The sequence below is a fragment of the Actinomadura miaoliensis genome (assembly GCF_039536785.1).
Classification (GTDB): domain Bacteria; phylum Actinomycetota; class Actinomycetes; order Streptosporangiales; family Streptosporangiaceae; genus Spirillospora; species Spirillospora miaoliensis.
The window spans coordinates 337,363-393,636 of sequence record NZ_BAAAZG010000047.1; the positions used below are offsets into that span (position 1 = coordinate 337,363).

A 56,274-nucleotide genomic window follows, 5' to 3' on the forward strand; every position below is an offset into this window, starting at 1 on the left:
GACGGCGACGCCGCCGCGGGCACGGGCACGGAGTCGGAGGAACCCGGCATCGAGCTGCTGCGGCGCCTGCTGGCCGAACGGGTCGAACTGCCGCCCGAGACCGTCGCCGACGACAGCCGCCCCCTGGACGACCTGCACCTGAGCTCCATCACGGTCGGGCAGGTCATGAACCAGGCGGCGCGGCTGCGGGGCCTGCCGGTGACGCAGGCGCCGACGAACTTCGCCACGGCCACCGTGCGGGAACTCGCCGACGCCCTCGACACCCTGGCCGAGACCGCGCGGTCGGGGGACGCCGACCGGGCGCCCGTGGTCGCCGGGGCCGCCGCGTGGGCGCGCTCGTTCGTTGTCGACCTCGCCGAGGAGCCGCTGACGGGCCGTCCCGTGACCGCCGAGGCGGTCCCCGGCCAGGCGCCGATCCCGGCCGACCTGCCGGTCACCCCCGAGGCGGGACCGTGGGAGGTGCACGCCACCGGCGGGCATCCGCTCGCCGAGCCGCTGCGCCGGGCGCTGGAGCGCGCCGATCTCGGCACCGGCGTGCTGGTGTGCCTGCCCCGCGACTGCACCGAGGAGCAGCTGAAACCGGCGCTGGAGGGCGCGCAGCGCGCGTTGCGCGGCCGGCCGGGCAGCCGCTTCGTCCTGGTGCAGGACGGTCACGGCGCATCGGCGCTGGCCAGGACGCTGCGGCAGGAGGCGCCCGCTCTCCACGTCACCGTCGTGCACACCCCGTTCACCGGCGACGCGGTGGACCGGGTGGTGGCGGAGGTCGCCGCGACGTCCGGGTTCAGCGAGGCGCACTACGACGCCGAGGGCGTCCGGCGCGTCCCCACGCTGCGGGCGATGCCGGTGCGCGCGGCGCGTGCCGTCCCGGCGCTGGACGACTCGGACGTGCTGCTGGTGACCGGCGGCGGCAAGGGCATCACCGCCGAGTGCGCGCTGGCCGTCGCCGCCGACACCGGCGCCGCCCTGGCGCTGCTCGGCCGGTCCGACCCCGCCGAGGATGAGGAGCTGGCGGCCAACCTGCGGCGGATGGCCGACGCCGGGGTGCGGGTCCGCTACGCGCGCGCCGACGTCACCGACCCCGCCCAGGTCGGCGCCGCCGTCGAAGAGCTGACCGGCACGCTCGGGCCCGTCACCGCCGTGCTGCACGGCTCGGGCCGCAACGAGCCGGGCGGCCTGGCCGGGCTGGACATGGAGGCGTTCCGGCGCACCCTCGCCCCCAAGATCGACGGGCTGCGGGCGGTGCTGGACGCCGTCGCGCCGGAACGGCTGAAGCTGCTGGTGACGTTCGGCAGCATCATCGGCCGGGCCGGGCTGCGCGGCGAGGCGCACTACGCCACCGCCAACGAACGGCTCGCCGACCTCACCCGCGAGTTCGCCGCCCGGCACCCCGGCTGCCGGACGGTCTGCATGGAGTGGTCGGTGTGGTCGGGCGTCGGCATGGGCGAGCGGCTGTCGGTCGTCGAGGGCCTGGAGCGCGACGGCATCACCGCGATCACCCCCGACCAGGGCATCGAGATCATGCGGCGGCTGGTCGCCGACCCGGACGTGCCGCCGGTGGTGGTGATCAGCGGCCGGACCGGCACCATCGACACCGTCCGGCACGACCGGCCCGAGCTGCCGCTGCTGCGGTTCGTGGACCGTCCCCTGGTCCACTACCACGGCGTCGAGCTGGTCACCGAGGTGGAGCTGAACGCCGGCTCCGACCCGTACCTGGCCGACCACCTGCTCGACGGGAACCTGCTGTTCCCCGCCGTGATCGGGATGGAGGCCATGGCGCAGGCCGCCGCGGCGGTCACCGGACGGCAGGACCCGCCGGTCATCGAGGGCGCCGAGTTCCAGCGGCCCATCGTCGTGCCGCCGCAGGGCAGCACGACCGTCCGCGTCGCCGCCACGGTCGTCGACGACGACGCGGTGCGGGTGGCGATCCGCAGCTCCGAGACCGGGTTCGCGGCCGACCACTTCACCGCGCGGCTGGTGTACTCCGGCGCCCGGCCGCCCGCCGGGCCGCCCGAGCAGGTCGGCGACGAGTTGCCCGCCGTGTCCCTGGACCCGGCCGCCGAGCTGTACGGCAGCGTGCTGTTCCAGGGCGCCCGGTTCCAGCGGCTGCGCGGCTACCACCGGGCCGCCGCGCGCCACGTCGACGCCGACGTGGCCGCCGAGCCGGCGCAGGGCTGGTTCGCCGGGTTCCTGCCCGGTGCGATGCTGCTCGCCGACCCGGGCATGCGGGACGCGCTCATGCACGGCAACCAGGTGTGCGTCCCCGACGCGACGCTGCTGCCGTCCGGCATCGAACGGGTGCACCCGGCGGGCCCGGACGTCACCGGCGACCTGCGCTACTGCGCCACCGAACGGGAACGCGACGGCGACACCTACGTCTACGACATCGCCGTGCGCGACGCCACCGGCGCCGTCGTCGAACGGTGGGACGGCCTGCGCCTGCGCGCCGTGCGCAAGGGCGACGGCCGTGGCCCCTGGGCGGTCCCGCTGCTCGGCCCCTACCTGGAACGCGAGGTGGAGGACCGGATCGGCGTGCGCGTGGCGGCGGCCGTCGAACCGGACGACGGATCGGGCGGCTCGGACGGCGGGTCGGGCGGCGGCGTCGAGGGACGCCGGGCCGCGACCGCGCTGGCCGCCGGGCGGGCGCTCGGGCACCCGGCGGAGATCCGGTACCGGCCGGACGGGCGCCCCGAACTCGGCGACGGCCGCACGATCTCGGCGTCCCACGGCGCCGGGGTCACCCTCTGCGTCGTCGCCGACGGCATCGCCGCCTGCGACGTCGAGACGGTGACCGGGCGCTCGGAGACCGACTGGGACGGGCTGCTCGGACGGCACGCCGCGCTGGCCGGGCTGCTCGCCGCCGAGACCGGCGACGACCGCGACACCGCCGCCACCCGCGTCTGGTCGGCGGTCGAGTGCCTGCGCAAGGCCGGGCTGCCCGCCGACGCCCCGCTGGCCCTCGCGCCGGGACGGGCGGGCGCGGACGCCTGGACCGTCCTGGCCTCCGGCTCCCTGCGCGTCGCGACGCTCGCCACCACCCTGCGGGACCGTCCCGGGCGGACGGTCCTCGCTGTCCTCGCGGAAGGACGGACCTGAGCATGCCCGACCCGACAACGCCCCCGACCATGCCCCCTACGAACATGGACGACCACGACTACTACGAGTACCGGCACACCGTCGGCTTCGAGGAGACCAACCTCGTCGGCAACGTCTACTACGTCAACTACGTGCGCTGGCAGGGCCGCTGCCGCGAGCTGTTCCTCAAGGAGCGCGCCCCGCAGGTGCTGGCCGAGCTGCGGGACGACCTGAAGCTGTTCACCCTGAAGGTCGACTGCGAGTTCTATGCCGAGATCACCGCGTTCGACGAGCTGTCCATCCGGATGCGGCTGATCGAGCTGGCGCAGACCCAGCTGGAGTTCGGCTTCGACTACGTGCGGCTCGACCCCGGCGGCCTGGAGACCCTGGTCGCCCGGGGCCGCCAGCGGGTGGCGTGCATGCGCGGCCCCAACACCCGCACCGCCCCCGCGCGCGTCCCCGAGTCGCTCGTGCGGGCCCTGGCGCCGTACACGCCGCAGCCGCGGGTCAAGCTCGGGAGCGCGATGTGAGCATCCATTCCAGGGCAACCGGACCCGCGGCCACCGCTGCCGACGCCGTCGACGCGCCGGACCCCCGGCTGCTGCGGCGGACGCTGGGCGAGTTCGCCACGGGCGTCACCGTGGTCACCGTCGGCGGCGGCACGCCGCACGCCATGACGGCCAACTCCTTCACCTCGGTGTCGCTGGACCCGCCGCTGGTGCTGGTCTGCATCGGCCACCAGGCCGTCATGCACCGGCGGCTGAGCACCGGCTACTTCGGCGTCTCGGTGCTGGCCGCGCACCAGGAGGAGATCGCGCGGTACTTCGCCGACCTGTCCCGGCCGCTCGGCGCCGCCCAGTTCGAGGGCGTCGACTGCGACATCGGCCCGCAGGCGGGGGTCCCGCTGATCGGCGGCGCCCTGGCCCGGTTCGAGTGCCAGGTGTGGAACGTGCACGACGCCGGAGATCACACGATCTTCCTCGGCCGGGTGCTGTCGATGGACCGGCCCGGCGCCGGCCGCCCCGAGGCGCTGCTGTTCTACCAGGGCCGCTTCCACCGGCTCGGGCCGGACGCCGTCCCCGCACCGGACGCCGTCCCCGCACCGGACGCCGTCCCCGGCCCGGACGCCGGCGAGGTGACGTCATGACCGCCACCGGCAGGAGCACCGGCTCCCGGCGCGCGACCCCCGCGCGCCGGGAGCCCCCCGGGCCCTCGTGGACCGCGACCCCCGGGCTGCTGCGCAGGCTCGCGCTGGACCGGCTCGGCCTGATGAGCACGGCCGCCGCGCACGGCGACGCGGTGCGCCTGGCCATCGGGCCGCGCCGGCTCTACTTCTTCAACCACCCCGACCACGCCAAGCACGTGCTGGCCGACAACAGCGGCAACTACCACAAGGGGATCGGGCTGGTCCAGGCCCGCCGGGCCCTCGGCGACGGACTGCTGACCAGCGAGGGCGAGCTGTGGCGCGAGCAGCGCCGCACCGTGCAGCCCGCCTTCCAGCACAAGCGCATCGCCCAGCGGGCCGGCGCCATCGTCGACGAGGCGGCCGGGCTGGTCGCACGGCTGCGGGCCCGCGCGGGCGGGGGACCGGTCGACGTCGTGCACGAGATGACCGGGCTCACGCTCGGCGTCCTCGGCCGCACCCTGCTGGACGCCGACCTCAGCGCCTACGGGTCGATCGGCGCGTCGTTCGAGGCCGTCCAGGACCAGGCCATGTTCGAGATGGTCACCCAGGGGGCGGTGCCCACGTGGCTGCCGCTGCCCGGGCAGCTGCGGTTCCGGCGGGCCCGGCGCGAGCTGGAACGGGTGGTCGCCGACCTGGTCGCCGGACGCGGCGCGCGCGCCGACGAGGGCGACGACGCCCTGTCCCGGCTCATCGTGTCGGTCCGGAGGGAGGGCGACCCCGCCGTCGGGCGCCGCCGGCTGCGCGACGAGCTGGTGACGCTGCTGCTGGCCGGGCACGAGACGACGGCCAGCACCCTGGGGTGGACGTTCCACCTGCTCGACCGGAATCCGGCGGTGCTGGAACGGCTGCGCGCCGAGGCCGTCGACGTGCTCGGCGACCGGCGTCCCGTGCTGGACGACCTGAACCGGCTGACGTACACGGCCATGGTGCTGCAGGAGGCGATGCGCCTGTACCCGCCGGTGTGGATCCTCACCCGCGTGGCCCAGGCCGAGGACGACGTCGGCGGCTACCGGGTGCCGGCCGGTTCCGACGTGCTGGTGTCCCCGTACGCGCTGCACCGCCATCCCGCCTTCTGGGAGGCGCCCGACGTCTTCGACCCGGACCGTTTCGCCCCGGAGCGTTCGCAGGACCGGCCCCGCTACGCCTACATCCCGTTCGGCGCCGGGCCCCGGTTCTGCGTGGGCAGCCACCTGGGGATGATGGAGGCCACCTTCGTCCTGGCCATGGTGGTGCGGGAGCTGCGGCTCACCCACGCGCCCGGCCACCGCGTCGTCCCGGAGCCGATGCTGTCGCTGCGCATCCGCGGCGGCCTGAAGATGAACGTCACGACGATCTGACAGCCGCCCGGAGGCCGCGTGCCTCCGGGCGTCCCCATGCCCCGGCGCCGGGTCACCGCCCGGCCGGGCCCACAAAAAAGGGCCCCGGGCCGGTGATTTTCACCGGCCCGGGGCCTTTGCGTACGCGGTGGCGCGGCGGGCGGTCAGCTCGCGGTGGCGCTCAGCGCGACCCGGCGGGTGTCCAGCAGCGCCAGTAGCACCGGTGGGTCGAGGGTCCGCATGGGCCGCAGCCCGATGCGCACCGGCCGCAGCAGGTGCCCGTGCCGGACGGTGAGCGGCCCGTGCACGGCGACGGTCGGCGGCGTCTCGCCGATGACGTACTCCTCACCGGGGACCACCGACTGCGCCAGCAGGTACCAGTCGCCCTCGGGCACGTTGTCGAGCCGGAACGGTCCGGGGCCGCCGAGCACCGTACATCGGGCCGGCCGTCCCTGCGGGATGGTGTCCGGGAAGAGCCCGATGAAGATCGTCCCCTCCGCGCCGTCCCCGTCCCCGTCGCCGTCGTCCTGCTGGAACACCTCCCCGTGGATGCTCATCGAGTGCGCCGACGAGCGGTGGGTGTCGACCGGGATGCTGGGGGCGAAGCCGCGCAGCTGCCGGTACGCGGTCGGGGACAGGCCCACGCTGCTCTTGAACCGCGAGCTGAACGTGCCGACGCTGCTGTAGCCGACCTTGTGGCTGATCTCGGTCACGCTGAGGGAGGTCGACAGCAGCAGCCGTTTGGCCTCCTGCAGTCGGACCGCCGACAGGAATCGGCCGGGCGACACCCCGGTGGCCCGCTGGAATATGCGGGTGAAATGGAACTTGCTGAACATCGCGGTCCGCGCCATATCGTCGATGGTGATGGGCTCGCTGATGTTCTGGTGAATGCTGTCGATGACTCGCTGGACGCTTTCTTCCGCGTGGCCACCCATGGTCTTCTCCGTCACATGCGTCGACTCGGGCTGAATGGGGAGCGGGCCTCGTTGAGCAGTGCGGCCGTGAATTCGCGATTGCGGGGGCTTGGCTGACCGGGAGTCAGCATATCAAATAATCTGCCGAAGTCCCCGGTGCGTTGAACGCCCGGGATAACGTGTTTATCGGATCACCGTCCGTAAAATGCGGTGCGTATCGCCTGGTCGGAAAATGGTTGCGCGCAATGCGGTGGCGGTGCGCGGGCGGCGGCACCGCATATTGTTAAGCCGATTCGCAAATGTTCGCCGGCCCGGACATGACGAACCCGATGGCCCGTCCGCCGGCCACCGGGGTGCGTTCGAGGGGGCAGGCGCGGTGCGGCGCCCACGCGGCGGTGCGCGCCGGTCTCAGGGGGAGGGGTTCGCCCGCTCTTCGAGGGTGTGGGCGAAACGCTCCCAGCTGTCGGCGCACTGGCGGGCGATGAGGGCGATGGTGGCCAGGCGGTGCGGCGGTATCGCGTCGACGAGCACGTACCAGTCCGCGACCGTCAGCGACCGGGTGTTCAGCAGCTGCAGCAGCCTGCGGCCCAGCACGCTCTGGCGCAGGGAGGGGTCCTTGGTGAGCTGCTGGAGGAGCGGGGACAGGTCGACCGGCGCGTCCTGTCCCTCGTCCGCCTTCGCCGGGGGCGCCGTCGCGTCGCGCGCCGTGGTGTCGATGCGCACCTTCTCCAGCGCCTCGTCCCGCGGCCGCCGGGCCGCCTCGGCGGCGCGGCGCAGCCCCGCGGGCACCGGGTCCTGGCCCTCGCGCATCCTGCGCCGCACGTCATGGGCGGTTCCCACGGACACCCCGGCGATCCGCGCGATCTCGCGCAGGGGGGCGTCGGGGCGGCGGTCGATGACCTGGGCGGCGCGCAGCCTGCCGTCCACCCCGCTCATCGGTCTGGTCCTGCCGTCGACGCCGGTTCTGGCGTTCAACTCCGGACCATCCGCGGTCGAACGCTGACGCAGCGCCGCGACGGTCTTGGCCGCCAGCCCGGCGCGCTGCCCGATCGCCCGGTCGGACCAGTGCGGGCGGGCGGCCAGGATGCGCAGGGCCGCCGCCTTGCGGTCGGCCAGCGGCAGCGGCAGCCCGTGCCGGGTGTTCTCCGCCACCGCCCGGATGAAGGCGTCCTCCTCGTCGCCGTAAAAGAATTCGACCTCGATTTCCTGGCGGCCGCCGAGTGCGGCGGCCCGCAGCCGGTGCACGCCGTCGATGATGCGCAGCGTCGAATGGTGCACGAGAATGGGCGGCAGGCGCTCCTCGGTCTGGTGCAGGCGGTGCACGTGTTCCTCGTCGACGTCGCGCCGTATGGCGAAGTCGCCGCGCAGTTCCGAGATCGCCAGGACGGCGGCCGTCGGGGCGGGGGCGGAGGGCGTGGGCGCCGGCGGACTTTCGGGATCAGCTGCACGCGTGCTGGTGGACCACAGACTGTGAATCCGCTTCACTTGATCTCTCGTCCCCCGTTCGTCGCAGCGTTGCCCAGGGAGCGCTGAGCCGCCGGTGCCCTCCGACGACCCGACTGGGGCGATCAAGTCCAAAAGATACCCGCGGTCCGGCTTTTGGCAATACTTCGGTGATGCTGGAACGGGTCAAGGCGGAGTGTCCGACGCGTTACACACGGTGTCGATGTGGGGCGTGTGGTGCGCCGGGACGCGGAGGAAACGGCCGTCATGCCGTCACGTGGCCGAAAGAGGCAGTGACAGTTGCGTTTCCTCCCGTTGACAACGTGTCCGGGCGGCTACCCGGCGTCGACGGTGTCGAGATACTTCATGACGTCCGTCCTGCGTTCCGGGCGCAGCAGGCCGGGCAGGATCAGCCGCCACATCGTGGCGTTGAACCGCCGCAGGTCCAGCTCGGTCTCGCCCGCGCGCACCCGGCGCTGCATCCCCGACAGGGCCGAGACGATGAACTCGGCGACGACCCGGGAGTCGATCTCCTGCATCATGTCGCCCTGCGCCTTGGCCTCGTCGAACAGCCGCTCGATGCTGGCGATCCAGGGGTCGAACAGCACCGGCGCCGAGGGGCCGATCTGGTCGCGCTCGCAGGCCAGCCGGGTGCTGGCCCGGGTCATCGGGTTGCCGCCGAGATGTTCCACGATCCGCTGCGACATCTCGATGAGCAGCCTGATGGCCTGCGGGTGGGACGGGCGCAGCGTGGCCGCCATCTTGGGCAGCAGGTCGCGCTGTTCCCGGATGACCGCGGCGGCCAGTTCCTCCTTGGAGGAGAAGTGGAAGTACAGAGCGCCCTTGCTCACCGAGCGGCCCGCCACGACGTCCTGGAGCCGGGTGCCCTGGTATCCGCGAGCCTCGAAGAGCTCGGCGGCTGCTGTCAAGATCGTGCGTCTGGTCTGGGCCGCGCGTTCCTGCATGCCGTGAGCTGCTCTCTTCCCAGTTGTGATCGGGGAAACGTGATCTTATAACAGCGCTCGGTGTAAAGGTATAGAGGTGCCGGTTTTCTCGTGCTGACCGGCTCCTGTCAAGGGCTGGTGCGTTCCCTCCTCGGCGGGCCGCCGATCGGTCGGATCCTCCCGGTCGAAACCGGCCGAACGGCGTCGCGCGCCGCGTCCGCCGCCGGCCGCGCGCACGCGGGCTGACGTGCGCGGACGGTCGCCGCGCGGCGACGGCACGCTCAGAGATGCGGGCGTTGCGGGCGCCTTCGACCATGGGACCTGGGGAGACAGGGCAGGCGAATTCCCGGCGGAACCGCCATGGCCGGTCAAGTGATCGCGATCGTCCCCTTCTTTGCTGACCCGAACCCGCCGCGGTGGCCCGGCCACCCGGCGGAGCGACCCGAGCGTGCTTTCCCTTGCCGACGACAGGAGGTGTCACCGTGCCATCGGATGCCCAGACCGACGCGCAGGCGCGGAACATGACGATCGAGGCGTTCGCCGACACGATCGTCCCCGGTGAGAAACGCTGGCCGGCGGACCGCGCGGTGGCCGGGGCGGCGCCCGGTCCCGGCGCCGTGGCGGCCGGCGCCCTGGAACTGCTGGAGTGGTCCGCCACGGGCGTGAGCGACGGCCTGGACGAGCTCGCCCGCCTGCTGAACGCGCACGCCCGCACGCACGCCGAGGTCCGCGGACTGACCCTGGACGAGCAGGTCCCGCCGTTCGTGGCGCTGCCGTTCGCCGAGCGGACCGCGCTGGCGCGGGCACTGCTGGCGCCCGGCCACCCGGAGAAGGAGATCTGGGTGTCGCTCGCGCTGTTCAGCAACATGGCGTTCGACTCCGCCGCGCACATGCACACCCGTGACGCGATCGCCGCGGGACACCCCGGCATCGCCGCCATGGGACTGGCCGACCCGGACGGCGACGGGCTGTGGCGGTTCCCGCAGTACGGCTACGGCCGGAAGCTGGCCGACACCCATCCCGCCACCACCGAATCGGGGAGCCTGGCATGACCGCTGTGGAGAAGACCGACGTCCTCGTCGTCGGCAGCGGGTTCGGCGGCGCCATCGCCGCCTACCACCTGGCCGCCGGGGGCGCCCGCGTGGTCGTGCTCGAACGCGGCCCCTGGCTGGAGGGCAAGGACTTCGAGCACGACTTCAAGCTCGGCTCGTCCTACACGCGCATCTTCGACTTCGTGGTCGGCGACGGGATGAGCGTGCTCGGCGGCAACTGCGTGGGCGGCGGCAGCGTCGTCTACTTCGCCGCGATGCCCCGGGCCCCGCGGTTCGTGTTCGAACGGCGCGGCGGGATCGGCCGCAGGATGTGGCCGAAGGACATCAACCGGGACACCCTCGAACCCTGGTACGACCGGGTGGCCGAGGCGATGCCCGTCACCCGCCAGGACTGGGACGACGTCACCTACGCCGGCGGCCTGTGGGCGGCCGCGTGCCACCATGCCGGTCACACGGCCAACCCCGTCCCTGTCGCCATCGACACCGAGATGTGCACCAACTGCAACTGGATGATGGCGGGCTGCCGGTTCGACGCCAAACGCTCGCTGCTGTTCAACTACCTCCCCGCGGCGCTCGCCCACGGGGCGCAGATCCGGCCGCTGCACGAGGTGCAGCACCTGTCCCGCACCGACGACGGCGGCTACCGGGTGCACTACGACCTCATCGACGAGGAGGACTACCGGATCCGCTCCGCCGGCGGCGCGATCGACGCCAAGATCGTGATCCTGGCGGCGGGCGCGGGTGCCACCCCGGTCATCCTGCAGCGGTCCGAGGCGGCGCTCGGCCGCATGCCGCACGCCGTCGGCCGGTACTTCTCCGGCAACGGGGAACGGCTCAACACCGCCGTCATCGACGAGGACGCGGTGCGCGACGTGCTGGGGCTGGAACGCGGCGACGGCCTGGCCTACGCCGCCAACCAGATCGGCCGCGGGCCCGTCGTGGCCAACTGGGACCGGCTCGACGGCTCCCTGCCCGAGTACTCCCGGTTCTCGCTGGAGCAGTTGTACTTCCCGCCCGGCCTCGGCACCATCCTCGCCCAGGTGCCGGACGCGTCCGGCCCGTCCTGGTTCGGCGTGGAGAAGAAGGAGATGCTCAAGCGCTGGCAGTCGTGGCTGACCATCTTCATCATGTCCGAGGACGACAACGAGGGTGTGTTCGGGCCGCCGCCCGCCACCGGCAACGCCATGCGCATCTCCCAGCAGATGCTCGGCCGCGGCAGCCTGCGCTACCACCCCACCGCCAACACCATCCGCGGCTGGACCGAGGCCGACGCCGCCGTGCGGAAGATCATCGAGGGCGCCGGGCTGGGCAGGGTCATGCCGTGGACGAACGACGTGGTGGGCGCCTACACCGTGCACCCGCTGGCGTCCTGCCGCATCGGCGACGACCCGGCCACGTCCGCGCTGGACGACCGGCACGAGCTGCGCGGCCATCCCGGCATCTTCGTCACCGACGGCTCGGCCGTGCCGGGCGCGCTGACGGTCAACCCCGCGATGACCATCGCCGCGCTCGCCGAGCGCGCGATGCCCGGCATCGTGGGCGCCGCGCGCGACCGGGGCGTCCCGGTCACCTACGGCGCCCCCGCCCCGAGCGGCGAGACCGCCGGGCGCCGCGCGACCGCGCCGCTGGTGCCGGGCCTGGCGCGCGGCTGACGCAGCGGGCGGTCCCGATGAGCACGCTGTTCGCGCGGGCCGCCCGTAAGGGCGCCCAGGAGCAGGTCCGTCACGTCCGCGTGGTGCGCCACGACGCGGCGCGGGGACGGGTGGCCGAGGTGTACGCGCAGGTGGAGCGGGAGTTCGGCATCCTCGCGCCGCCGGTGATCCTGCATTCCCCCGTGCCGGACGTCCTGGCGGCCGTGTGGATGACGCTGCGGGAGACGCTCGTCGCCACCGGGCGGGCGGACCGGGCGGCCAAGGAGGCGGTCGCGGCGGCGGTGTCGCTCGGCAACCGGTGCCCGTACTGCGTGGACGTGCACGGCATGACGCTGTACGGGCTGGTGCGCGGGCGTGACGCCGCCGCCGTCGCCGAGGGGCGTCTCGACGCGGTCGCCGATCCGCGCGTCCGCGCCGTCGCGACCTGGGCGCGGGACCTCGGCGGGCCGGGGCGGCGGCCGTTGCCGCTGCCGGCCGCCGAGGCCGGCGAACTGGCCGGGGTCGCGGTGGTGTTCCACTACCTCAACCGGATGGTCAACGTGTTCCTGGGCGAGTCCCCGTTCCCGCCGGGCCTGCCGGCGCGGGCGCGGGGCGGGCTGATGCGGGTGATCGGCCGTTCCCTGCGGCCGAACTCGCTGCGGCACCGCGAGCCCGGAGCCTCGCTGCCCCTGCTGCCCGCCGCCCCGCCGCCCGGCGACATGTCCTGGGCGGCGGGCGCGCCCACGGTGGCGGACGCCTTCGCGCGGGCGGCGGCCGTGGTCGACGCGGCGGGCGGGCGTTCGGTCCCGGCCGCGGTGCGGGAGATGGTCGCGGCCGAGCTGGCGGACTGGGACGGCGCGCCGCCCGGCCTCGGCCGATCCTGGACCGAACGGCCGCTGGCCGGGCTGCCGGACGCCGACCGGCCGGCCGGACGGCTGGCGCTGCTGACCGCCATGGCGTCCTACCAGGTCGACGCCCGGGTGGTCGAGGAGGTACGCGAGGGCGGATGCGACGACGCGTCCCTGGTGGAGCTGGCCTCCTGGGCCGCCTTCACGGCGGCCCGCCACGTGGGGAGGCCGGCCTAGAAACCCGGAGGGATCGCCACGTCCGCCTGTGCGGGCGTGGCGATCCCTCCGGCGTGTTCGCGGGGGACGCGAAGCGTCACTCCAACGGCAACCGGTACGCGCCGACGACCGAGGCCCCCTGCGGCGACGGCGGTTCGGCGCAGCGGCCGGCGATGTCGCGCTGGAACTCCTTGAACGCCGCCACCTCCGGCAGCGGATTGGCGTCGCCTTCGACCACCGCCACGTGCACGAACGTCACGCCGTCGGCCAGGCGGAAGGCCGCGTACCGCAGCCCGTCCGGCCGGTCGGCGGCGAGCTGGGCGAACACCTGCTCGATGAGCCGCTGGTTCTCGTCGGCGGCCTCCGGCCGCGTCCGGTACTGCACCACCACTGTCTGCACGGGGGAACCTCCATCCCTTTCGTCGGGTCTGTGTGCGTTCGTCGGATCTCTGTACGGAAACGCGGCCATCCCGGTCGGGCGGGGCGCCCGACCGGGATGGCGTCGAGGGTCAGCGGCTGTGCGCGGCGGCCTTGGCCGTCAGGTAGACCGGCAGCGTCTTCCAGCCGTTCATGATGAACGTGCCCTGCGGCTCCAGCTCGTGGTCCTCCACGGCCAGCGTCAGGTCGGGGAACCGCTCGAACAGGGCGGGCAGGGCGATCCGCGCCTCCAGCCGGGCCAGCGGCGCGCCGAAGCAGTAGTGGGTGCCGTGGCCGAAGCTCAGGTGCTCCTTGTCGGCGCGGGTGATGTCCCACTTGTCGGCGGTGTCGCCGTGGACCGCCGGGTCACGGCCCACGGCGGCGTAGCCCATCAGGATGGGGTCGCCCTTCTTGATCGTGACGCCGTCGACCTCGATGTCCTCCACCGCGAAGCGCAGCGGCAGCATGTTGATCGGCGACTCGGCCCGAAGCGTCTCCTCGATCACGTCCTCCCAGGTGGCGCGGCCGTCCTCGACCATCGCCCGCTGCTCGGGGTGCGTCAGCAGCTTGTGCACGGCGTGGGTGATGAGGTTCATCACCGTCTCCGACCCGGCGCCCAGCACCACGAACAGCGTGCCGATCAGCTCCGAGTCGCTCAGCCCCACGCCGTCCTCCTTCTCGGCGTGGATCAGGTCGGTGGTCAGGTCGTCCTGCGGCGACTTCCGCTTGGCGTCGATCAGGTTCTGGAACTGCTGGGTCCACATCCGGACGTTGGCCTCGGCCTCCTCCGGGGTGATGGAGGAGTCCGTGGTCACCTCGCCGCCGCGCAGGATGTCCGCGCGGTGCTCCTCGGGGATGCCGAACAGGTCGCAGATGATCGCGGCGGGCAGCCGGTAGGAGAAGTTGCGCTTGAGGTCCACCGGCTCCCCGGGCGGGAAGGCGGCCAGGTCGTCCAGCAGCCGGGCCACGGTCTGCTCGACGTAGGGCTGCATGGACCGGATGCGGCGCGGCGTGAAGGCCTTGACGACGGGCTTGCGCAGGCGCGCGTGCTCGGCGCCGTAGGCCGTGGTCATGTTCTCCATCGACGGCCAGCTGGACAGCGGCCAGTCCTGGCCGATCTCGCCGTTGATCCAGGCGGGCCAGTGCTGGCGGGGGTTCTTGGAGACCCGCGGATCGGTCAGCAGCTGCATGGCGAGGTCGTGGCCGACGACCGTCCATGCCTGGACCCCCTGTGGGAGCTCCACCCGAGCGACCTGGCCCTGCTCGCGCAGGACGCGGCCCTCGGCGTGCACGTCCCGACCCGTGGTGTCGAGGACGACGGGGCAGCGGCTTTCCATCGAATCCTCCCATGAGGCATTTCGGCGTTGATTCAATACAGACCGTAGGTGCGCCGTGTCATTTCTCTCATCTCGGAGAATGCCTTCTTCGGTGTTGCCGGATCCGGTGGTCCGCACCGGCTTTCCCTTTATTGTTGTTCGGCCCTGGGTTAGCGTCATTTCGAGTTGATCGATGCGCCTGCCCGACGGGGACGGTGCGCATGCCCGGGAAAAGGAGGGCTTTTCGTGGAACCGTTCCGGATCGAGATTCCGCAGGCCGACCTGGACGAGCTGCGGCGGCGGCTGGACGCCGTCCGCTGGCCGGCGGACCCGCCGGTGGCCGGCTGGGAGCGCGGCGTGCCGCCCGGCTACCTGAGGGAGCTGGCCGAGTACTGGCGCGACAAGTACGACTGGCGCCGGGCCGAAGCGCGGCTGAACGACTTCCCGCAGTTCCGCACCGAGATCGACGGCGTCGCCGTGCACCTGCTGCACGTGCGCTCGCCCGAGCCGGACGCGCTGCCGCTGGTCCTCACGCACGGCTGGCCCGGCTCGGTCGCCGAGTTCCTGGAGGTCGCCGGCCCGCTCACCGACCCCCGCGCGCACGGCGGCGACCCCGCCGACGCCTTCCACCTGGTGATCCCGTCGATTCCCGGATACGGGTTCTCCGCGCCGCCCCGCGAGCCCGGCTGGAACATCGGCCGGATCGCCCGCGCGTGGGCCGAGCTGATGCGGCGGCTGGGCTACGACCGGTACGGCGCGCAGGGCGGCGACTTCGGTTCGCTGATCTCGCTGGAACTCGGCCGGACCGATCCCGCGCACGTCGTCGGCGTGCACACCAACATGCTCATCACGATGCCGTCCGGCGACCCGGAGGAACTGGCCGGGCTGGACGAACGCGACCAGCGGAAGGCGGCCGTCCTCGCGCGTTTCGACAGCGAACTCAACGGCTATTTCAAATTGCAGGCCACCCGTCCCCAGACGCTGTCCTACGCGCTCACCGACTCGCCGGTCGGGCAGCTGGCCTGGATCGTGGAGAAGTTCCGGGAGTGGACCGACTCGGCGTCGGTGCCCGAGGACGCGGTCGACCGCGACCAGCTGCTCACCAACGTCATGCTCTACTGGCTGACCGGCACCGCCGGGTCGTCGGCCCAGCTCTACTACGAGTACGTCCGCGAGCAGTTCGCCGCCGCCCCGGGCACCGTCCCGCCGATCACCGTCCCCGTCGGCGTCGCGGTCTTCCCGCACGACATGCTGGTGCCGATCCGCCGGCTCGCCGACCGCGACATCCCGACCATCGTGCACTGGACCGAGTTCGACCGGGGCGGCCACTTCGCCGCCATGGAGCAGCCCGCGCTGCTGGTCGACGACGTCCGGACCTTCTTCCGCTCCCTCAGGGGCTAGCCGCCGCCCGGGGACCGGCCGGTGGGCAGGGACCGGCCGCCGGGGCGCCGGCGCGCCTACGGCGCGACCTCGGAGCCATCGGCCGCGTCGACCACCGTGATGGCCTCCATCGGGCACGCCTCGGCGGCCTCCACGACGGCCTCGTCCGCCACCAGGATCTCCTGCAGCGGACGCGCGCCGTCGTCGGTCAGCTCGAACCGTTCGGCGGCCAGCGCGACGCAGTTGCCGGACGACACGCACGCGTCCCGGTCCACGTGGACCTTCCAGCGGGTCTCACCCATCGCCACCCCTCCGATCCGTCCCGTCGGCGGACAGCGGCATCGTCACACGGCCCGTACCGCCCGGCACCTCCTGGAATGCGGTCATCGGCAGCGCAACGGCGAAGATGCGCGCGCCCCGGGGCGCTGCGACGCTCGTGGTGACCGCGGGCCGCGCCGCGCGGCATGTGCGGCGTCTCGACGAAGAGGACTTCGATGCGCGTTTTGTTCGTGACAGCCGCCTTCAAGTCACATCTGTACGTGCAGGTGCCGCTGGCGACGGCGTTCCGCAACGCGGGCCACGACGTGCGGGTGGCGGCGCCGCCGGAGATGGTCGACGCCATCGCCGAGACCGGGCTGACCGGCATCCCGGTCGGCACCACGATCCCGCTCGACGTGATGATGGACCAGGCCGAACCCGACCGGGGGCCCGACCGGTCCGGCCTGCCGGTGCGGCGGCCGCCGCAGACCGACTACACCAGGGACGACCCGTTCGCCGAGCTGGAGACGACCGCGTTCGGCGGCCGCACCCTGTTCAACCACGACGACACCTTCGAGGACCTGGTGCGGTTCGCCCGCGACTGGCGCCCCGACGTGATCATCAGGGACCCGTTCATGTACTGCGGGGCGGTGGCCGCCCGCGCCAGCGGCGCGGCGGACGCCCGCATGCTGTTCGGCGCCGACACCCCCGCCCAGATCCGGGCCGACTGCTACGGCGCGCACGGCGGGCTCCACCGCAGCGACGGCCGGCCCGACCCGCTGCGCGACTGGCTGGAGCCGATCCTGGAACGGTACGGCTGCGCGTTCGACGAGGAGGTCGTGCTCGGCCGGTGGACGGTCATCGGGTGGCCGCCCTGGACGTGGCGGCCCACGGACGTCCACTACCTCCCGACGCGTCCGGTGTCGTACCACGGCCCGCACACCGTCGAGGAGTGGATGTACCGGCGCCCCGACCGGCCGCGCGTCTGCCTGACCCTCGGCATCTCCCACCGGGACCTGGGGTTCGGCCACTCCGCCTCGATCGACACGCTGTTCGAGGCGGTCGCCGACCTGGACGCCGAGATCATCGCCACGTTCGACGACAAGCAGCTGGCGACGGCGTCGGCGATCCCGGACAACGTCCGCCCCGTGGACTTCGTCCCGCTGAACGTGCTGATGCCGACGTGCTCGGCGATCGTGCACCACGGCGGCTACGGGCCCATGACGGCCGCGCTGGAGCACGGCGTCCCGCAGCTGATCGTGCCCAACATCTACTGGAGCGAGAAGTGGTGGGGGCCGGTCGCCCTCGCCAAGGGGCTGGAGGAGCAGGGCGCCGGCGCCTACGTCGCCGACGCCGACCAGGTGACCGCCGACCTGCTGCACGACCACCTCGTCAAGGCGCTCACCGACCCGGCGATGGCCGAGAACGCGGCCCGGCTGCGGGACGAGCACTTCGCCGTGCCGGGCCCCAACGACACCGTGCGGGTGTTCGAGAAGCTGATCGCCGAGCACGCCCGCGGGGAGTCGTGATGCAGTACGGACCTGGCCACGCCGAGTTCTACGACCTGGTGTTCCGCGACCGCGGCAAGGACTTCGCGGCCGAGGCGCGGGCGCTGGCCGGGATGGTCCGCGACCGGGCGCCCGCCGCGCGCTCGCTGCTCGACGTCGCCTGCGGCACCGGCGCGCACCTGGAGACCTTCCGCGAGATCTTCGACGACGTGGCCGGCGTGGAGCTGGCGGACGCCATGCGGCGGGTCGCCGAGTCGCGGCTGCCGGGGGTGCCGCTGCACGCGGGCGACATGCGCCGGTTCGACCTCGGCCGGACGTTCGACGCGGTGGTCTGCGTGGGCAACTCGGTGGCCTGCATGCCCACCGCGGACGACCTGCGGGCCGCGATCGCCCGGATGGCCGGGCACCTGGCGCCCGGCGGCGTGCTCGTCGCCGAGCCGTGGTACTTCCCGGCCGACTTCATCGACGGCTACGTCGACGGGCACCAGATGAAGGCCGACGGCCGGGTCATCAGCCGGATCACCCGGTCGGTGCGCGAGGGCGACCGGACCCGCATGGAGGTGCGGTTCACCGTCGCCGACCGCGAGGGCATCACGGACTTCACCGAGGTGCTGCACGTGACGCTGTTCGAACGCCACGAGTACGAGGCCGCCTTCACCAAGGCCGGATGCTCGGTCGAGTTCGTCCCGGCGCTGCGGCTCGCCAACGGCAGGCCCAACGGCCCCGGCCTGTTCGTCGGGGTGCGCCGGTGACGGCGCCGGCCCGGACGACGTCCGTCACCCGGGATTCGGCCGCGACGCGGGATTCGGCCGAAAAATGTCCCGGGCGGATGTCGAACCGGGCCGCCCGGCTCCGACCTCTGCAGTGAGGCGCCCGGGTGGGGCGCATCGGGACGTGCCGGCGTCGCGCGAGCGCCGGCGCGGGGAGGAGACCTCATGGGACAGCCAGTGGTTCACTTCGAGATCATCGGCAGCGATCCGGGCAAGCTGCGCGGCTACTACGGTGACCTGTTCGGCTGGGAGTTCCACACCGGCGACGCGGCCACCGAGAAGGTGTCGGCGCCCGGCGAGTACGGCTTCGTACAGGGCGGCGAGGTGGTCGAGGCCACCGGGACCACCGGCATCCCCGGCGGCGTCGGCGGCGGCCCCGGCTACCAGCAGCGGGTGCTGTTCTACGTGGGCGTCGACAGCGTGGAGGAGGCGCTGGCCAAGGCCGAGAGCCTGGGCGGCAAGCGGGTGATGGGCCCCGAGCCGGCCGAGGGCGGCGCGTTCACGGTGGGGCATTTCCTCGACCCGGAGGGGAACCTGATCGGCGTGGCCGGCCCGCCCGCCTGAGCCGGACCGCCCGTACGGCGCCGCCGGAGCCGCCGCACGCCGGGCCCGGCGTGCGGCGCCCCGCGCGGCGCCGTACCCCACCGTGATCCGAGGGAGCCGAGAGTGAAGTACCTGCTCTTGATCTACAGCAACCCGGAAAGCGTGCGCTCCCCGGTGTCCCCGCCGGATCCGGAACTGCTGGCGGTGCCGGCGGACGAGCGCGAGGAGCTGACCGCGCAGTTCGAGGCGTTGCGCAAGGAGATCACCGAGTCCGGCGAGCTGGTGGCCGGGGCGGCGCTGGGCGACCCGCTGAGCACCAGGACGACGCGCGTGCGGGGCGGCGTCCCGGCCACCACCGACGGCCCCTACCTGGAGGCCAAGGAGCATCTCGCGGGATACTTCGTGGTGGACTGCGACGGCCCGGAACGGGCGGCCGAGATCGCGGCGCGGTTCCCCGGCGCCCGGTTCGCCGCCGTCGAGATGCACCCGATCATGAGCATGTCCGGTCAGGAGATGTGAGCGGCGACGACAGGTGGATCGAGGACCTGCTGCGCCCGCTGGCGCCGCAGGTCCTGGCCGCGCTCGTGCGGCACTACGGCAACTTCGAGACCGCCGAGGACGCGGTGCAGGAGGCGCTGCTGGCCGCCGCGACCCAGTGGCCCGAGCGCGGGGTGCCCGACAGCCCGTCCGGGTGGCTGATCAGGGTCGCCTCCCGCCGGATGACCGACCAGCTGCGCAGCGAACGGGCCAGCCGGCACCGCGAGGAGCGGATCGCCTCGCGGACCCCGCCGGACGAGCTGCTCGCCCTGGCCGCCGACGCCGACCTGCTCGGCGAGGACCTCGTCCACGACGACGACACCCTCACGCTGCTGCTGCTGTGCTGTCATCCGAGCCTGACGCCGCCGTCCCAGATCGCGCTGACGCTGCGCGCGGTCGGCGGACTGACCACGGCGGAGATCGCGCGGGCGTTCCTGGTGCCGGAGTCGACCATGGCCCAGCGCATCAGCCGCGCCAAGCAGCGCATCCGGGCGACCGGCGCGCAGTTCCGCATGCCGCCCGAGCCCGAGCTGCCGGACCGCCTGCGCGCCGTGCTGCACGTGCTGTACCTGATCTTCAACGAGGGCTACACCGCCACCTCGGGTCCCGAGCTGCAGCGCTGCGACCTGACCGCCGAGGCGATCCGGCTGACCCGGGCGGTGCGGGCGATGCTGCCGGACGACGGCGAGGTCGCCGGGCTGCTGGCGCTGATGCTGCTCACCGACGCGCGGCGGGCGGCCCGCACCCGGCCCGACGGCAGCCTGGTCCCGCTCGCCGAGCAGGACCGCAGCCGGTGGAACCGGGCGTCCATCAACGAGGCCATCACCCTCATCACCCACACGCTGGCCCGCGCCCGGCTCGGCCCCTACCAGCTCCAGGCGGCCATCGCCGCGGTGCACGCCGAGGCCGAACGCGTCGAGGACACCGACTGGCCGCAGATCGTCGCGCTCTACCAGATCCTTGAGGAGCTGGACCCCAACCCCATGGTCACCCTCAACCACGCCGTCGCCGTGGCGATGGTGCGGGGGCCGCGGGCCGGCCTGGCCCTGCTGGAGCCGCTGGACGCCGACAACCGGCTGTCCGGGCACCACCGGCTGCACGCCGTCCGGGCCCACCTGCTGGAGATGGCCGGTGACCACGAGGGCGCCCGCGCCTGCTACCGAACGGCCGCCCGCCTGACCACCAGCCAGCCCGAACAGCACTATCTGCAGACGCAGGCGGACCGGCTCGCCAAGGACCGCGAATAGCGACGGCGGCCGCCGTGGGGCGGCCGCCGCACCGTGTCGGACCTGTCCGAGGCAGGCCCCGTCCCGGGTCAGACGATGTGCACCTTGGGGACGTACAGGATCCACTTGCCGCCCTGCTCGCGGAACGCGTGCTCCTTCGCCATGATCTCCTCGGCGTGGTTCCACGCGAACAGCAGGGCGTAGTCCGGGTAGGGGTCGGCGAACGACTCGGGGGGACGGATCGGCAGGTGCATGCCGGGCGTCACCAGCCCCTGCTTGCCCGGCGTCGAGTCGCAGACGAACTCCACCAGGTCGGGGCCGATGCCGCAGTAGTTCGTCACGGTGGCGCTCTTGGCGGTGGCGCCGTAGCCGACCACCCGGTGACCGGCGGCCCGCAGGTCGCGCAGCAAGTCCACCAGGTCGGCGCGGATCTGCTCCATGCGCGCGGTGAAGCGCCGCAGCCGCTCGGGCCGGTGCAGCCCCTGCTCGCGCTCCCAGGCCAGCAGCTCGGCGATCTCGGGCCCCGGCGGGCGGGCCCCGGCCCGCGCCACCGTGTACCGGATCGAACCACCGTGCACGGGGATCCGCTCGGCCCCCACCAGCTCCAGGCCGCTGCGCGCCGCCAGCGCCTGCACGGACCGGACCGCGAACAGGTAGCAGTGCTCGTCGTAGATCTGGTCGAAGTAGGCGTTGTCGAGGATGTCGCCCAGGTAGCGGTCCTCGAACACGAAGACCCCGTCCGGCGCGAGCAGCGTGGCCGCCCCGCGGAACACCGAGCCCAGGAAGGGGATGTGGCTGACGGTGTTCGCCGAGTAGATCAGGTCGGCCGGGCCCTCGGCGGCCAGGATCTCGCGCGCCGTGGCCTCGTCGAAGAAGTCCACCCGCACCCGCACGCCCGCCGCCTCGGCGGTCTCGGTGGCCCGGCGCGAGGGGTCCACGCCGAGGTGCCGGACGCCGGCCGCGGCGATCGTGCCGAGCATGATGCCGTCGTTGCAGCCGATCTCGACGGCGAACGGGTCCGGCCCGGCCAGCTCCGTCGCGAGCAGCCGCCGCGCCACCCCGGCGAAGTGCCTGCGCATGAACTCCGAGCCGGACGAGCGGTACGGGTAGTCCGCGTGGAACATCAGCTCGCTGGGGACCTGCTCCAGCTGCTGCACCATCGCGCAGGACAGGCACACGCCCACGGCGAGGTGGAAGAAGTACTCCGGGTCGGTCGCGGCGGGGTCGCGGAAGTCCTGGGAGATCGGCTGCCGTCCCAGGTCGCACCACTGCTCGACCGTGCCGCCGCAGACGCGGCAGCCCGTCGTCGGCTCGTCACCGGTCACTCGGCTCACCCTGCCTCTCTTGACTGTGTGCGGCCTCGGCGTTCGCCAGGGCCTCGGCCTCCAGGCACCGCCCGTAGTCCGGGAGGAGCCCGGCCTCGGCCGCCTCGGCGAACGTCGGCGCCGCCGCGTCCCGGGCCGACACGACGGGGCTGACGTCCGGGGGGATCGGCAGGCCCAGCCGCGGGTCCAGCGGCGCGACGGCCAGTTCGTCGGCGGCCGCGTACTCGGTGGACAGCAGGTACGACATGACGGTGTCGTCCTCCAGCGCGACGAACACGTGGCCGACGCCGACGGGCAGGTACACCGCGCGCCCCTCGTCGGCGTCGAGCCGCACGGCCGCGTGCCGTCCGAACGTGGGGGAGCCCACCCGCAGGTCGACGACGATGTCGAGCGCGCCGCCGCGGACGCAGGTGACGAACTTGGCGCCGCCGGGCGGCGTCGCGGTGTAGTGCACGCCCCTGACCACGCCGCGCGCGGAGACGCTGAGGTACGTCTGCGCCACCCGGAACGGCGGCCGTCCGGTGGCCTCCCGGAACGCCGACTGCTGGAACGGCGCGACGGTGGACCCCCGGTGGTCGCGGAAGACCGGCCGGATCAGCTCGACGGCGCCCGCGACGGCGAGTTCACGCGACCTTTTCACCGGACGCCTGCTCACCTGACGCGGGGGCGCCGGACGCACCGCGGTGGACGTCCATGGCCTCGATGAGCGTGGTGATGACCAGCGACACGTCGTCGTCGCTGAGCGCCTGGTGCAGCGGCAGGCACAGGGTGGCGCCCGCCGCCCGCTCGGCCCCGGGGAAGCGCCCGTCCCCGGCCTGGTACGCCCGCACCTTGTGCAGCTGCGGGTACCGGAACGTGGTGTAGATGCCGCGCTCGTACAGATATCTGGCGACCGAGTCGCGGACGCCCGGGTCCATCTGCACCCAGTACAGGTAGTAGGAGCTCTCGTGCCCCTCGGGCAGCGGCGGCGGGATCAGCAGGCCCGGCACCTCGCGCAGCGCCTCGTCGTAGGCCGCGACGACCTCCCGCCTGCGGGACAGGAACTCGCCCAGCCTGCCGAGCTGGACGTGCCCGACCGCGGCCAGCACGTCGTTCATGATGGAACGGCGGGAGAACGAGGAGATCTCGAACTCCCACCAGCGGGTGCGCGACCGCATCGCCTGGTCGTAGCCGCTGGTCTGCTCCAGGCCGAAGTAGGCCAGCTTGGTCGCCCGTTCGACCAGCTCGGGATCGCGCGCGTACAGCATGCCGCCGTCCACCGACACCGCGATCTTGCCGTGGTCGAAGCTCCACACGCCGATGTCGCCGAGGGTGCCGCAGGCCCGCCCGTGGACGCGGGACGCCTGCGCGTTCGCCGCGTCCTCCACCAGGAACAGGCCGCGGTCCCGGCACAGCTCGGCGATCTCGGCGATCTGCCCGGGATGACCCCCGTAGTGCAGCGGGAGCACCGCCTTGGTCGCCGGCGTCAGGCGGGCCGCCACGCCGTCCACGGTGGCGTTCAGCGTGCGCGGGTCCACGTCGCAGAACACCGGGCGCGCCCCGGCCGCGGCGACCGCGTTGGCCGCGCCGACGAAGCTCACCGTCGGCAGCACCACCTCGTCGCCCGGCCCGACGTCCAGCAGCCGCATCGCCAGGAAGGTGGCCTCGGTGCAGGAGTTCACCGACGTGACCTGCTCCCGGGCGACCCCGACGTGCTCGGCGAACGCCGCCTCGAACGCCGCCACCCGCGAGCCCTTGCCGATCCAGTTGCTCTCGAACACCTCGCGCACGGCCGACAGTTCCCGCTCGCCCAGTGAGGGCTGGAACACGTTGATCACTTGAATCATCCCTCCGCCACCACTGTCGCCACGGCGGGACCGCGCGCACTACTCCCCCCGTGCGCACCTGCCGCTGCGCGACCGCCCGGACGCGCCGCGTCGCACCGGCCGGTGCCGAGACGCCCGCGAATTCTCGCGGGGATGTCGAAACCGGCCCGTCCGCTCCGACCTCTGCTGCGGAGGCGCCAGACCGGGACGCCGCCGCCGGAACCTCCGCCGGCGGCGCGCGCGGGTGCCGCCGGACCGGCTCGTACGCCCGTACGCTTCGAGGAAGGAACCGCAGATGGACCCCAGTGCCGCCACCGCCTCCGGCCCCAAGGCCGGACGGCGCGAGTGGATCGGGCTGATCGTCCTGGCCCTGCCCACGCTGCTGCTGTCACTCGACTTCAGCGTGATCTACCTGGCCATCCCGCACCTGAGCACCGACCTGGGCGCCGACAGCACCCAGCAGCTGTGGATCGCCGACATCTACGGCTTCATGGTGGCCGGCTTCCTGATCACCATGGGCACGCTCGGCGACCGCATCGGCCGCCGCCGGCTGCTGCTGATCGGCGCGGCGCTGTTCGGCGTGGCCTCGGTCGTGGCCGCGTTCTCCACCAGCGCCGAGATGCTCATCGCGACCAGGGCGATCATGGGCATCACCGGCGCCACGCTGATGCCCTCGACGCTGGCGCTGATCAGCAACATGTTCAAGGACCCCAAGGAATCGGGGATGGCGATCGCCGCCTGGATGTCGTGCTTCATGGGCGGCATGGCGCTCGGTCCCGTCGTCGGCGGCACGATGCTCGACAACTTCTGGTGGGGCTCGGTGTTCCTGCTGGGCGTTCCGGTGATGGTGCTGCTGGTCGTGGTCGGCCCGATCCTGCTGCCGGAGTACCGCGACCCCGACGCCGGCCGCCTGGACATGGTCAGCGTGCTGCTGTCGCTGCTGGCCATCCTGCCCATCGTCTACGGCCTCAAGGAGCTGGCCAAGGACGGCTGGGCGGCGGTGCCCGTCGTCACGATCCTGGTCGGCGTCGCGTTCGTGCCGGTGTTCGTCATCCGCCAGCGCGGGCTCGCCAGCCCGCTGGTGGACATGAGCCTGTTCCGCAATCGCACGTTCAGCGCCGCGCTGTTCGTCGGCCTGCTGGTCCCGATGCTGCAGGGCGGCACCTACTTCCTCATCGCCCAGCACCTGCAGAGCGTCGAGGGGCTGGAGCCGATCAAGGCGGGCCTGTGGCTGGTGCCGTCCACGCTCATCATGATCTTCGCCATCGGCACCGGCACCGCGCTGGCCGCCCGCGTGCGGCCCGGCTACGTCTTCACCGCCGGACTGCTGATCGGCACGGTCGGGTACGCCGTGCTGTCCCAGGTGGACGGGCCCGACCAGCTGGTCAAGCTGTGGATCGGGTACGCGATCATGGCGCTGGGGGTGGGCCTGCCGTCCGGCCTCGGCACCGCGCTGATCCTCGGCGCGGCCCCGCCGGAGAAGGCGGGCTCGGCCTCGTCCATCTCCGAGGCCAGCGGCGAGCTGGGCATGGCGCTGGGCGTGGCGATGCTCGGCAGCCTCGCCACCTTCGTGTACCGCAGCGAGCTGTCGGGGAACGTGCCCGGCGCGGTACCGCCCCACTCGGCCGACATCGCCGAGGACAACATCGCGGCGGCGGTGTCGGTGGCCGAGGGGCTGCCGCAGCCGCTCGGCGGGCAGTTCCTCGGCACCGTCCGCGACGCGTTCGCCGACGGCCTCGGCACCGTCGCGATCGTCTCGGGCGTCATCTTCGCCGCGCTCGCGGTGTTCAGCGCCGTCATGTTCCGGCACATCCCGCCGACCGGGAGCCAGGAGGGCGGCGACGAGGCGGCCGAGGCCGAGGACGCGGGCGTCGGTTCGGACGCCGCGGCCGGTCCGCGGTGACCGAGGTCCGGCGGGGCCGGGCGGTTCCCGGCACCGGCGGCTGACACCGGTGAGGCGACCGGGCGGGACGACGGAGCGGGAGTCCCGCCCGGTTCTCATGTCCGCTACCGCGCATTTTCCGGCGGGTCGTCCGTGATGTGCGCGTGATCTGCGCAGTCGAGGAGATGCCGCCGTTTCGCGAACGCGCCGATGATGGACGAATGGAGACGCAGACCAAGCGACCGGTCGCCGGAGGATCGCCGCGATGAGGATTCTGGTCACCGGAGGCGCCGGATTCATCGGCTCGGAGTTCGTGCGGGCGACGCTGCGGGAGGAACTGCCCGGGTCGGCGGGGTCGCACGTCACCGTCCTGGACCGCCTGGCCTACGCGGGCAACCCGCGGAACCTGGACCCGGTGGCGGGCCACCCCCGCTACCGGTTCGTGTACGGCGACATCCGCGACCCGTTCGCGGTGGACGACGTCGTCCGCGGCCACGACGTCATCGTGCACTTCGCCGCCGAGTCCCACGTGGACCGCTCGGTCCGCAGCGGGCGCCCGTTCGTGGGCAGCAACGTGTTCGGCACGCAGGTGCTGCTGGAGGCCGCGCAGCGGCACGGCGTGGGACGGTTCGTGCACGTGTCCACCGACGAGGTGTACGGCTCGATCGACCACGGCTCGTGGACCGAGAACACCCCGCTGAACCCCACCTCGCCCTACGCCGCGTCCAAGGCCGCCTCGGATCTGGTCGCGCTCGCCTGGCACCGCACCCGCGGCCTGGACGTGGTGGTCACGCGGTGCAGCAACAACTACGGGCCCTACCAGTACCCCGAGAAGGTGATCCCGCGGTTCGTCACCAACCTGCTGGACGGCGTGCCGGTCCCGCTGTACGGCACCGGCGCCAACGTGCGGGACTGGCTGCACGTGTCGGACCACTGCCGCGGCATCCAGATGGTCATGCGGTCCGGGCGCCCCGGCGAGATCTACCACATCGGCGGCGGCACGGAGCTGACCAACGCCGAGCTGACCGCGCGGCTGCTGGAGGCGTGCGGCGTGGGCTGGGAGATGGTCGAGCACGTCGCCGACCGGCCCGGACACGACCTGCGCTACTCGCTGGACATCACCAAGATCCGCGAGGAGCTCGGGTACGCGCCGCAGGTGGGCCTGGACGTGGGGCTGGCGGCGACGGTCGAGTGGTACCGCGCGAACCGGGCCTGGTGGGAGCCGCTGAAGGCCGAGGAGGCGGCCGCCGGCCACGGCTCCCTGGACGGCGACGGCTCCCTGGACGACGACGGCACGCTGGACGGGGTGCGGCTGACGGCGCTCGGGCCCTGAGCGCGGGCCCGAGCACCGGGACCGGGTCCGGCGGCCGGGCTACCGGCGGACGCCGATGAACAGGCCCCGCCCGGTCAGGTCGTCCTCCCGGTACTCGGCGGGGCAGCCGGCGGACGCGAAGGCGGTCAGGTACTCGTTCTCGGTGAACAGCCGCAGCCGGTGGACCTGGGTGAACTCCCTGATCCCGCCGGGCTCGCCCACCAGGTAGCGGGCCTGCATGCGGATGGCGCGGCCGCTGCGCACCGAGTGCGACACCCGGGCGATGGCACGGCCGTCGGGGTGCCCCGCCTCCGCCACGGGATGCCCGTCGACGAACTTGTCCGGGAACCGCCACGGCTCCACCACCAGCACCCCGCCGGGGACCACGTGCCGCGCCATCGCGCGCACGGCGGCCCGCAGCTGGCCCACGCTCTCCATGTAGCCGATCGCGTTGAACATGCACGTCACCGCGTCGAAGCGGCGGCCGAGGTCGAAGTCGCGCATGTCGCCGTCGTGCACCGTGACGTGCGGCAGCCGCCGCCTGGCCACGTCCCGCATCGGCGCGGCGACGTCCAGCCCCTCCACGTGGTCGAGCAGCTTGTCGAACGTCTCCAGGTGCGCGCCGGTGCCGCAGCCGACGTCCAGCAGCGACCGCGCCCCCGGCGATCTGTCCCGGATCAGCTTGACGAGGTATTCGGCCTCGGCCGTCCAGTCCTTTCCCCGGAGCCGGTAGAAGGGTTCGTAGATCTCGGCGAATTCCGCCGTGTACGTCTCGTCCATCGCTCTCGGTTTCCTTTCGTGGCCGCGGGCCTTCCCCGAATTCTCGGCGGCCCGGAACGGCCCGGCATCCTCCCGAGTGCCCGCCGGCGCCATTCTGCGAGAAGTGCCGGACCCGGCCCCGTGGTTAGTCTCGGTCACACGACGGAAGGGACGAATATCCATGAAGGCACTCGTGCTGGCGGGCGGCTCGGCTACCCGGCTTCGCCCCTTCAGTCACGCCATCGCCAAACAGTTGGTGCCGATCGCGGGAAAACCGGTCCTGGAGCACGTTCTGCGGGACGTCGCCGCGACGGGCGTGACCGATGCCGCCGTCATCGTCGGTGACACCGGGCCGCAGATCGTCAAGGCCATCGGCGACGGTTCCGACCTCGGGTTGAACATCGGCTACATCCGGCAGGAGAAGCCGCTGGGGCTGGCGCACTGCGTCCGGCTGGCGCGCCGTTTCCTGGGCGACGACGATTTCGTCCTCTATCTCGGCGACAACATGCTGCGGGACGGGATCGCCGGCCTGGCGCGGCGGTTCCGGGCCGCCCGCCCGGCCGCGCAGTTGCTGGTGCGCAGGGTGCCCGACCCCCGCGAGTTCGGCGTCGCCGAGCTCGGCGAGGACGGCGCGGTGCTGGGGCTGGAGGAGAAGCCCGCGCGGCCGCGCGGCGACCGGGCCGTCCTCGGCGTCTACTTCTTCACCGCGGCCGTGCACGAGGCGGTCGCGGCGATCCGGCCCAGCGCGCGCGGCGAGCTGGAGATCACCGACGCGATCCAGTGGCTGATCGCGCGGGGTGCGCCGGTGCGGGCGGTGGAGTACGAGGGCTACTGGCGCGACATCGGGCGGCCCGAGGACGTGCTGGCCTGCAGCCGCCGCTACCTGGCGGACCTGCGTCCCCGCGTCGCCGGGGACGTGGACGCGGCCAGTGAGCTGACCGGCCCGGTGGTGGTCGAGCCGGGCGCGCGGGTGCGCGGTTCGCGGATCGTCGGCCCCGCGCTCGTCGGAGCCGACAGCCTGCTGGACGGCTGCCGGGTCGGGCCCCATGTGGCCGTCGGCCGCGGCTGCGTGCTGCGCGGCGCCCGCGTCCGCGACTCGATCGTCCTGGACGGCACCGTGCGCATCGGCGGCCTGGCGCTCGACGGGGCGCTGCTCGCCCCGGTCGCCGCCCACAGCATCCCCGGCCGCGCCGCGACCGGGCGGGATTCACGGATATGAGAAGGGCCGCGGAGTTCCGCGTGCGGTCGGCGGAAAGGCGTTACGCGCAGTCGACGATCGGGTGAATGTCGACGGCGGCGAACCAGGTGCGGGGGAAACGGGAGGCGATCTCGGCCGCCCGTTCCGGGCCGTCGCAGTCGATCACGAAGTATCCCGCGAGATGTTCCTTGGCCTCCAGGTAGGGGCCGTCGGTGGTGGCCGGGACACCGTCGCGCACGCGGGTCGTCCTGGTGTTCACCGGATGGGCCAGCGCGGCCCCGGTGACCAGCTCACCGGATTCGGTGATCTCCTTGTGCAGCGCCTCGAACCGCTCGGTCAGCTCGCCGCGCTCGTCGCTCGACAACGCCAGGAAATCGGGATTCTGCAGAAATATCGGGTGCTCCAGGTTCTCCGGGTTGCTGTAGATCAAGAGCATGTACTTCACTCTCGACTCCTCACATCCAGGCACCGCCGCGGGCGCAGCGTAGCAGAGGCCGGAATCCGGGACCCGGCGCCGGCGGCGCGCCGCGCCGCCGGGCCCCGGTGGAAGCCTCACCGCACAGGTCGGAGCCGAGCCGCCGTTCTCGACACCGCCGCGCGGATCACCCGTGATCACGTGGGCTCCGCCACCGCCTCTGCCAGAGGTTCGGCCGGCGCCTGCGCCGACGCCGGCGCCTGGGCGGGAGCGGGCAGCCGGCGGCCCATGAACGCCGCCAGCCCGGTCAGGGTGTCGGCCAGTACCGGCAGGTCCTCGGTGACGATGGCCTGCGGGCCGTCGCACAGCGCGGTCTCGGGGTGCGGATGCACGTCCACGATGAGGCCGTCGGCGCCCGCGACGATCGCCGCCCGGCTCAGCGGCAGGACCAGCTCGCGGCGCCCACCCGAGTGCGACGGGTCGACGACGACCGGCAGGTGCGACAGCCACTGCGCCACCGGCACCGCCGAGATGTCCAGGGTGTTGCGGGTGGACTTCTCGAAGGTCCGGATGCCCCGCTCGCACAGCACGATGTCCAGGTTGCCGCGCTGGGCGATGTACTCGGCGGCCATCAGCCACTCCTCGATGGTGGCGCTCATGCCCCGTTTCAGCAGCACCGGCCTGCCCGCCGCCCCGACCGCCTGCAGCAGCGGGAAGTTCTGCATGTTGCGGGTGCCGATCTGGAGCATGTCGGCGTAGGCGGCGACCGTGTCGACGTCGTGCGCGCTGACCACCTCGGTGACGACCGGCATGCCCGTCTCGGCCCGCACGTCCGCCAGGATCCTCAGCCCGGCCTCGCCGAGGCCCTGGAAGGCGTACGGCGAGGTGCGCGGCTTGAACGCGCCGCCGCGCAGCAGCGTCGCGCCGGCCGCCCGCGCCATCCGGGCGGCGGCGAGCGTCTGGTCGGGCGTCTCCACCGCGCACGGCCCGGCGATCAGCGTCACCGTGTCCGGGCCGATCGGCACCCCGCCGACCTGCACCACCGACCGGCCCGGCCGGTGCTCGCGGCTGACCAGCTTGTACTTCGTGGAGATCCGGGTGACCGCGCCGACCCCCGGCATGGCGCGCAGGTTGAGCGCGCCGAGGCCGTCGACGTCGCCGACCAGACCGATGATGACCCTGCTGAACCCGCGGCTGACGTACGCCCGCGCGCCCGCCGCCTCCACCCGCCGGACGACCGCCTCGATGTCCCGTGGCAGGGCGTCCGCGGCCATGACTACGACCATTTCCAGCACCTTCCTGAGCCTCGTGCCGCCGGTACCGTCTGGCCCGCCCCCGCCGGAAGGCAACGACACCTGCCGAATCCTCACCCCGCCGCACACGTTCCGCATCTCCTGGATTGCGCCCTGCACACGGGGCTCCGAGGCAACGGGAAAAGCGCAATTTGAAGGATGTATCGGTCTTCTCCCAGGGCCACGATCGAGATCGTTGCCCGGGCCAGTGCGGCCCGGCCTCGGGGGCGTGAGGCGAAGGGGGACACGGTGACGGCCGTTGACGGCAGCGCGCGTTTGTGGGCCATGGCCCATCTGGGAACGCCGATGGCGATACGGGTGGCGGCGACCCTGCGCATCGCCGACCACATCGCCGCGGGGCGGCGAACCGTTCCGGAGCTGGCGCGGGCGGCGGGGGCCGACGCCGACGCGCTGGAACGGCTCCTGCGGTTCCTGGTCGCCAAGGGGGTGTTCGGCCGCGACGACTCCGGGCGCCACCACCTGACCGACCTGGGCGAACCGCTGCTGGACGACCATCCCGCGCACCTGCGGGAGATGCTGGACATCGAGGGCGCGGTCGGCCGTGCCGAGCTGTCCTTCGTCGAGCTGCTGCACAGCGTCCGCACCGGAGAGGCCGCCTACCCGGCGCACTTCGGCCGGCCCTTCTGGGAGGACATGGCGGCCGAACCCGGGCGCGCGGCGTCCTTCGACGCCCGCATGGCCGCCGACCTGGCACGGCGGGCGCCGGGCATCGTGGCGGGCTACGACTGGGGCTCCCTGGGCCATGTCGTGGACGTCGGCGGCGGCGACGGCTCGCTGCTGATCGCGTTGCTGACCGCGCACCCGTCCCTGCGCGGCTCGGTCGTCGACCTGCCCGACACCGCCGAGGCGGCGCGCAAGGCGCTGGCCGCGGCGGGGCTCGCCGACCGCGCCGACGCCGTCCCCGGCAGCTTCTTCGACCCGCTGCCCCCGGGCGCCGGGGGCTACCTGCTCTCCTCGATCCTGCACAACTGGGGCGACGAGGCGGCGCGCGCGATCCTGCGCCGCTGCGCCGAGGCGGCCGGTCCGCACGGCGCCGTGCTCGTCGTGGAGGCGCTCGGCGCGGACGGGGAGTCGCCCCCTCCCACGTTGGACCTGCGCATGCTCGCCTACTACGGCGGCAGGGAGCGCGGCCTGTCCGAGCTCGGCGCGCTGGCCGCCGACGCGGGGCTCGTCGTCGCCGGGACGCACCCGGCGGGCGAGTCGTCGATCGTCGAACTCAGAATCCCCGCACGCCCGTGAGGACCGCACCCGGCGAGACCGGGCCGGGCGGCACGGGGACGAGAACGGAGAGGCCGATGGCCGAGCTTGCGACGCGGCCCGACGAGGCGATCGCGGCACTGGTGAGCCCGCAGGGCAGACGCGACCCCTACCCCCACTACGAGGCCATCCGCGCGCACGGGAACCTGGTGCGCGTCGACGACGGGATGCTGGTCGCCGTCGGCTACGACGAGTGCGTCGCCGCGCTGCGCGAACCGCTGCTGAGGGTGCAGGACGAGAACAGCCACGACGTGGTCCACCCGGGCTGGCGGGAGCACTCCTCGCTGCGCGGCTTCACCGAGTCGATGCTCTACACCAACCCGCCGGACCACTCCCGGATGCGGCGGCAGGTGGTCGGCACCTTCACCGCCAGGAGGGTGCAGGAGCTGCGGCCCGCCGTGGTGCGCCTGGTCGACCGGCTGCTGGGGCGCATGGCCGACCTCGGCGGCGGCGGGGCGCCGGTGGACTTCATGGCCGAGTTCGCCTTCCGGCTCCCGGTCGCGGTCATCGGCGAGCTGCTCGGCGTCCCGGAGAGCGACCAGGTGTGGTTCCGCGCGGTGTCGGCCGAGGTGACGCTCGCCCTGGAGGGCATCACCGACCTGTCCAGGCTGGACCGGGCGGACGCGGCGATGGACGAGCTGTCGGACTACTTCGCCGACGTCATCGAGCGGCGCCGGCGCCGTCCCGGCACCGACCTGATCAGCGCGCTGGTCCGGGCGCACGACGACGGCGCCGACGGCGACCGGCTCAGCCGCGACGAACTGATCGGCAACCTGGTCCTGCTGCTGGTGGCGGGGTTCGACACCACCACCCACCTGCTCGGGCACGGCCTGCACACGGCGTTCGAGCACCCCGGATTCGCGGCGCGGCTGCGCGCCGAGCCGGGCTTCGCGCCCGGCTTCGTCGAGGAGACCCTGCGGTGCGAACCGCCGGTGCAGGCCACCAGCCGCTGGGCCGCGGAGGACGTCGACCTGATGGGCACCCCGGTCCCCGCCGGTACGAAGGTGCTGGTGCTGCTGGCCGCCGCCAACCGGGATCCCCGCCGCTACCCCGACCCGCACCGGTGCGACCCCGACCGTCCCGACAACAGGCCGCTGAGCTTCGGCGGCGGCATCCATCTGTGCGTCGGCGCGGCGCTGGCCCGGATGGAGGCGCAGGTCGCCCTGCCCGCGCTGCTGCGCCGCTTCCCCGGCCTCGCCCCGGCCGGTCCCGCCGTCTATCGCGACCGCTGGCTGGTGCGCGGGCACAGCCGGCTGCCGGTCGCGCTCGGCTGACACCCGTCCCTCTCACCCGCCCCGTTCCCTTCTCGACCGGTCACATCCGCAGGGAGGTTCGATGACATCGCTTGAACCGGTCCAAGACAACCGGATCGGCTACTGGAATCGCAGAACCGAGACCATGCCGAGGGAGCGTCTCGCCGAGTGGCAGTGGCGCAAGCTGCGGCAGGCGCTGACGTACGCCAGGACCAACTCCAAGTTCTGGGCCGAACGGATTCCCGGCGACATCACCTCGATGGACGACTACTTCGCCCGGGTCCCGCTGCTGCGCAAACCGGAACTGCTCGCGACCGAGCAGGCGTCGCCGCCGTACGGCACCTGGCCGTCCACCGACTCCCGGCTGGGCTCGCGGCACCACCAGACCAGCGGGACGAGCGGCAACCCCCCGGTGCGCACCTTCGACACCGCGCGCGACTGGGCCTGGTCGGTCGACACCTTCTGCACGGCGCTGTACGGCATGGGCGTCCGCCCCGGATACCGGGGGATGGTCGCGTTCGGCTACAGCCTGTTCATGGGCTTCTGGGGCATGCACTACGCGCTGGAGCGGATGGGGTGCATGGTCGTCCCGTCCGGCGGGCTGGACTCGCGGGCCCGCATCCGGCTGCTGGTGGACCTGCAGATCGAGGTGCTGGGATGCACGCCCAGCTACGCGCTGCGCCTCATGGAGACGGCCCGGGAGATGGGCGTCGACCTGGCGGCGGAGGCCAACGTCAAGGTGATCCTGGCCGGGGCCGAGCCGCGGCCGGACTCCACGACGCGGGCCATCTCCGAGGCGTTCGGCGCGCGGGTCCTCAACGCCGCGGGGACGACCGAGCTCGGCGCGGTGTTCATGTTCGAGTGCCCGACCAGGCGCAACGCCTGCCACATCATCGAGTCCGGTGTCATCGAGGAGGTCCTGCATCCCGACACGCTGCGGCCCGTCGGCTACGGCGAGCAGGGCGTGCGGGTCACCACCGGTCTCGGCCGCGAGGGCATGCAGCTGTTCCGGCACTGGACCGAGGACCTGGTGGTCAGGCGGCCGTGGCACGAGTGCGGCTGCGGACGGACGTGGGACTGGTTCGACGGCGGCATCCTCGGCCGCACCGACGACATGCGCAAGATCCGCGGCGTGTCCGTCACGCCCGTGATGATCGAGGACGTCCTCCGCGCGTTCCCCGAGGTCAGCGAGTACCAGACCACGCTGCGCACCGTGCGCGGCCTGGACACCGTCTTCCTGCGGGTCGAGCCCACCGCCGACGCGGTGGGTGACCTGTCCACCCTGTGCGAGCGGATCGCCGTCGAGTTCAAACGCGAGATCGGCATCCGCCCGGTGGTGGAACTCGCGGAGACCGGCACCCTTCCCCGAGCTGAATTCAAGGCGGCGAGGCTCCATGACGAACGCTGAAGTGCACACCCGGCCCCTCCCCGAGACCGGCGCCCGTGTGGAGGGCGAACTGACCGACGCCCAGGAGCGGCAGCTGCTGGAGTGCTACGCCTCGCTGCGCGAACTCGCGGGAACCTGCGACGTCCCGTCCGTGGTGGCGGCGGTGCGGGCCGCCCTGGCGGAACTGCGCGTCGCGCTCTACGGGCAGGTCATGGACTTCGACTTCTACGACATCGACAGGACGCACGCCACGGGGAGACGCGATGGCGAACACTGAGCCCCCGAGCGGCCTGGGCACTATCGCCCCCGAGGGCAGGCACCTGCCGAATCTGGAGGGGGTGCGCGGGCTCTGCGCGTCCGCGGTCCTCTTCTACCACGTCGCCTTCGCCGGCGGCCTGCTGGGAATGCTCAACGAGCCCAAGGACCCGTTCTGGGGCGTGGTGGCCTCCGGCCTGGAGGTGTTCCTGCCGCCGTTCTTCGTCCTGTCCGGCTTCCTGCTCTACCGCTCCTTCGCCCGCGCGACCATCACCGGCACCCCCTGGCCCGCGCTCGGCAACTTCATGTGGCGGCGCGTGCTGCGCATCGTCCCCGGATTCTGGGTCGTCACCATCGTGACGCTGCTGGTGATGAACCTGCACAGCATCAACGGGATCTGGTACGTGCTGCGCCCGCTGCTGATGCTGCACTCGTTCAAGATCGAGAACTTTCCCGTCGGCATGGAACCGACGTGGACGGTGACCACCGAGTTCGCCTTCTACCTGGTCCTGCCGCCGTTCGCCTGGCTCATCGCCCGGTACGCGCGCCGCGCCGACGACCCCGTGCGGCGGGCCCGGCGGATCATGCTGCCGCTGGCCGGGTTCGTGGCGTTCGGCGTCGTCTGGCACGTGTACTGCAGCCTGCCGTCGCTGCGGCAGTCGTCGCCGTTCGGGATGTCCGACCTGACCTTCTGGCCGCCGCACTACGCCGGCACGTTCGCCATCGGCATGGCGCTGGCGGTCCTGGCGGTGCGCGCCGAGACCGCCGCGGAGCCGCCCCGCCTCTACCGCCTGGTCAGGCAGCGGCCGAACCTGTGCTGGCTCGCCGCACTGGCGGTGTTCGCGGTCAACCTCTACAAGCCGTTCGGCCCGGCCGCGGTGCCCGACTGGTCCGGGTTCACCCAGGCCCAGATCGACTACGTCCTGTCGCTGACCTTCGCGGCGCTGTTCGTCGCGCCGCTGACCGTGCCGGGCGTGCGCTGGCGGTTCGCCGACGCGGTGCTGGCGAACGCGCCCGTGCGGTTCCTCGGGCGGATCTCCTACGGCGTGTACCTGTGGCACATGCTCGTCCTGGACGTGGCCATCGGCGAGGGCAGCATCAACGGCCGCACCGCCCCGATGGATCCCGTCGCCTACCAGGCCGCCGGGATGGACGTCGGCATGTGGCCCCTGCTGGCGATCACGTTCTTCGGCACCGTGGCGGTCGCCGCGGCCAGCCACTACCTGTTCGAGCGGCCCGTCGCCCGGCTCGGCCACCGATGGCCCCGCGCGCCGCGGCCGGTCCCCGACCCCGCGCTGGCACCGCAGCAGACCGGCTGACCGCGACCGCAGAGAGGAACGGCCATGTCCACCACGCCGAAGAAGATCGTCGCCATCCACGGGTCGGAGCGGGCCAGGGGCAACACCCTGGACGTGCTGGAGCACGCCGCCAAGACCCTGGCCGCCCGGGGCGTCGAACTGGAGATCATCCGCCTGGCCGAGCTGCGCATGAGCCCGTGCGGGCCGTGCGGCGACTGCAACTCCCGCACCGTCCCGTGCACCGTCGACGACGACGTCCCCGAGGCGGTGCGGCGGATGGCGCAGGCCGACGGGATCCTGTACGCCGCCCCCGTCCACGGGTTCGGGACGTCGGCGCTCATGCAGATGTTCATCGAACGCTCCGGCGTCGGGTACCTGCGGTTCGAGCGTCCCCTCACCAACAAGGTCGCCGGGGTGATCGTCACCGGCCGCCGCTACAGCCACACCGAGGTGCACGGCCACCTGGTGGCCAACGTGATGCTCAACCGGATGATCCTGGTCGGCAGCGGGTTCCCGGCGATCGTCTACGGCAACCAGCCCGGCGACGCCCGGCACGACGACGAGGGCCTGGAGATGCTCGACCGGATGCTGCACCGCATGGTCGACATGATCGAGCTACTCGCCGAGCACCGGGAGCTGACCGGCCGCGACGCGATGGCCACCGACAAGGCCAACGAACGCGACGACCGCTGGTTCGCCGCCCGCAGCTCGCCGGTGGGCTGACCCGGCGGCCCCTCCCGCCCCGACGCGAGACCCACGACGCCAGCCCCCACGACGCGAGCCCCACGACGCGAACACGACGGAGGCCCATCGAATGCCATCCAGCCTGTCGCCGTCCGACTACGACGCTTTCACCCGGCGCTACTACTCCGGCGAGGTCACCGAGGCCGACTGGCGGCGCTGGCACGCCGAGCGGCTGACCGCGGTGCTGCGGAAGGTCACCCGCCGGTCGGACTTCTACCGCGCGCACCTGTCCGGCGTCGACGTCGACGCCGTCACCCCCGACGACCTGTCCCGGCTCCCGTTCACCACCAAGGACGACCTGCGCGAGGCGATGTTCGCGGTGCTGAGCGGGCCGGTCGGCGAGGGCGCCATCTACTACGAGACAACCGGGACCACCGGCCCGCCGACGCCCTGCCCGCGCGGCCCCGAGGACATCGCCCGCAGCAACGCCCACGTTGAGGAGGCGTGGCGCCGCCTGTTCGCCGCGCACTTCGGTGCCCGGATGCCCGTGATCGCCCTGATGGGCCCGTCGGAGCTGTACGCGTTCGGCGACACCTTCGGCGAGGTGGCGCAGCGGCTCGGCGCCTGCCACGCCAAGATCTGGCCGGAGTCCAGCCGGGTCGGGTTCCGCAAGGCGCTGCGGCTGCTGAAGGAGCTGCGCGCCGAGGTCGTGGTGTGCGCGCCCGCGCTGTGCCTCAGCCTGGCCAAGGCGGCCCGCCACTACGGCTACGACCCCCGCGAGGACTTCGGGATCGAGCTGTTCCTGGTGCTCGGGGAGATCTGCACCCCCGAGTTCGCCGACAACGTGGCGTCCATCTGGGGCGCGCGGACCCTGCCCACGCTGTACGGCTCGCAGGAGGCGCTGGCCATCGCCACCGGCTGCGCCGAGGGCCGGATGCACCTGTCGGACCCGAACTACCTGGTGGAGATCCTCGATCCGCGCACCGGCGCGGTGCGCGGACGCACCGGCACCGGCGAGCTGTGCCTGACCATGCTGATCGACGGGATCAAGCCGCTGGTGCGGTACCGTACGGGCGACCTGGTCACGGTCACCGGGCCGGGCTGCCCGTGCGGGCGTCCCGGCGGGCTGGTCGAGGTGGTCGGCCGCGTCGCCGACCGGATCGAGCTGGGCGGCGGCCGGTTCCATCCGGCCGAGATCGAGTCGGCGGTGCTGCGCGGCGTGCGGGGCTGCCTCGGCTACCAGGTCGTCATCGACACCGCACCCGACGGCGCCGACCAGGTGACCGTCCGGATGGACCTGCTGCCGGACATCAGCGGGCCCCCGCAGCAGGTGGGGGCCGGGGTGGCCGAGCGGCTGCGCGAGCTGGCGGGGGTGCGGGCCGCCGTCGTCGCCGACGGCGAGCTGGACCCGGTCACCAACACCGGCGCGTACGTCAGCTGGAAGGCCGCCCGGATCCTGGACAACAGGACCGAGCCGGACGACGCGGCGCTGGTCGCGCGGCAGGTCGCGCACCGGTACGCGATCGCCGACTGAGCACCCGGGACCACAGGCGATGAACGATGCTCGACCGGCGCCGGACGGCGCGGCGGTGCCCGTGCGCACCACACGGCTGGCGGTCCCGCCGGTGGAACCCCTCGCGGCCTACCTGGCGCTGGCCGGACGGTTCGGACGCGAGCAGGTCTACCTGCTGGAGTCCGCCGCCGGCCCGGCGCGGGACGTCAGATACCACTTCGCCGGGTTCGGGACGCTGCTGACGGTCTCGGTGACGCGGGGCGAGGTCCGGGTGGACGGGGTCCCGGCGCTGCGCGAGGCGGTGCGGCGCCGGATCGGGCCGCTGCTCGACACCGCCGCCGACGGGCGGACGCGGCTGCGCGCCGCCCGCGACCTGTGGCCGGTGCTGCGCGCGGTCGGCGGCGCGTTCGACGCGGAGGGGTCGGCGTCGCGGTTCCGGTTCGGGTTCATCGGCTACTTCGGCTACGACGCCGCGCGGTACGTCGAGGACCTGCCGTACCTGATCGACCAGGACCCGGAACTGCCCGACGTGCACCTGGCGCTGTCGCGGGGCTGCCTGATGACCGACCTGGCGACCGGACGCGCCGAGTTGTCGCTGCACGAGTCCCCGGCCTGGCCCGCGCTCGACCGGGACGAGATCGCCGCGCTGCTCGCCGCCGCCGGCGGGACCCCGCCGGAGGGTGCCCCGCGCGACGCCCCGCCGGTGGCGGCCGTCACCGGCGACACCGAGCGCGGCCGGTACCTGGCGGCCGTGGACCGGTGCCTGGAGCACATCGCGGCGGGCGACATCTACCAGGTGCAGATCGGCCACGAGCTCGACATCCGCAGCCCGGCCGATCCGGTGCAGGTGTACCTGCGGCTGCGCGAGCGCAACGCCTCGCCGTACATGTACCTGGCCACGGTGGGCGGGCACACCGTCATCGGCGGCAGCCCGGAGCTGTTCGTGCGCGTGGAGGACGGCACCGTGACGATGCGGCCGATCGCCGGGACGGTGCCGCGCGGGGCGGCCGACGACGAGATCGCCGCGCGGCAGCTGCGCGCCGACCCCAAGGAGCTGGCCGAGCACACCATGCTCGTCGACCTGTGCCGCAACGACATCGGCCGCATCTGCAAGCGCGACACCCTGGACGTGCCGGACTCGCTGGTCGTCGAGCGGTACTCGCACGTCCTGCACCTGGTGTCCACCGTGGTCGGGGAGGCCGAGGACGGCACCGACGGCTTCGACGTCATCCCGGCGCTGTTCCCCGCCGGCACCATGACCGGGGCCCCGAAGATCCGCGCCATGGAGATCATCGAGGCGACCGAGCGCAGCCGGCGGGGGCTGTACTCGGGGGCGCTCGGCCTCATCGACGTCGGCGGCTACCTGAACCTCGCGCTGTGCATCCGCACCCTGATCCACCGCGACGGCTCGTACCGGACCCGGGCCTCGGCGGGCGTCGTCGCCGACTCGGTGCCCGGCCGCGAGTGGAACGAGACCCTCGCCAAGCTGAGCGCCCCGTACTGGGCGGTGACCGGAGAGGAGCTGCTGTGAGGATCCTCGTGGTCGACGCGTTCGACAGCTTCGTCTACATCCTGCGGCAATACCTGATGTCGGCCGGCGCGAACCCGGTCATGGCGCGGTCCAACGAGCTGACCGCCGCCACGATCCGCGGCACGACCCCCGACGCGATCCTGCTCGGTCCCGGCCCCGGACGGCCGGCCGAGTCCGGGCACGTGGAGATCGTGCGGGAGTTCGCGGGCCTCGTCCCGATCCTGGGCGTCTGCCTCGGGCACCAGGCGATCGGGCTGGCCTACGGCGCGAGCGTGGTGCCCGCCCGGCACCTGATGCACGGCAAGACCAGCCGGATCCGGCACGACGGCCGGGGGCTGTTCGCCGGGGTCCCCGACGGGTTCGTCGCGACCCGCTACCACTCGCTGGTGGTCGTCGAGGACACCGTGCCCGAGTGCCTGGAGATCACCGCGCGGTCCCACGACGACGGGTACGTGATGGGGCTGCGGCACCGGCACCTGCCCGTCGAGTCGGTGCAGTTCCACCCGGAGAGCATTGGCACCGAGGACGGCATGCGGCTGATCACCAACTTCGTCGGCCTGTGCGCGGCGTCCGCGGGCCCGCCCGCGCGGCACCGGCCGGACTCGGCCGAACGGCTGGGCGCGGCGTGAGGTACTACCGGCTGCCGGCGTTCACCGGGGTCGGCGCCCTGCGGATGGACGAGCGTCCCGTGCCCGAGCCCGGCCCGCGCCAGGTGCTGGTGCGCATGCGGGCGTGGTCGCTGAACTACCGCGACCTGCTGATCGCCACGGGCACGTACGGCCGCGGCATGAAACCGGACGTGGTGCCGCTGTCCGACGGCGCGGGCGAGGTGGTCGCCGCGGGCCCGGAGGTGACGCGGTGGCGGGAGGGAGACCGCGTGCTCGGGGTCTTCATGCCCGACTGGATCTCCGGTACGGCCACCGCCGACAAGATCGCCGCGTCGCTGGGCGGCACCGTGGACGGCGTGCTCGCCGAGTACGTCGTCTTCGACGAGGACGCGGTGGTCGCGGCGCCGTCGCACCTGGACTTCGCCGAGGCCGCGACGCTGCCGTGCGCCGCGGTCACCGCCTGGCACTGCCTGATGGTGCAGGGGACGCTCGCCCCCGGGGAGCGCGTGCTGACGCTGGGCAGCGGGGGAGTGTCGGTGTTCGCGCTGCAGTTCGCCACCCTCGCGGGAGCCGAGGTGATCGCCACCTCCAGCACGGACGCCAAGCTGGACCGGCTGCGCGCGCTCGGCGCGGCGGCGGGCGTCAACTACACGCGCGTCCCCCAGTGGGGGAAGGCCGTGTTCGACATGACGGATGGGGGCGTCGACCACGTCGTCGAGGTGGGCGGCGCGGGCACGCTGCCGCAGTCGGTCCGGGCGGCGCGCACCGGCGGACGGGTCAGCCTGATCGGCGTGCTCGCCCGGGGCGACGGGCTGAGTCCCGTGCCGCTGCTGCGCAAGGGGCTCACCGTGCAGGGGATGCTGGTGGGCGGACGGGACACCTTCGAGGCGATGAACCGCGCGGTCGAACGGCACCGGATCCGCCCGGTCGTCGACCGCGCCGTCCCGTTCTCCGCCGCGCCCGAGGCGTATCGCCTCCTGCACTCCGGCGGCCATTTCGGGAAAATAGTCATAGTGCCGGACTGACGTTTTTCGCCGGCGTTTCTTTGAGCGTGCGGCCGACGGCACGCTCAAAGGTGTGCGGCACGCGGCGCGCCCCTACAGTCAAATCATGTTGTCCGATTCTGTGAAGGCGGCGCCCGCGCTGCGTTCGAGGGAGGACGCGGCGGCCGCCGCGCTGCTCGCCCCGTCCGCGGCCGCCGGCGAGGGCGCGCATCCGAGCACCGCGGACTTCGACGCCTGGTTCGCCGGCCGCGCCGCCGCCGGGCGCTACCAGGTACGACAGATCCCCTTCGGCGCGCTGCGCGGCTGGTCCTTCGAGGAGGGCACCGGCGACCTGCGCCACGAGACCGGCCGCTTCTTCAGCGTCGAAGGGCTGCACGTCGCCCTCGAACACGACTGGTACCAGCCCATTCTCCACCAGCCCGAGGTCGGTGTTCTCGGGCTGCTGGCCAAACGTTTCGGCGGCGAACTGCACTTCCTCATGCAGGCGAAGATGGAACCCGGCAACCCGAATCTCGTGCAGTTGTCACCGACCGTTCAGGCCACCTACAGCAACTACACGCGGGTGCATCGGGGAAAGGGCACCCGGTACCTGGAGTATTTCGTCGGGAACCGGCGCGGCCGGGTGCTGGCGGACGCGCTCCAGTCCGAACTCGGCTGGTGGTTCTACCGCAAGAGCAACCGCAACATGGTGGTGGAGGTGACCGACGAGGTCGCCGTGCACGAGGACTACCGCTGGGTCACCCTCGGCCAGCTCGGCGAGCTGATGCGGCGCGACCTGCTGCTCGCCATGGACACCCGCAGCGTGCTGTCGTGCCTGCCGGTGCCCCGGCGGGAGCGCGGCGCGCTGCTGACGGACGTGGAGCTGCTGTCCTGGCTCACCGAGATGCGCTCGCGGCGCCACCCGTCCGCGCGGCTCGTCCCGCTGGCGCGGACCCCGGGCTGGCGCGTCGGGGAGTCGTCCATCGGCCACGAGGACGGCCGGTGCTTCCGTGTCGTGGCCGTGTCCGTCGAGGCGGACCGCCGCGAGGTGAGCCGGTGGACGCAGCCGCTGCTGGAGCCGCCGGGGCAGGGCGTGGCCGGCTTCCTGAGCCGGACGATCGACGGCGTGCGCCACGTCCTGGTGCACGCGCGCGTCGAGCCGGGCCTGGTGCACACGGTGGAGCTCGGCCCCACCGCGCAGTGGACGCCCGGCGACCACGCGCGCCTGACCGGCCAGGACGAGCCGCCGTTCCTCGACGCGCTGCTGACGGCCGACCCGGCCCGGATACGCTACGAGGCCGTGCACTCGGAGGAGGGCGGCCGGTTCCGCAACGCCGACAGCCGGTACCTGGTGGTCGAGGCCGACGAGACGCAGGCGCCGCTCGACCCGCCGCCCGGCTACCAGTGGGTCACGCCGGGCCAGCTGACCTGGCTGCTGCGGCACGGCCACTACGTCACCATGGAGGCGCGCACGCTGATGGCGGGCCTCAACCTGGGATCGGTGCGTTAGTGGAGCCGCTGCGCGTCGGCGTCGCCGGCTGCGCGAGCATCGCGCTGCGGCGCATGCTCCCCGCCATGGCCGCGGCGCCGCGGACCGAGGTCGTCGCGATCGCCAGCCGCGACGGCCGGAGAGCCGAACGCGCCGCGCGCGCGTTCGGCTGCCGCCCGGTGACGGGATACGCCGCGCTGCTGGAACTCGCCGAGGTCGAGGCGGTGTACGTGCCGCTGCCGCTCGCCCTGCACGCCGAGTGGACCGAGGCGGCGCTGCGCGCCGGCAAGCACGTCCTGGTCGAGAAGCCCATGACCACGGATCCGGCGCGCACCCGTGAGCTGCTGGACCTCGCGCGGCGCGGCGGCCTGGTGCTGATGGAGAACGTCATGTTCGTCCACCACCGGCAGCACGCGGTCGTGCGGGACCTGCTCGACGGCGGGGCGATCGGCGAGGTGCGGTCGCTGCACGCGGCGTTCACCGTGCCCGAGCGTCCCGACGGCGACATCCGCTACGAAAGGGCGCTGGGCGGCGGGGCGCTGTGGGACGTCGGCGTCTATCCGGTCCGCGCGGCGCTGCACCTGCTCGGCCCGGAGCTGGAGGTCGTCGGCGCCCATCAGCGCGTCGCGCCGGGCCGCGTCGTCGACACTTCCGGCGCCGCGCTGCTGCGCTCGCCCAAGGGCGTCGGCGTCCAGGTCGCCTACGGGCTCGAGAACTTCTACACCGCGACGTACACCGTCAACGGCAGCGAGGGGCGGTTGACGCTCGACATGGCGTTCACCCCTCCCGCGGACCGCGTGCCGGTCATCCGCGTCGAACGCCCCTCCGGCGTTGAGGAGATGCGGCTGGCCCCGGACGACCAGGTGGCCAACACGGTCGCCGCCTTCGCCGAAGCCGTCCGCACCGGCGCCGGGTCGCCCGACGCCGAGGTCTGCCTGCGCCAGGCCGTCCTGCTGGACGCGATACGCCGCCGCGCTGCGCGGCAGTGACGCTTCGCCGACGCCTTCCCGACAGCCGCGCACCCCGCCCCCTCAGCCAGGGGACGGGGTGCGGATCTTTGCGGTCCGGGCCTTGCCTCAGGCCGCGGTCGGGCTGTTCTGGTAGGCGGCCAGGCGCCATTCCCCCTGGTCCTTGACGACGACCCAGGTGGCGCGGATGGCGCGCTCCTTCGACGGCTCGGTCTCACCCGGCGCCAGCACGCCGCCCTGGGTCACGACCACGGCGGTGTTGCCGTAGCGGCGCATGTCGATGGGCTTACCGGTGACCTGGGTGCCCTTGAACCGGCCCTGGAAGGCGTCGGTCATGAACGCGCGGATGTCGTCGTGTCCCTTGCGGAAGACACCCGGCAGGATCATGGTGCCGTCCTCGACGAAGACGCGGGCGAAGGCGTCGGCGTCATGCGCGGCCCACGCCTGGACGACGCGCTGCGGGACGGCGGCGATGGCGGCCTGGTCGGCGGAGGTGTCGGTGGTCGTCATGGGTCACTTCTCCTTCTCGTGCGGACGGTCGTGCGGACGGGTCGTGCGGCCGGTGTCAGCGGGCGGGCACGGCGAACTGCCCCGGCCTGCGGCCGGGACCGGCGGGTCCGCGGTAGTTCTGGGCGATGTCGAGCCAGCGGTCGGCCTCGGGACCGGTGGCGACCAGGTCGAGGTCGGCGCGGTGCCGGCGCCGACCCGCCAGCAGGCACAGGTCGACGGCCGACCCGGTGATCCGGTCCGGCGAGTCCTCGGGACCGAACGTCCACAGCGCGCCGGACGGGGCGGTGATCTCGAAGCGGAACTCGTGGTCCGGCGGTGTCAGGCCGCGCGCCTGATAGCCGAAGTCGCGCACCAGCACCGTGAAACCGACCAGGTGCACCAGCCGGTCGGTGTACTCGCGCTCGGCGCCCACCGCGTCGGCGACGTCCTGGCCGTGCCCGAACAGCTCCATGATCCCGGCGCAGGCCAGGATCGCCGCGGGCAGCGGCCGCACCAGCCACGGCACCACCTGGTCGGCGGGCACGGCGGCCAGGGCCCGCACCGTCGCGGCGCGTTCGGCGCGGAAGCGCTCCAGCAACTGCGCGGGCGTCAGGTGGCGGTGGTCGGCGAGCCGGGCGTTGACCGCCGCCTCGAAATCGTCGCCCGAGTCCGCCACCATCTTCTGGAAGCGGCCGGCGTCGGTCGCCGCCGTTCCCGCCAATTGGTAGATGAAGATGAGATGGGCGATCTGGTCGAACACCGTCCATCCGGGAGCCGGTGTCGGCGTGCGCCATCCCGCCTCGTCCAGGCCGGCCACGATGCGGTCGACGTCGTCGCCCTCCGCGGCCAGATCCTCGAACACATTTCGCAGTCCGGTCATGCATCCACCCTTCGCCGAAGCACGGGTCGGTGATCCTCCCGGGAGGATTCCTGTGTGGGCCGTTCCAGCCTGCAACGGCCGGGATTTCGCGGCATCTTCCGAAGTGCCGGGGACGGCACCCGGCCGGCAGCAGGGCCGATACCGGCGGCCGCGCACATCGCATCCCAGGAGATGCGCCCCCCAATGGCGGGTGCGAAGGTGAACGGGCGACTCCGAAAGCCGTCTGCATTTCATCGACCCGCCGCGACGAGGAGCCGGTATGAAGCCATTCCGAATCGAAATTCCGCAGGCCGACCTGGACGATCTGCACCGCCGGATCGCGGCCACGAGATGGCCCGAGAAACTGCCCGACGTCGGCTGGTCGCGGGGGGTGCCGACGGCGTATCTGAAAGAGCTGGCCGAATACTGGCGCACCACCTACGACTGGCGCGCGATGGAGGCGCGGCTGAACCGCCATCCGCAGTTCGTCACCGAGATCGACGGTGCGAACGTGCACTTCCTGCACGTCCGCTCGCCCGAGCCGGACGCCACGCCGCTGCTGATCACCCACGGCTGGCCCGGCTCGGTCGCCGAGTTCCTGGACGTCATCGACCCGCTGACCGACCCCCGCAACCACGGCGGCGACCCGGCCGACGCGTTCCACCTGGTCATCCCGTCGATGCCCGGCTACGGGTTCTCCGGGCCGACCGAGCAGACCGGCTGGACGCTGCAGCGGGTCGGGGCGGCCTGGGCCGAGCTGATGCGCCGGCTCGGCTACGACCGGTACGTCCCGCAGGGCGGCGACTTCGGCGCCCCCGTCTCGATCATGACGGCGCTGGCCGACCCCGAGCACGTCGCGGGCGTGCACCTCAACATGCTCGCCACCATGCCCAGCGGCGACCCCGCCGACCTGGAGGGGCTGAGCGAGGAGGACCAGGCCCGCATCGCCCGCTCGCAGCGGTTCAACGACGAGCTGTCGGGGACGATGAAGCTGCACTCGACGCGGCCGCACACCGTGGCCTACGCGCTGACCGACTCGCCGGTCGGGCAGCTGGCCTACATCGTCGAGAAGTTCAGGGACTGGGCCGACGCGGCGGAGGTCCCCGAGGACGCCGTCGACCGGGACCTCATGCTCACCATCGCCACGATCTTCTGGTTCACCGGGACCGCCGGGTCGTCCAACCAGACCTACTACGAGGTCGTCGACACGCTGCCGATCAACATGACGACCGGCCGGTACCCGCCGATCTCCGCGCCGCTCGGCATCGCGATCTTCCCGCGCGGCGCGTTCGTGGCCGTCCGGCGGTTCGCCGAACGGGACTTCCCGACGCTGGCGCACTGGACCGAGTTCGACCGCGGCGGGCACTTCGCCGCCATGGAGGAACCCGACCTGTTCGTCCAGGACCTGCGGGCCTTCGCCCGGCTGCTGAAGAAGGGCTGACCCAGCGGTGGTCACCAGGAAGAGGAGGCCGTGGTGAAGAGCCAGGTCGGAAGGCGCGTGGTGGTGCTCGGCGGCAGCATGGCCGGGTGCCTGGCCGCGCGGGTGCTGGCCGAGTCCTACCAGGAGGTGGTGCTGGTCGACCGCGACACGGTGCTCGGCGTCGCCGAGACCCGGCGCGGCGCGCCGCACACCGTCCACGCGCACGCGCTGCACGCCCGCGGGCACCTGATCATGGAGGACCTGTTCCCCGGCCTGACCGACGGGCTGCTGGCGGCGGGCGTGCCGAGCGGCGACCTCGGCGAGCTGCACTGGTACCTGAACGCGCGGCGGCTGCGGCCCGCGCGGACCGGGCTGATGTCGGTGATGGCCCCCCGGCCGCTGCTGGAGGAGCACATCCGGGCGCAGGTGGCGGCCGAACCCAACGTGACCTTCCTCGAACGGCACGACATCCTCGGGATCGTCGCCGACGAGGCCCGGGAGCGGATCACCGGGGTCCGGGTGGAGCCGCGAGACGGCGGCGGCGGGGAACTGCTCCTGGACGCCGACCTGGTGGTGGACACCACCGGCCGCGGCTCGCGCACCCCCGCCTGGCTGGAGGAGCTGGGGTACCGGCGCCCCGACGAGGAGCGGGTGAAGATCGGCCTGGCCTACACGACCCGGCACTACAAGCTGCGGCCGGGGATGCTGAACGGCGCGCTGTCGATCAACCCGGTGGCCTCGCCGGCCCACCCGCGCGGCGCGTTCTTCGGCAAGATCGGCCCGGAGACGATCAACCTGTCGCTGACCGGCATCCTGGGCGACCACCCGCCGACCGAGCCCGAGGCGTTCCTGGAGTACACGCGGACCCTGCCGGTGCCGGACATCTACGAGGCCGTCCGCGACGCCGAGCCGCTGTTCGACCCGGTCAGCTTCCGGTTCCCCGCCAGCGTGCGCAAACGCTACGAGCGGCTGAGCCGCTTCCCCGAACGCCTGCTGGTCATGGGCGACGCGGTGTGCAGCTTCAACCCCGTCTACGGGCAGGGCATGACCGTGGCCGCCCTGGAGACGCTGGAGCTGCGGCGGCAGCTGCGGCGCGGCGGCCCCCCGGAGCCGGGCGAGTTCTTCACCCGGATCTCCCGGGTCATCGACATGCCCTGGGACGTCTCGGTCAGCGGCGACCTGGACTTCCCCGGCGTGGAGGGGCGCCGCACGCTGAAGGTGCGGGCGGGCAACGCCTACATGGCCCGGCTCCAGTACGCCGCGACGAAGGACCCCAAGGTCACCGAGGGGTTCCTGCGCGTGGCCGGGCTGCTCGACCCGCCCGAGGCGCTGATGAAGCCGCCGATGATGCTGCGCGTCCTGCGGCACGCCGTCCGCAAGCCCCCGCCCGGCCAGGCCCGGCGGGCGCCGGCCGCCCCGGGCCCCCGGCCGGTCGGAGACGGGCGGGTGTGACACGGGCGGCCCCGAGCGGGGGCCGCAGCCAGGCAGGCCGGTGCGGCGGCCGGAGCCGAATGGAGATGGTTCGATGTTGGTGAGCGTGACCGGCGGCACCGGCTTCGTCGGCGCTCATTCGGTCGCCGCGGCGGTCCGGCGCGGCCACCGCGTCCGCCTGCTGGCGCGGGACGAGGCGAAGGCCGGGCGCGCGCTGGCGCCGCTGGGCGTCGACCTCGGCGCCGTGGACGTGGTGGTCGGCGACGTGACCGACGAGGCGAGCGTCCGGCGGGTGGTGCGCGGCGCCGACGCGGTGCTGCACGCGGCCTCGGTGTACTCGTTCGACAGCAGGCGGCACGCGGAGATGACGCGGGTCAACGAGCGGGGCACCGAGGTCGTGCTCGACGCGGCGCGCCGCCACGGCGCGGCGCCGATCGTGCACGTCTCGACGTTCGGCGTGCTGGACCCCGGTGAGGGGCGGACGGTGCGGGCGGAGTCGGCGGTCGGCCGTCCCCGCGAGAGGTACATGGCGACCAAGGCGGCGGCGGACCGCGTCGCGCGCCGCCACCAGGCGCAGGGGGCACCGGTGACGATCACCTATCCGCCCGCCCTGCTCGGCCCGCACGACCCGAACCTCGGCGACCAGACCACGCGGTTGCGCAACGCGCTGCGCGGGCTGATGCCGATGTGGCCGCTGGGCGGTTTCCCGGTGGGGGACGTGCGCGACACGGCGGCGTTCCACATGGATCTGCTGGAAACGCCCGGCCAGGGGTGGCACCTCACGCCGGGGCGGTACGTGTCCACCCGGCAGTACGTGTCGGTGCTGCGGCAGGTGACCGGGCGCCGCCTGCCGGCCGTGTTCCTCCCGGCCCGCGCCATGCTGCCGGTGGGGCTGCTCACGGGCGCCGTGCAGCGCGTGTGGCCGTGGCACATCCCGGCCGAGTACGGCGCCGTCTACACCTGCGTCCGCGATCTGCGGGTCGACGCGGACCCGGCGGCGCGGCCGGTGACCGAGACCGTCGGCGACGCGGTGGGCTGGCTGCACCGGGCCGGGCTCCTGTCGGACCGGCAGGCGGGCCTGGCCGCCGGACGCCCCCTGCCGGTACCGGCGGACCGCGACGAGCTGCGAAAGGAGAGGCGGTGAGCGCTTCGGAGGTCGATTTCGTCCCGGTTCCGGTGCCGCGGCCGAACGGGCGGCGGCACGCCGCGCCCGCGCGGGGCGGTCAGGCGGGGTCCTCGGCGCCGTCCATGGGGCGGCTGCGCGAACGCGACGCCCGGCTGCGCGCGCAGGTGCTGGCGGGGCGGCGGGAGGCGGTCGAGCGGCAGCACGGGCTGGGCAAGCGCACCGCGCGCGAACGGCTCGACCTGCTGCTGGACGAGGGCTCCTTCCTGGAGATCGAGATGTACCGGCGGCACCGGTCGCACGGGCTGAAGATGGGCGAGAACCGTCCGCACACCGACGGCGTGGTGGCGGGATCCGGGACGATCTTCGGCCGCCGGGTGTTCGTCTACGCCCAGGACTTCACCGTCTTCGGCGGGTCGCTCGGCGAGGCGCACGCCGCGAAGATCCACAAGGTGATGGACCTGGCCCTGGAGAACGGGGCGCCGCTGATCGGGCTGAACGACAGCGGCGGCGCCCGGATCCAGGAGGGCGTGATGTCCCTGGACGGGTACGGGGGGATCTTCCACCGCAACGTCCGGGCGTCCGGGGTGATCCCGCAGATCAGTGTGATCCTGGGGCCGTGCGCGGGGGGAGCGGCCTACTCGCCGGCGCTGACCGACTTCACGTTCATGGTGCGCGGTTCCGCCCAGATGTACCTGACCGGCCCGGACGTGGTGGAGGCGGTGAGCGGCAGGCGCGTCACGCACGCCGAGCTCGGCGGGGCGGACGTGCACGGCGAGCTCACCGGGGTGGCCACCTTCGTCCACGACGACGAGGAGACCTGCCTGGAGGAAGTCCGCTACCTGGTGTCGCTGCTGCCCGCCAACAACCTGGAACCGGCGCCCGCGGCCGCGCCGCGCGGGGCGGCCGGCGACGAGCGGCCGCGGCTCGCCGAGATCGTCCCGGTGGAGCCGAACAAGCCGTACGACATGCGCCTGGTGGTCGAGGAGCTGGTGGACGACGGGGAGTTCATCGAGCTGCACGAGAACTGGGCGCCGAACGTGATCTGCGCGCTGGCCCGCCTGGACGGCGAGGTCGTCGGAGTGGTGGCCAACCAGCCCATGGTGCTGGCCGGGGTGCTGGACGCCGACGCGGCACAGAAGGCCGCGCGGTTCGTACGGTTCTGTGACGCGTTCGGGATTCCGCTGGTGACGCTGGTGGACGTGCCGGGCTTCCTGCCGGGGATCGAGCAGGAGCACGCCGGGGTGATCCGGCACGGCGCCAAGCTTCTGTACGCCTACTGCGAGGCGACGGTGCCGCGCGTCCAGGTGATCCTGCGCAAGGCCTACGGCGGCGCGTACATCGTCATGGACTCGCGGTCGATCGGCTGCGACCTGTCCCTGGCGTGGCCGACCAACGAGATCGCCGTGATGGGCGCCGAGGGCGCGGTCAACGTGCTGTTCCGGCGCGAGCTGGCCGCCGCCGCCGACCCCGAGGGGCTGCGCGCCGAACTCGTCGCCGAGTACTCCGAGCAGCTCATGCACCCCTACTACGCCGCCGAACGCGGGCTCGTCGACGACGTGATCGATCCGGTGCGGACCCGGGCCGCGGTCGCGCGCGGGCTGGAGATGCTGCGGCGCAAACGCGCGTCGACCCCGCAACGCAAGCACGGCAACACCCCGCTGTGATGGAGGCCCGTCCGATGGAGCGTCCCCCGAACCATGTCGTCTACGCCCTCGTCCGGCGCAACGTGCGGGCCCTGGTGGACGGCCGTCCGGACGCGGCCGGCGCCGTCGTCCCCGCGTGCCCTGAGTGGCGGGTCCGCGACCTGGTGGCCCACCTGCTGGACATCTGCGAGCAGGCCGTCGAGCTGGTGACCGGCCGGGCGTCGGGGCCGGTCCGCACCGACACGCCCCGGGCCGACGGGCCCACGCTGACCGAGCTGCTCGACCGGTGGGAGGAGCGCGGTGCGGAACTGGACGCGCTGGTCGCCCGCACCGGCGACCCGCGCAGCGCCATGCTGACGCACGACGCGTTCTGCCACGAGCTGGACCTGCGCGTGGCCGTCGGGGCGCCGCCGCCCGCCGGTCACCCCGGCTACACGAGCCTGCTCCACGTGCCCGTCGGCGGTTTCCTGGAGCGGGTGCGCGAGCTGGGCCTGCCCGCCCTGCGGGTCGAGACGCCGGGGGACCGGTGGGCGACCGGCCCGGACGAGGCCGCCGGGGTGCTGAGCGCCGGCCGCCACGACCTGTACCGTTCGCTCACCGGACGGCGGACGCACGACCAGATCGCCGCGCTGTCGTGGAGCGGCGATCCGGAGCGGTGGCTGCCCGCGTTCACGCGGGGGCCGTTCCGTCCGCCCGAGCGGCCCGCCGAGGAGCTCGCCGCCCGGTACTGAGCCGTCCTTCACCGGCACGTTCTTTACCGGGACGGTCTTTACCGGCGCGTGCTTGGCCGGGCCCTTCGTCACGGGGCCATTCATTGCCGGGCCGCCCGTCGCCGAAGAGTCGGCGGGAGGCGCGCACCGACGCCTCGGCGGCCTCGTGCGCGTCGCCGGCGCCCACCATGAGGGACACGAGCTGGGCCTCGAAGAGGTGCTCGGCGTCGTACGGCTCGATCAGGTAGTCGCCCAGTTCCAGGGTGATGAGGCCGTGCGTCGCGCCCCACATCTGGTGCGCCACCAGCTCGGCGTCGGTGGTGCGGAACCGGCCCGCGTCGATGCACCGCGCCGCGCACTCGACGACGTTGCCCAGCGTGTAGCGCCCGTGCTGGCGGTCGTCCTCGGTCAGTGAGAAGCCGCCGGGCGCCGACCCGCCGAACATCACCCCGTACAGGTGCGGGTTGGCCAGGGCGTTGTGCCGGTAGGCCCGCCCCAGCGAGGCCATGTCGGCGACGGGGTCGTCGGTGCGCGCCACGTGCGTGAGGTGGTGCTGCAGCCGCGCGAACCCTTCGTGCACCATCGCGCGCACCAGCTCGCCCATGGACCCGAAGTAGGTGTAGACGGCCATCGTCGAGCTGCCCGCCTCGGCGGCGACGCGGCGCGTGGTGAGCGCGTGCGGCCCCTCCTCGGTGAGCAGGCGGGCGGCGACGTCGATGAGGGCCGAGCGGACCCGCGGATCCAGGCGGCGTGGGCTCATGTTGACATCATGCCATAACGCCGATATGTTTTCGTTAGTACAACATCGTTATGCGATGGGTCTCCCGGGAGGAGGCGCCCATGGCCACCCGGATCCGCGGTCTCGATCCGAGGACGGCGCTGGCGGTCGTGCCGGCCGGGCCCTCGCGTCAGGACGGTCCCCTGCCCCTCGACGGCGGGCTTCCCGCCGGGCTGGACGGCTGCTTCCTCCAGGCGCGGACGCACCCGGCCGCCCCGGGCGCTTCCGGCGGCGTTCTGCGGGGCCCGCACGTGCTCTCGGGCGTCCGGCTGAGCGCCGGGGAGGCCCGCCTGTTCCGGGCGCGGCCGCCGGTGGACCGGAGCCGCCCCCTCGGGCCCGTCCCGGCCCTGGCCCCCTCCGTGTGGTGCGGCGGGCCGGAACCGGACGGGCCGGGGCTGGTCGCGTTCGCCCGCCCGGTGCGGGAGGCGGGCGCGTCCCGCTGGCACACCGTCGCCACCTATCCCGGGCTCGGGCACGCCGAGCACCTGGTCACCGGGCCGGACGGCACGGTGCTGCACGCCCGGCCCTTCCCCTTCGACGGCGCCCCGATCGGTCACGCCGTCGCGCTGACACGCCGCCACGTCGTGATCGTCGACTCGCCCGTCGTCCACTCGCGGGCCGCCGCGCTGGTGGGGGCGCGGTCGCCGTACGTCGAGCGTCCGGACCGGCCCGTGCGCGTCGGGCTGCTGCCGCGTTCAGGGCCCGCACAGGCTGAACCTTCTTGGCTGGACGTCGATCTCGGCGCCGCGCTCGATGTCGTCAATGCCCACGACGACGGTGACCAGATCGTTCTCGACGCCCTGATGCGCACGGGCCGGCCGAGGCTGCGACGGTGGCGGATCGACCCCGCGACCGGCGTCGTGCGGGCCGAGTGCGCGGCCCCCGACGTCACGGCGGCGGTCGTGGACGGGCGGGTCGGCGGCAGGCGGCACCGCTACGTGTTCGGCGTGGTGAACGACGAGGGGGACGGCGCCGCCGTCGTCCGCCACGACCGCGTCACCGGAGGGCTGCGGACGGCCCCGCTGGGGCCCGGCTGGCGGGTCGGGTCCCCGGTGTTCGCACCGGACGCCCGGGACGGCGCGGCCGAAGGGGACGGCTGGCTCGTGACCGTCGCCTGGCACGCCGGACGCGACCGCTGCGACCTGCGGGTGTTCGACGCCCGCGAGGTCGAGCGCGGGCCGCTGGCCGTGGTCCGGCTGCCGGTGCGCCTCCCGATCGACCGGCGCGTCACCTGGGCCGAGGCCCCGCTCGGCTGAGCGCGCCGCGCGGCGGCCACGCGGCCTCGGCTAGGCAGCGGGGTCGCGGCCCAGGAACGCGACCAGGCGGTCACCGGGCGGGGCGTCCGGCGGCACCGGGACGGGCGGCGCGAACAGGCCGGGCCGCACGGCGTCGTCGACCAGCAGGGGAGCGAGCAGCAGCAGCTCCAGGGCCAGCCTGCCGGGGATCGGCCGCCGGTCGCCGACCGCCCGCGCGGCGTCCCAGCCGTGCACGGCGATCTCCAACGCCACGGTCGTCACGACGACGTCCACCGGCAGGCGGCGGTCGGCGATCGCGGCGCCGCCCCGCCGCGTCGGCTCAGAGCGGGAGCAGGCGTCCAGCACCCGTTCGGCGCGCTTGCGGAAGACGGCGGCGGGATCATCGGCGTCCGCGTCGTCCATGACGGCCGGGGCGGAGGCGATGATTCCCGCGCACACGCCCTCGGCGAGCACGTCGAACGCGTCGTTCAGGTGGTGGAGCAGCGTCCCTAGATCCCAGCCGGCGCACGGAGTCGGAAGCGCCAGGGCGGCGGGGGTGACGCCTTCGACGGAATCGAGTGCGTGATCGATGGCGCGCTGCAGAAGCGGTGCTCGCATGTCACTCCGTCCGTCGGCGGGCGTTTCGCCTATGGGGACCGGGTGTCCCGCCGAAAATCATCGCGCCGGCGCCTCCCCGCGCTCGCGGGCCGCCGTGCACCGACGCCGCTCACCGCCGCTGTTCACCGCACGCCGAAGATGGCACGCTGGTTACGGCGGACTTCGGCCACCGGGGGGAGCGAAAGTGGCGGACTTCGCGGCGGGCGAGCAGGCGGTCGGCCTTCGCCGGGCCGGGCCGACGGTGCTGCGGATGGTGGTCGGCGCGCGGCTGCGCAGGCTGCGCGAGGCCTGCGGGATGTCGGCCGACAAGGCCGGGTACGCGATCCGCGGCTCCGCGTCCAAGATCAGCCGGATGGAGCTGGGCCGGGTCGGCTTCAAGGAGCGCGACGTGGCCGACCTGCTGACCCTCTACGGCGTCACCGACCCCGCCGAACGCGAGCCGCTGCTGGAGCTGGCGCGGGTGGCCTCGGTGCCGGGCTGGTGGCAGCGCTACCACGACATCGTCCCGCCCTGGTTCGAGCCGTACCTGGGGCTGGAGCAGGGCGCCGGCGTCATCCGCTGCTACGAGGTGCAGGTCGTCCCGGCGCTGCTGCAGACCGAGGACTACGCGCGCGCCGTGATCCGGCTGGCCCATCCGGACGCGTCCGCCGGGGAGATCGAGCGGCGGGTCGCGCTGCGCCGGGAGCGGCAGCGCGTCCTCACCCGCGACGAACCGGCGCGGCTGTGGGCGGTGGTGGACGAGGCCGCGCTGCGCCGCCCGTTCGGCGGCCGGGAGGTCATGCGGGCCCAGCTGCGGCACCTGATCGACGTGTGCGCGCTGCGCAACGTCACCGTGCAGGTGCTGCCGTTCGGCGCGGGCGGGCACGGCGCCATCGGCGGGCCGATCACCCTGCTGCGCTTCGAGGAGGCCGACCTGCCGGACGTGGTGTACCTCCAGCAGCTCACCAACGCCCACTATCCGGACCGTCCCGCCGAGGTGGACCACTACACCGACGTCATGAACCGCCTGGTGGTGGACGCCGACCCGCCCGCCCGCACGCCGGACACGCTGCGCCGCCTGCTGGACGGCGGCTGAGCGGGGCCGCCCTGTCGCGGGGGCCGGTCGCGGAGGGCCACGGCGGACGGCACGCCGTCCCTCGGCCGTGCCGCCGTGCCCCCGATCCCCCCGCTCGCCGTGAAGCGTCCCCCGGCGTCAGGGGCGGCCGTCCCCGGGGCTCGCGCCACCGGGACTGCCGCCCCGCCCCCCAGCGCGCCGGCGGGACCGCTTCGTTGGTGCGACGAAACTAGTCGTGTTGGCAGGCGCGGATTCCCCGGACCGGGGCGGCAGTCGACCAGCGGTCGCCCGGCTGCGACGAACGGCCGGGGCCGTGGCCGTTTCGCCGGGAATGTCCGGCATGGGCAGCAGGAAGGGCAGGGCGTGGCATGAAGGGCTTCTTCATCGGCCGGACGCTGGCGGATCTCGGAGACGACCTGCGGGCGGGCCGGACGAGCGCCGCCGCGCTCCTGGAACGGGCGCTGGAGTCGATCGACCCGGGCCTGAACGCGTTCGTCACCGTCGACGCCGAGGGCGCCGCCCAGGCGGCACGGCGCGCGGACGAGGAGCTGGCGGCGGGCGCCGACCGAGGCCCCCTGCACGGCGTCCCGGTCGCGGTCAAGGACATCATCAACGTCGCGGGCCTGCCCACCGGCATGGGATCGGCCCTCTTCGACGGGTACGTGGCCCCCGGGGACGCGGCGTGCGTGCGGCTCCTGCGGGAGGCGGGCGCGGTGATCGTCGGCAAGACCACCACGCACGAGTTCGCCTATGGCGCGAGCGGCGACGTCTCCGTGACCGGCCCGTCACGGAACCCGCACGATCCGGCGCGCATCTCCGGCGGGTCCAGCGGCGGCAGCGCGGTCGCCGTCGCGGCGGGCATGGTGCCGCTGGCGCTGGGCACGGACACGGGCGGCTCGGTGCGGATTCCTGCCGCGCTGTGCGGGATCGCCGGTTTCAAGCCCGCCTTCGGGGCGATCCCCATCGACGGCGTGTTCCCGCTGGCGGAGTCCCTGGACCACGTGGGCGTGCTCGCCGCGACCCCCGCCGACTGCCGCACGGCCTACCGGGTGCTGACGTCGTCCGCCGACCGGCCCGCCCCCGACGAGATGCGCATGGC

The 56,274-nt window shown here is 73.3% G+C and carries 52 protein-coding genes (1 of these 52 only partly in view); 36 read left to right on the forward strand and 16 right to left on the reverse strand.

The window, feature by feature from the left end; genetic code table 11:
* The 4 genes from ABD811_RS30810 to ABD811_RS30825 all read left to right on the forward strand — a co-directional run.
* On the forward strand, positions 1–3,093 hold a 3,093-nt coding region (locus tag ABD811_RS30810), incomplete at its 5' end, for an SDR family NAD(P)-dependent oxidoreductase (protein ID WP_344954770.1).
* A 2-nt stretch (positions 3,094–3,095) separates the two neighbouring features.
* The gene (locus ABD811_RS30815; protein ID WP_344954772.1) at positions 3,096–3,602 is read left to right on the forward strand and encodes an acyl-CoA thioesterase; all 507 of its coding nucleotides are present in this window, start codon (positions 3,096–3,098) and stop codon (positions 3,600–3,602) included.
* On the forward strand, positions 3,599–4,219 hold the full coding sequence (locus ABD811_RS30820; RefSeq protein WP_344954774.1) for a flavin reductase family protein: 621 nt from the start codon (positions 3,599–3,601) through the stop codon (positions 4,217–4,219). Before ABD811_RS30815 ends, ABD811_RS30820 begins: the two co-directional genes overlap by 4 nt.
* A complete protein-coding gene (locus ABD811_RS30825) occupies positions 4,216–5,595 on the forward strand; it encodes a cytochrome P450 (protein WP_344954776.1) in 1,380 nt (459 codons plus the stop codon). The genes ABD811_RS30820 and ABD811_RS30825 overlap by 4 nt, the downstream gene beginning before the upstream one ends.
* A 143-nt stretch (positions 5,596–5,738) precedes the next feature.
* On the opposite strand, the gene ABD811_RS30830 is transcribed toward ABD811_RS30825, so the two are convergent.
* The 3 genes from ABD811_RS30830 to ABD811_RS30840 all read right to left on the reverse strand — a co-directional run bounded on the left by ABD811_RS30830 (position 5,739) and on the right by ABD811_RS30840 (position 8,896).
* On the reverse strand, positions 5,739–6,509 hold the full coding sequence (locus tag ABD811_RS30830) for a helix-turn-helix domain-containing protein (RefSeq protein ID WP_344954778.1): 771 nt from the start codon (positions 6,507–6,509) through the stop codon (positions 5,739–5,741).
* 387 nt (positions 6,510–6,896) lie between these two features.
* Positions 6,897–7,973, reverse strand: coding sequence for a ParB/RepB/Spo0J family partition protein (locus ABD811_RS30835; RefSeq protein ID WP_344954780.1), 1,077 nt, complete (start codon positions 7,971–7,973; stop codon positions 6,897–6,899).
* A gap of 293 nt (positions 7,974–8,266) precedes the next feature.
* Positions 8,267–8,896 (reverse strand): ScbR family autoregulator-binding transcription factor, encoded by a 630-nt coding sequence (locus ABD811_RS30840; protein WP_344954782.1) that lies wholly within the window; start codon positions 8,894–8,896, stop codon positions 8,267–8,269.
* A gap of 461 nt (positions 8,897–9,357) precedes the next feature.
* On the opposite strand from ABD811_RS30840, the gene ABD811_RS30845 reads away from it, so the two are divergent.
* From ABD811_RS30845 to ABD811_RS30855, 3 genes are read left to right on the forward strand one after another with little or no spacing between them, the layout of a single operon-like run.
* A complete protein-coding gene (locus ABD811_RS30845; protein ID WP_344954784.1) occupies positions 9,358–9,927 on the forward strand; it encodes a DUF5987 family protein in 570 nt (189 codons plus the stop codon).
* Positions 9,924–11,579, forward strand: a complete 1,656-nt coding sequence (locus ABD811_RS30850; RefSeq protein ID WP_344954786.1) for a GMC family oxidoreductase N-terminal domain-containing protein — start codon at positions 9,924–9,926, stop codon at positions 11,577–11,579. The genes ABD811_RS30845 and ABD811_RS30850 overlap by 4 nt, the downstream gene beginning before the upstream one ends.
* 17 nt (positions 11,580–11,596) lie before the next feature.
* Positions 11,597–12,643, forward strand: a complete 1,047-nt coding sequence (locus ABD811_RS30855; RefSeq protein ID WP_344954788.1) for a carboxymuconolactone decarboxylase family protein — start codon at positions 11,597–11,599, stop codon at positions 12,641–12,643.
* Positions 12,644–12,719: 76 nt separating this feature from the next.
* On the opposite strand, the gene ABD811_RS30860 is transcribed toward ABD811_RS30855, so the two are convergent.
* Positions 12,720–13,022, reverse strand: a complete 303-nt coding sequence (locus ABD811_RS30860; protein ID WP_344954790.1) for a hypothetical protein — start codon at positions 13,020–13,022, stop codon at positions 12,720–12,722.
* A gap of 109 nt (positions 13,023–13,131) precedes the next feature.
* Entirely contained in the window at positions 13,132–14,376 is a 1,245-nt protein-coding gene (locus ABD811_RS30865; RefSeq protein ID WP_344954792.1) for a cytochrome P450 family protein, read from the reverse strand.
* 225 nt (positions 14,377–14,601) lie between these two features.
* On the opposite strand from ABD811_RS30865, the gene ABD811_RS30870 reads away from it, so the two are divergent.
* On the forward strand, positions 14,602–15,756 hold the full coding sequence (locus ABD811_RS30870; protein ID WP_344954794.1) for an epoxide hydrolase family protein: 1,155 nt from the start codon (positions 14,602–14,604) through the stop codon (positions 15,754–15,756).
* Positions 15,757–15,812: 56 nt separating this feature from the next.
* Here the strand turns inward: ABD811_RS30870 and ABD811_RS30875 are convergent, their stop codons facing one another.
* Complete coding sequence (locus ABD811_RS30875) at positions 15,813–16,037, reverse strand: ferredoxin (RefSeq protein WP_344954796.1); 225 nt, start codon at positions 16,035–16,037, stop codon at positions 15,813–15,815.
* A gap of 192 nt (positions 16,038–16,229) precedes the next feature.
* Here ABD811_RS30875 and ABD811_RS30880 point away from each other — a divergent pair, with 192 nt between their 5' ends.
* The 5 genes from ABD811_RS30880 (at position 16,230) to ABD811_RS30900 (ending at position 20,598) form a co-directional block, all read left to right on the forward strand.
* Entirely contained in the window at positions 16,230–17,522 is a 1,293-nt protein-coding gene (locus tag ABD811_RS30880) for an activator-dependent family glycosyltransferase (RefSeq protein ID WP_344954798.1), read from the forward strand.
* The gene (locus ABD811_RS30885; protein ID WP_344954800.1) at positions 17,522–18,253 is read left to right on the forward strand and encodes a class I SAM-dependent methyltransferase; all 732 of its coding nucleotides are present in this window, start codon (positions 17,522–17,524) and stop codon (positions 18,251–18,253) included. Before ABD811_RS30880 ends, ABD811_RS30885 begins: the two co-directional genes overlap by 1 nt.
* 183 nt (positions 18,254–18,436) lie before the next feature.
* Positions 18,437–18,835 carry a VOC family protein gene (locus ABD811_RS30890; RefSeq protein ID WP_344954802.1) on the forward strand — a complete coding sequence of 133 codons (399 nt, stop codon included), beginning with the start codon at positions 18,437–18,439 and terminating at the stop codon, positions 18,833–18,835.
* 102 nt (positions 18,836–18,937) lie between these two features.
* Positions 18,938–19,333 (forward strand): YciI family protein, encoded by a 396-nt coding sequence (locus tag ABD811_RS30895; protein ID WP_344954804.1) that lies wholly within the window; start codon positions 18,938–18,940, stop codon positions 19,331–19,333.
* Entirely contained in the window at positions 19,330–20,598 is a 1,269-nt protein-coding gene (locus ABD811_RS30900) for an RNA polymerase sigma factor (RefSeq protein WP_344954806.1), read from the forward strand. The genes ABD811_RS30895 and ABD811_RS30900 overlap by 4 nt, the downstream gene beginning before the upstream one ends.
* Before the next feature lie 68 nt (positions 20,599–20,666).
* Here ABD811_RS30900 and ABD811_RS30905 read toward each other — a convergent pair whose 3' ends face one another.
* From ABD811_RS30905 to ABD811_RS30915, 3 genes are read right to left on the reverse strand one after another with little or no spacing between them, the layout of a single operon-like run.
* Positions 20,667–21,902 carry a methyltransferase domain-containing protein gene (locus ABD811_RS30905; protein WP_344954808.1) on the reverse strand — a complete coding sequence of 412 codons (1,236 nt, stop codon included), beginning with the start codon at positions 21,900–21,902 and terminating at the stop codon, positions 20,667–20,669.
* Positions 21,892–22,542 carry a dTDP-4-dehydrorhamnose 3,5-epimerase family protein gene (locus tag ABD811_RS30910; RefSeq protein WP_344954810.1) on the reverse strand — a complete coding sequence of 217 codons (651 nt, stop codon included), beginning with the start codon at positions 22,540–22,542 and terminating at the stop codon, positions 21,892–21,894. Before ABD811_RS30910 ends, ABD811_RS30905 begins: the two co-directional genes overlap by 11 nt.
* Entirely contained in the window at positions 22,526–23,728 is a 1,203-nt protein-coding gene (locus tag ABD811_RS30915; protein WP_344954812.1) for a DegT/DnrJ/EryC1/StrS aminotransferase family protein, read from the reverse strand. Before ABD811_RS30915 ends, ABD811_RS30910 begins: the two co-directional genes overlap by 17 nt.
* 274 nt (positions 23,729–24,002) lie before the next feature.
* Here ABD811_RS30915 and ABD811_RS30920 point away from each other — a divergent pair, with 274 nt between their 5' ends.
* Both ABD811_RS30920 and rfbB read left to right on the forward strand, forming a co-directional pair.
* Positions 24,003–25,610 carry an MFS transporter gene (locus ABD811_RS30920; protein WP_344954814.1) on the forward strand — a complete coding sequence of 536 codons (1,608 nt, stop codon included), beginning with the start codon at positions 24,003–24,005 and terminating at the stop codon, positions 25,608–25,610.
* A 244-nt stretch (positions 25,611–25,854) separates the two neighbouring features.
* On the forward strand, positions 25,855–26,922 hold the full coding sequence (gene rfbB, locus ABD811_RS30925; protein WP_344954816.1) for a dTDP-glucose 4,6-dehydratase: 1,068 nt from the start codon (positions 25,855–25,857) through the stop codon (positions 26,920–26,922).
* A 39-nt stretch (positions 26,923–26,961) separates the two neighbouring features.
* On the opposite strand, the gene ABD811_RS30930 is transcribed toward rfbB, so the two are convergent.
* Positions 26,962–27,681 carry a class I SAM-dependent methyltransferase gene (locus tag ABD811_RS30930; RefSeq protein ID WP_344954818.1) on the reverse strand — a complete coding sequence of 240 codons (720 nt, stop codon included), beginning with the start codon at positions 27,679–27,681 and terminating at the stop codon, positions 26,962–26,964.
* Positions 27,682–27,841: 160 nt separating this feature from the next.
* Here ABD811_RS30930 and ABD811_RS30935 point away from each other — a divergent pair, with 160 nt between their 5' ends.
* Entirely contained in the window at positions 27,842–28,879 is a 1,038-nt protein-coding gene (locus ABD811_RS30935; RefSeq protein ID WP_344954820.1) for a glucose-1-phosphate thymidylyltransferase, read from the forward strand.
* A gap of 40 nt (positions 28,880–28,919) precedes the next feature.
* Here the strand turns inward: ABD811_RS30935 and ABD811_RS30940 are convergent, their stop codons facing one another.
* Together ABD811_RS30940 and aroF are read right to left on the reverse strand one after the other, a co-directional pair.
* The gene (locus ABD811_RS30940) at positions 28,920–29,294 is read right to left on the reverse strand and encodes a YciI family protein (protein WP_344954987.1); all 375 of its coding nucleotides are present in this window, start codon (positions 29,292–29,294) and stop codon (positions 28,920–28,922) included.
* 176 nt (positions 29,295–29,470) lie between these two features.
* Positions 29,471–30,559, reverse strand: coding sequence for a 3-deoxy-7-phosphoheptulonate synthase (aroF, locus tag ABD811_RS30945; protein ID WP_344954822.1), 1,089 nt, complete (start codon positions 30,557–30,559; stop codon positions 29,471–29,473).
* A gap of 255 nt (positions 30,560–30,814) precedes the next feature.
* On the opposite strand from aroF, the gene ABD811_RS30950 reads away from it, so the two are divergent.
* From ABD811_RS30950 to ABD811_RS31005, 12 genes are all read left to right on the forward strand, one after another.
* The gene (locus tag ABD811_RS30950) at positions 30,815–31,825 is read left to right on the forward strand and encodes a methyltransferase (protein ID WP_425549479.1); all 1,011 of its coding nucleotides are present in this window, start codon (positions 30,815–30,817) and stop codon (positions 31,823–31,825) included.
* Positions 31,826–31,881: 56 nt separating this feature from the next.
* Positions 31,882–33,117, forward strand: a complete 1,236-nt coding sequence (locus ABD811_RS30955; protein ID WP_344954824.1) for a cytochrome P450 — start codon at positions 31,882–31,884, stop codon at positions 33,115–33,117.
* A gap of 61 nt (positions 33,118–33,178) precedes the next feature.
* Entirely contained in the window at positions 33,179–34,504 is a 1,326-nt protein-coding gene (locus tag ABD811_RS30960) for a phenylacetate--CoA ligase family protein (protein ID WP_344954826.1), read from the forward strand.
* Positions 34,491–34,760 (forward strand): DUF6052 family protein, encoded by a 270-nt coding sequence (locus ABD811_RS30965; RefSeq protein ID WP_344954828.1) that lies wholly within the window; start codon positions 34,491–34,493, stop codon positions 34,758–34,760. The genes ABD811_RS30960 and ABD811_RS30965 overlap by 14 nt, the downstream gene beginning before the upstream one ends.
* Positions 34,747–36,057, forward strand: coding sequence for an acyltransferase family protein (locus ABD811_RS30970; RefSeq protein WP_344954830.1), 1,311 nt, complete (start codon positions 34,747–34,749; stop codon positions 36,055–36,057). Before ABD811_RS30965 ends, ABD811_RS30970 begins: the two co-directional genes overlap by 14 nt.
* Positions 36,058–36,081: 24 nt before the next feature.
* Positions 36,082–36,759, forward strand: coding sequence for a flavodoxin family protein (locus ABD811_RS30975; RefSeq protein ID WP_344954832.1), 678 nt, complete (start codon positions 36,082–36,084; stop codon positions 36,757–36,759).
* A 91-nt stretch (positions 36,760–36,850) separates the two neighbouring features.
* On the forward strand, positions 36,851–38,254 hold the full coding sequence (locus ABD811_RS30980) for a phenylacetate--CoA ligase family protein (protein ID WP_344954834.1): 1,404 nt from the start codon (positions 36,851–36,853) through the stop codon (positions 38,252–38,254).
* Between the two features lie 19 nt (positions 38,255–38,273).
* Positions 38,274–39,764 (forward strand): anthranilate synthase component I family protein, encoded by a 1,491-nt coding sequence (locus ABD811_RS30985; RefSeq protein ID WP_344954836.1) that lies wholly within the window; start codon positions 38,274–38,276, stop codon positions 39,762–39,764.
* Entirely contained in the window at positions 39,761–40,393 is a 633-nt protein-coding gene (locus tag ABD811_RS30990) for an anthranilate synthase component II (RefSeq protein ID WP_344954837.1), read from the forward strand. Before ABD811_RS30985 ends, ABD811_RS30990 begins: the two co-directional genes overlap by 4 nt.
* Positions 40,390–41,397, forward strand: a complete 1,008-nt coding sequence (locus ABD811_RS30995) for a zinc-dependent alcohol dehydrogenase family protein (RefSeq protein ID WP_344954839.1) — start codon at positions 40,390–40,392, stop codon at positions 41,395–41,397. The genes ABD811_RS30990 and ABD811_RS30995 overlap by 4 nt, the downstream gene beginning before the upstream one ends.
* Positions 41,398–41,482: 85 nt before the next feature.
* Positions 41,483–42,865: an NDP-hexose 2,3-dehydratase family protein gene (locus ABD811_RS31000; protein ID WP_344954841.1), complete on the forward strand. Its 1,383-nt coding sequence runs from the start codon at positions 41,483–41,485 to the stop codon at positions 42,863–42,865.
* A complete protein-coding gene (locus tag ABD811_RS31005) occupies positions 42,865–43,833 on the forward strand; it encodes a Gfo/Idh/MocA family protein (RefSeq protein WP_344954843.1) in 969 nt (322 codons plus the stop codon). Before ABD811_RS31000 ends, ABD811_RS31005 begins: the two co-directional genes overlap by 1 nt.
* 87 nt (positions 43,834–43,920) lie before the next feature.
* Here ABD811_RS31005 and ABD811_RS31010 read toward each other — a convergent pair whose 3' ends face one another.
* Complete coding sequence (locus tag ABD811_RS31010) at positions 43,921–44,322, reverse strand: SgcJ/EcaC family oxidoreductase (protein ID WP_344954845.1); 402 nt, start codon at positions 44,320–44,322, stop codon at positions 43,921–43,923.
* Between the two features lie 55 nt (positions 44,323–44,377).
* Positions 44,378–45,181 (reverse strand): TIGR03084 family metal-binding protein, encoded by an 804-nt coding sequence (locus tag ABD811_RS31015; RefSeq protein ID WP_344954847.1) that lies wholly within the window; start codon positions 45,179–45,181, stop codon positions 44,378–44,380.
* A 259-nt stretch (positions 45,182–45,440) separates the two neighbouring features.
* Between ABD811_RS31015 and ABD811_RS31020 the strand changes: the two genes are divergently transcribed.
* From ABD811_RS31020 to ABD811_RS31040, 5 genes are all read left to right on the forward strand, one after another.
* The gene (locus tag ABD811_RS31020; protein ID WP_344954849.1) at positions 45,441–46,601 is read left to right on the forward strand and encodes an epoxide hydrolase family protein; all 1,161 of its coding nucleotides are present in this window, start codon (positions 45,441–45,443) and stop codon (positions 46,599–46,601) included.
* Positions 46,602–46,634: 33 nt separating this feature from the next.
* Positions 46,635–48,032, forward strand: coding sequence for an FAD-dependent oxidoreductase (locus ABD811_RS31025; protein WP_344954851.1), 1,398 nt, complete (start codon positions 46,635–46,637; stop codon positions 48,030–48,032).
* A gap of 73 nt (positions 48,033–48,105) precedes the next feature.
* Positions 48,106–49,155: an NAD-dependent epimerase/dehydratase family protein gene (locus ABD811_RS31030; protein ID WP_344954853.1), complete on the forward strand. Its 1,050-nt coding sequence runs from the start codon at positions 48,106–48,108 to the stop codon at positions 49,153–49,155.
* A complete protein-coding gene (locus ABD811_RS31035; protein ID WP_344954855.1) occupies positions 49,152–50,801 on the forward strand; it encodes an acyl-CoA carboxylase subunit beta in 1,650 nt (549 codons plus the stop codon). The genes ABD811_RS31030 and ABD811_RS31035 overlap by 4 nt, the downstream gene beginning before the upstream one ends.
* Positions 50,802–50,815: 14 nt before the next feature.
* The gene (locus tag ABD811_RS31040) at positions 50,816–51,511 is read left to right on the forward strand and encodes a maleylpyruvate isomerase family mycothiol-dependent enzyme (RefSeq protein ID WP_344954857.1); all 696 of its coding nucleotides are present in this window, start codon (positions 50,816–50,818) and stop codon (positions 51,509–51,511) included.
* Here the strand turns inward: ABD811_RS31040 and ABD811_RS31045 are convergent.
* Positions 51,450–52,250: a TetR/AcrR family transcriptional regulator gene (locus ABD811_RS31045; RefSeq protein WP_344954858.1), complete on the reverse strand. Its 801-nt coding sequence runs from the start codon at positions 52,248–52,250 to the stop codon at positions 51,450–51,452. The genes ABD811_RS31040 and ABD811_RS31045 overlap by 62 nt on opposite strands.
* A gap of 80 nt (positions 52,251–52,330) precedes the next feature.
* On the opposite strand from ABD811_RS31045, the gene ABD811_RS31050 reads away from it, so the two are divergent.
* The gene (locus tag ABD811_RS31050; protein ID WP_344954860.1) at positions 52,331–53,524 is read left to right on the forward strand and encodes a carotenoid oxygenase family protein; all 1,194 of its coding nucleotides are present in this window, start codon (positions 52,331–52,333) and stop codon (positions 53,522–53,524) included.
* A 30-nt stretch (positions 53,525–53,554) separates the two neighbouring features.
* Here the strand turns inward: ABD811_RS31050 and ABD811_RS31055 are convergent, their stop codons facing one another.
* The gene (locus tag ABD811_RS31055) at positions 53,555–54,121 is read right to left on the reverse strand and encodes a TIGR03086 family metal-binding protein (RefSeq protein ID WP_344954862.1); all 567 of its coding nucleotides are present in this window, start codon (positions 54,119–54,121) and stop codon (positions 53,555–53,557) included.
* Positions 54,122–54,371: 250 nt separating this feature from the next.
* On the opposite strand from ABD811_RS31055, the gene ABD811_RS31060 reads away from it, so the two are divergent.
* Both ABD811_RS31060 and ABD811_RS31065 read left to right on the forward strand, forming a co-directional pair.
* Positions 54,372–55,196, forward strand: a complete 825-nt coding sequence (locus tag ABD811_RS31060) for a helix-turn-helix domain-containing protein (protein WP_344954991.1) — start codon at positions 54,372–54,374, stop codon at positions 55,194–55,196.
* 347 nt (positions 55,197–55,543) lie between these two features.
* Positions 55,544–56,274, forward strand: partial view of an amidase gene (locus tag ABD811_RS31065; RefSeq protein ID WP_344954864.1) — the 5' portion only. The gene runs 550 nt beyond the window's last position; the window shows 731 of its 1,281 coding nt (coding positions 1–731); the start codon lies at positions 55,544–55,546; its stop codon lies beyond the right edge, outside the window.

What these genes read in the sequence shown, in the direction of transcription:
- ABD811_RS30815 (WP_344954772.1), top strand. Translation starts at nt 3,096, where the DNA reads ATGCCCGACCCGACAACGCCCCCGACCATGCCCCCTACGAACATGGAC.
- ABD811_RS30825 (WP_344954776.1), top strand. Translation starts at nt 4,216, where the DNA reads ATGACCGCCACCGGCAGGAGCACCGGCTCCCGGCGCGCGACCCCCGCG.
- ABD811_RS30830 (WP_344954778.1), bottom strand. Translation starts at nt 6,509, where the DNA reads ATGGGTGGCCACGCGGAAGAAAGCGTCCAGCGAGTCATCGACAGCATT.
- ABD811_RS30840 (WP_344954782.1), bottom strand. Translation starts at nt 8,896, where the DNA reads ATGCAGGAACGCGCGGCCCAGACCAGACGCACGATCTTGACAGCAGCC.
- ABD811_RS30850 (WP_344954786.1), top strand. Translation starts at nt 9,924, where the DNA reads ATGACCGCTGTGGAGAAGACCGACGTCCTCGTCGTCGGCAGCGGGTTC.
- ABD811_RS30855 (WP_344954788.1), top strand. Translation starts at nt 11,597, where the DNA reads ATGAGCACGCTGTTCGCGCGGGCCGCCCGTAAGGGCGCCCAGGAGCAG.
- ABD811_RS30865 (WP_344954792.1), bottom strand. Translation starts at nt 14,376, where the DNA reads ATGGAAAGCCGCTGCCCCGTCGTCCTCGACACCACGGGTCGGGACGTG.
- ABD811_RS30875 (WP_344954796.1), bottom strand. Translation starts at nt 16,037, where the DNA reads ATGGGTGAGACCCGCTGGAAGGTCCACGTGGACCGGGACGCGTGCGTG.
- ABD811_RS30880 (WP_344954798.1), top strand. Translation starts at nt 16,230, where the DNA reads ATGCGCGTTTTGTTCGTGACAGCCGCCTTCAAGTCACATCTGTACGTG.
- ABD811_RS30885 (WP_344954800.1), top strand. Translation starts at nt 17,522, where the DNA reads ATGCAGTACGGACCTGGCCACGCCGAGTTCTACGACCTGGTGTTCCGC.
- ABD811_RS30890 (WP_344954802.1), top strand. Translation starts at nt 18,437, where the DNA reads ATGGGACAGCCAGTGGTTCACTTCGAGATCATCGGCAGCGATCCGGGC.
- ABD811_RS30915 (WP_344954812.1), bottom strand. Translation starts at nt 23,728, where the DNA reads ATGATTCAAGTGATCAACGTGTTCCAGCCCTCACTGGGCGAGCGGGAA.
- ABD811_RS30920 (WP_344954814.1), top strand. Translation starts at nt 24,003, where the DNA reads ATGGACCCCAGTGCCGCCACCGCCTCCGGCCCCAAGGCCGGACGGCGC.
- rfbB (WP_344954816.1), top strand. Translation starts at nt 25,855, where the DNA reads ATGAGGATTCTGGTCACCGGAGGCGCCGGATTCATCGGCTCGGAGTTC.
- ABD811_RS30930 (WP_344954818.1), bottom strand. Translation starts at nt 27,681, where the DNA reads ATGGACGAGACGTACACGGCGGAATTCGCCGAGATCTACGAACCCTTC.
- ABD811_RS30935 (WP_344954820.1), top strand. Translation starts at nt 27,842, where the DNA reads ATGAAGGCACTCGTGCTGGCGGGCGGCTCGGCTACCCGGCTTCGCCCC.
- ABD811_RS30940 (WP_344954987.1), bottom strand. Translation starts at nt 29,294, where the DNA reads ATGCTCTTGATCTACAGCAACCCGGAGAACCTGGAGCACCCGATATTT.
- aroF (WP_344954822.1), bottom strand. Translation starts at nt 30,559, where the DNA reads ATGGTCGTAGTCATGGCCGCGGACGCCCTGCCACGGGACATCGAGGCG.
- ABD811_RS30955 (WP_344954824.1), top strand. Translation starts at nt 31,882, where the DNA reads ATGGCCGAGCTTGCGACGCGGCCCGACGAGGCGATCGCGGCACTGGTG.
- ABD811_RS30960 (WP_344954826.1), top strand. Translation starts at nt 33,179, where the DNA reads ATGACATCGCTTGAACCGGTCCAAGACAACCGGATCGGCTACTGGAAT.
- ABD811_RS30965 (WP_344954828.1), top strand. Translation starts at nt 34,491, where the DNA reads ATGACGAACGCTGAAGTGCACACCCGGCCCCTCCCCGAGACCGGCGCC.
- ABD811_RS30970 (WP_344954830.1), top strand. Translation starts at nt 34,747, where the DNA reads ATGGCGAACACTGAGCCCCCGAGCGGCCTGGGCACTATCGCCCCCGAG.
- ABD811_RS30975 (WP_344954832.1), top strand. Translation starts at nt 36,082, where the DNA reads ATGTCCACCACGCCGAAGAAGATCGTCGCCATCCACGGGTCGGAGCGG.
- ABD811_RS30980 (WP_344954834.1), top strand. Translation starts at nt 36,851, where the DNA reads ATGCCATCCAGCCTGTCGCCGTCCGACTACGACGCTTTCACCCGGCGC.
- ABD811_RS30985 (WP_344954836.1), top strand. Translation starts at nt 38,274, where the DNA reads ATGAACGATGCTCGACCGGCGCCGGACGGCGCGGCGGTGCCCGTGCGC.
- ABD811_RS31000 (WP_344954841.1), top strand. Translation starts at nt 41,483, where the DNA reads ATGTTGTCCGATTCTGTGAAGGCGGCGCCCGCGCTGCGTTCGAGGGAG.
- ABD811_RS31010 (WP_344954845.1), bottom strand. Translation starts at nt 44,322, where the DNA reads ATGACGACCACCGACACCTCCGCCGACCAGGCCGCCATCGCCGCCGTC.
- ABD811_RS31015 (WP_344954847.1), bottom strand. Translation starts at nt 45,181, where the DNA reads ATGACCGGACTGCGAAATGTGTTCGAGGATCTGGCCGCGGAGGGCGAC.
- ABD811_RS31020 (WP_344954849.1), top strand. Translation starts at nt 45,441, where the DNA reads ATGAAGCCATTCCGAATCGAAATTCCGCAGGCCGACCTGGACGATCTG.
- ABD811_RS31030 (WP_344954853.1), top strand. Translation starts at nt 48,106, where the DNA reads ATGTTGGTGAGCGTGACCGGCGGCACCGGCTTCGTCGGCGCTCATTCG.
- ABD811_RS31040 (WP_344954857.1), top strand. Translation starts at nt 50,816, where the DNA reads ATGGAGCGTCCCCCGAACCATGTCGTCTACGCCCTCGTCCGGCGCAAC.
- ABD811_RS31045 (WP_344954858.1), bottom strand. Translation starts at nt 52,250, where the DNA reads ATGAGCCCACGCCGCCTGGATCCGCGGGTCCGCTCGGCCCTCATCGAC.
- ABD811_RS31050 (WP_344954860.1), top strand. Translation starts at nt 52,331, where the DNA reads ATGGCCACCCGGATCCGCGGTCTCGATCCGAGGACGGCGCTGGCGGTC.
- ABD811_RS31055 (WP_344954862.1), bottom strand. Translation starts at nt 54,121, where the DNA reads ATGCGAGCACCGCTTCTGCAGCGCGCCATCGATCACGCACTCGATTCC.
- ABD811_RS31060 (WP_344954991.1), top strand. Translation starts at nt 54,372, where the DNA reads ATGGTGGTCGGCGCGCGGCTGCGCAGGCTGCGCGAGGCCTGCGGGATG.